This is a genomic window from Clostridium sp. CTA-19, from assembly GCF_054767855.1.
Window position 1 is genome coordinate 57,672 of sequence record NZ_BAAABH010000010.1, and the last position, 57,671, is coordinate 115,342.

At 26.9% G+C, this 57,671-nt stretch carries 59 protein-coding genes (2 of these 59 cut by a window edge); 16 read left to right on the forward strand and 43 right to left on the reverse strand.

Going from position 1 to position 57,671, the window contains the following annotated elements:
• The 4 genes from pstC to ACYUE0_RS07445 all read right to left on the reverse strand — a co-directional run.
• On the reverse strand, positions 1-767 hold the 5' portion of the coding sequence (pstC, locus tag ACYUE0_RS07430; RefSeq protein WP_460270053.1) for a phosphate ABC transporter permease subunit PstC. 127 nt of this gene lie to the left of the window's left edge; the window shows 767 of its 894 coding nt (coding positions 1-767); its start codon is at positions 765-767; its stop codon lies off the left edge, out of view.
• A gap of 209 nt (positions 768-976) precedes the next feature.
• Positions 977-1,810 carry a phosphate ABC transporter substrate-binding protein gene (locus ACYUE0_RS07435; RefSeq protein ID WP_460270054.1) on the reverse strand — a complete coding sequence of 278 codons (834 nt, stop codon included), beginning with the start codon at positions 1,808-1,810 and terminating at the stop codon, positions 977-979.
• A 270-nt stretch (positions 1,811-2,080) separates the two neighbouring features.
• A complete protein-coding gene (locus tag ACYUE0_RS07440; RefSeq protein WP_460270055.1) occupies positions 2,081-3,739 on the reverse strand; it encodes a hypothetical protein in 1,659 nt (552 codons plus the stop codon).
• 15 nt (positions 3,740-3,754) lie between these two features.
• The gene (locus ACYUE0_RS07445; RefSeq protein WP_460270056.1) at positions 3,755-4,672 is read right to left on the reverse strand and encodes an ABC transporter permease; all 918 of its coding nucleotides are present in this window, start codon (positions 4,670-4,672) and stop codon (positions 3,755-3,757) included.
• Positions 4,673-4,954: 282 nt separating this feature from the next.
• Between ACYUE0_RS07445 and ACYUE0_RS07450 the strand changes: the two genes are divergently transcribed.
• A complete protein-coding gene (locus ACYUE0_RS07450) occupies positions 4,955-6,310 on the forward strand; it encodes an MATE family efflux transporter (RefSeq protein ID WP_460270057.1) in 1,356 nt (451 codons plus the stop codon).
• Between the two features lie 210 nt (positions 6,311-6,520).
• Here the strand turns inward: ACYUE0_RS07450 and ACYUE0_RS07455 are convergent, their stop codons facing one another.
• Entirely contained in the window at positions 6,521-7,042 is a 522-nt protein-coding gene (locus ACYUE0_RS07455; protein WP_061994024.1) for a spore maturation protein, read from the reverse strand.
• 17 nt (positions 7,043-7,059) lie between these two features.
• Positions 7,060-7,635 carry a nucleoside recognition domain-containing protein gene (locus ACYUE0_RS07460; protein ID WP_061994023.1) on the reverse strand — a complete coding sequence of 192 codons (576 nt, stop codon included), beginning with the start codon at positions 7,633-7,635 and terminating at the stop codon, positions 7,060-7,062.
• A gap of 300 nt (positions 7,636-7,935) precedes the next feature.
• Between ACYUE0_RS07460 and ACYUE0_RS07465 the strand changes: the two genes are divergently transcribed.
• Positions 7,936-8,121 (forward strand): hypothetical protein, encoded by a 186-nt coding sequence (locus ACYUE0_RS07465; RefSeq protein WP_061994022.1) that lies wholly within the window; start codon positions 7,936-7,938, stop codon positions 8,119-8,121.
• A gap of 95 nt (positions 8,122-8,216) precedes the next feature.
• On the opposite strand, the gene ACYUE0_RS07470 is transcribed toward ACYUE0_RS07465, so the two are convergent.
• The 5 genes from ACYUE0_RS07470 to ACYUE0_RS07490 all read right to left on the reverse strand — a co-directional run bounded on the left by ACYUE0_RS07470 (position 8,217) and on the right by ACYUE0_RS07490 (position 12,458).
• Complete coding sequence (locus ACYUE0_RS07470; RefSeq protein WP_460270058.1) at positions 8,217-8,576, reverse strand: DUF2085 domain-containing protein; 360 nt, start codon at positions 8,574-8,576, stop codon at positions 8,217-8,219.
• Positions 8,577-8,585: 9 nt separating this feature from the next.
• The gene (locus tag ACYUE0_RS07475) at positions 8,586-8,867 is read right to left on the reverse strand and encodes a zinc ribbon domain-containing protein (RefSeq protein ID WP_460270059.1); all 282 of its coding nucleotides are present in this window, start codon (positions 8,865-8,867) and stop codon (positions 8,586-8,588) included.
• 152 nt (positions 8,868-9,019) lie between these two features.
• Positions 9,020-9,757, reverse strand: coding sequence for a tRNA pseudouridine(38-40) synthase TruA (truA, locus tag ACYUE0_RS07480; protein WP_460270061.1), 738 nt, complete (start codon positions 9,755-9,757; stop codon positions 9,020-9,022).
• Positions 9,758-9,980: 223 nt separating this feature from the next.
• A complete protein-coding gene (locus tag ACYUE0_RS07485; protein WP_460270091.1) occupies positions 9,981-11,105 on the reverse strand; it encodes a deaminase domain-containing protein in 1,125 nt (374 codons plus the stop codon).
• A 498-nt stretch (positions 11,106-11,603) separates the two neighbouring features.
• The gene (locus tag ACYUE0_RS07490; RefSeq protein WP_460270063.1) at positions 11,604-12,458 is read right to left on the reverse strand and encodes an AraC family transcriptional regulator; all 855 of its coding nucleotides are present in this window, start codon (positions 12,456-12,458) and stop codon (positions 11,604-11,606) included.
• Between the two features lie 264 nt (positions 12,459-12,722).
• On the opposite strand from ACYUE0_RS07490, the gene ACYUE0_RS07495 reads away from it, so the two are divergent.
• The 3 genes from ACYUE0_RS07495 (at position 12,723) to ACYUE0_RS07505 (ending at position 17,558) form a co-directional block, all read left to right on the forward strand.
• Positions 12,723-14,522, forward strand: coding sequence for a sigma 54-interacting transcriptional regulator (locus ACYUE0_RS07495; protein ID WP_460270064.1), 1,800 nt, complete (start codon positions 12,723-12,725; stop codon positions 14,520-14,522).
• 132 nt (positions 14,523-14,654) lie between these two features.
• A complete protein-coding gene (locus ACYUE0_RS07500) occupies positions 14,655-15,716 on the forward strand; it encodes a M20 family metallopeptidase (protein ID WP_061994018.1) in 1,062 nt (353 codons plus the stop codon).
• A gap of 408 nt (positions 15,717-16,124) precedes the next feature.
• On the forward strand, positions 16,125-17,558 hold the full coding sequence (locus ACYUE0_RS07505) for a YfcC family protein (RefSeq protein WP_460270065.1): 1,434 nt from the start codon (positions 16,125-16,127) through the stop codon (positions 17,556-17,558).
• A gap of 137 nt (positions 17,559-17,695) precedes the next feature.
• Here ACYUE0_RS07505 and ACYUE0_RS07510 read toward each other — a convergent pair whose 3' ends face one another.
• Entirely contained in the window at positions 17,696-18,565 is an 870-nt protein-coding gene (locus ACYUE0_RS07510) for a YitT family protein (RefSeq protein ID WP_061994096.1), read from the reverse strand.
• 415 nt (positions 18,566-18,980) lie between these two features.
• Between ACYUE0_RS07510 and cls the strand changes: the two genes are divergently transcribed.
• The gene (gene cls, locus ACYUE0_RS07515; RefSeq protein WP_460270066.1) at positions 18,981-20,438 is read left to right on the forward strand and encodes a cardiolipin synthase; all 1,458 of its coding nucleotides are present in this window, start codon (positions 18,981-18,983) and stop codon (positions 20,436-20,438) included.
• Between the two features lie 41 nt (positions 20,439-20,479).
• Here cls and ACYUE0_RS07520 read toward each other — a convergent pair whose 3' ends face one another.
• Positions 20,480-22,039, reverse strand: coding sequence for a threonine/serine exporter family protein (locus tag ACYUE0_RS07520; protein ID WP_061994015.1), 1,560 nt, complete (start codon positions 22,037-22,039; stop codon positions 20,480-20,482).
• Between the two features lie 144 nt (positions 22,040-22,183).
• On the opposite strand from ACYUE0_RS07520, the gene ACYUE0_RS07525 reads away from it, so the two are divergent.
• Positions 22,184-22,753 carry a hypothetical protein gene (locus tag ACYUE0_RS07525; protein WP_460270067.1) on the forward strand — a complete coding sequence of 190 codons (570 nt, stop codon included), beginning with the start codon at positions 22,184-22,186 and terminating at the stop codon, positions 22,751-22,753.
• A 47-nt stretch (positions 22,754-22,800) separates the two neighbouring features.
• On the opposite strand, the gene ACYUE0_RS07530 is transcribed toward ACYUE0_RS07525, so the two are convergent.
• Entirely contained in the window at positions 22,801-23,979 is a 1,179-nt protein-coding gene (locus ACYUE0_RS07530; protein ID WP_460270069.1) for an N-acetylglucosaminidase, read from the reverse strand.
• 354 nt (positions 23,980-24,333) lie between these two features.
• On the opposite strand from ACYUE0_RS07530, the gene rluF reads away from it, so the two are divergent.
• Positions 24,334-25,083, forward strand: coding sequence for a 23S rRNA pseudouridine(2604) synthase RluF (gene rluF, locus ACYUE0_RS07535; protein ID WP_061994012.1), 750 nt, complete (start codon positions 24,334-24,336; stop codon positions 25,081-25,083).
• Positions 25,084-25,265: 182 nt separating this feature from the next.
• On the opposite strand, the gene ACYUE0_RS07540 is transcribed toward rluF, so the two are convergent.
• On the reverse strand, positions 25,266-25,856 hold the full coding sequence (locus ACYUE0_RS07540; protein ID WP_460270070.1) for an LptM family lipoprotein: 591 nt from the start codon (positions 25,854-25,856) through the stop codon (positions 25,266-25,268).
• A gap of 545 nt (positions 25,857-26,401) precedes the next feature.
• Between ACYUE0_RS07540 and ACYUE0_RS07545 the strand changes: the two genes are divergently transcribed.
• Both ACYUE0_RS07545 and ispF read left to right on the forward strand, forming a co-directional pair.
• Positions 26,402-26,590, forward strand: a complete 189-nt coding sequence (locus ACYUE0_RS07545) for a hypothetical protein (RefSeq protein WP_460270071.1) — start codon at positions 26,402-26,404, stop codon at positions 26,588-26,590.
• Positions 26,591-26,875: 285 nt separating this feature from the next.
• On the forward strand, positions 26,876-27,346 hold the full coding sequence (gene ispF / locus ACYUE0_RS07550) for a 2-C-methyl-D-erythritol 2,4-cyclodiphosphate synthase (protein WP_061994009.1): 471 nt from the start codon (positions 26,876-26,878) through the stop codon (positions 27,344-27,346).
• 106 nt (positions 27,347-27,452) lie between these two features.
• On the opposite strand, the gene ACYUE0_RS07555 is transcribed toward ispF, so the two are convergent.
• From ACYUE0_RS07555 to ACYUE0_RS07630, 16 genes are all read right to left on the reverse strand, one after another.
• A complete protein-coding gene (locus ACYUE0_RS07555; protein WP_199869241.1) occupies positions 27,453-27,854 on the reverse strand; it encodes a hypothetical protein in 402 nt (133 codons plus the stop codon).
• A gap of 218 nt (positions 27,855-28,072) precedes the next feature.
• The gene (locus ACYUE0_RS07560) at positions 28,073-28,261 is read right to left on the reverse strand and encodes a ferredoxin (RefSeq protein WP_061994007.1); all 189 of its coding nucleotides are present in this window, start codon (positions 28,259-28,261) and stop codon (positions 28,073-28,075) included.
• 277 nt (positions 28,262-28,538) lie between these two features.
• The gene (locus ACYUE0_RS07565; protein ID WP_460270072.1) at positions 28,539-29,039 is read right to left on the reverse strand and encodes a YhcN/YlaJ family sporulation lipoprotein; all 501 of its coding nucleotides are present in this window, start codon (positions 29,037-29,039) and stop codon (positions 28,539-28,541) included.
• 97 nt (positions 29,040-29,136) lie between these two features.
• A complete protein-coding gene (locus ACYUE0_RS07570) occupies positions 29,137-29,358 on the reverse strand; it encodes a hypothetical protein (RefSeq protein WP_199869239.1) in 222 nt (73 codons plus the stop codon).
• A 239-nt stretch (positions 29,359-29,597) separates the two neighbouring features.
• Positions 29,598-30,596 carry an ornithine carbamoyltransferase gene (argF, locus tag ACYUE0_RS07575; RefSeq protein WP_460270074.1) on the reverse strand — a complete coding sequence of 333 codons (999 nt, stop codon included), beginning with the start codon at positions 30,594-30,596 and terminating at the stop codon, positions 29,598-29,600.
• Positions 30,597-30,649: 53 nt separating this feature from the next.
• A complete protein-coding gene (arcA, locus tag ACYUE0_RS07580; protein ID WP_061994003.1) occupies positions 30,650-31,855 on the reverse strand; it encodes an arginine deiminase in 1,206 nt (401 codons plus the stop codon).
• Positions 31,856-31,868: 13 nt separating this feature from the next.
• Complete coding sequence (gene arcC, locus ACYUE0_RS07585) at positions 31,869-32,816, reverse strand: carbamate kinase (protein WP_460270075.1); 948 nt, start codon at positions 32,814-32,816, stop codon at positions 31,869-31,871.
• A 763-nt stretch (positions 32,817-33,579) separates the two neighbouring features.
• Positions 33,580-34,149: an orotate phosphoribosyltransferase gene (gene pyrE, locus ACYUE0_RS07590; protein WP_061994001.1), complete on the reverse strand. Its 570-nt coding sequence runs from the start codon at positions 34,147-34,149 to the stop codon at positions 33,580-33,582.
• A gap of 36 nt (positions 34,150-34,185) precedes the next feature.
• Positions 34,186-35,082, reverse strand: a complete 897-nt coding sequence (locus ACYUE0_RS07595) for a dihydroorotate dehydrogenase (RefSeq protein WP_460270077.1) — start codon at positions 35,080-35,082, stop codon at positions 34,186-34,188.
• 45 nt (positions 35,083-35,127) lie between these two features.
• Positions 35,128-35,877, reverse strand: coding sequence for a dihydroorotate dehydrogenase electron transfer subunit (locus tag ACYUE0_RS07600; RefSeq protein WP_460270078.1), 750 nt, complete (start codon positions 35,875-35,877; stop codon positions 35,128-35,130).
• Positions 35,878-35,917: 40 nt separating this feature from the next.
• A complete protein-coding gene (pyrF, locus tag ACYUE0_RS07605) occupies positions 35,918-36,796 on the reverse strand; it encodes an orotidine-5'-phosphate decarboxylase (RefSeq protein WP_460270079.1) in 879 nt (292 codons plus the stop codon).
• Positions 36,797-36,826: 30 nt separating this feature from the next.
• Positions 36,827-38,026: a dihydroorotase gene (locus tag ACYUE0_RS07610; RefSeq protein WP_460270080.1), complete on the reverse strand. Its 1,200-nt coding sequence runs from the start codon at positions 38,024-38,026 to the stop codon at positions 36,827-36,829.
• Between the two features lie 14 nt (positions 38,027-38,040).
• Entirely contained in the window at positions 38,041-38,481 is a 441-nt protein-coding gene (locus ACYUE0_RS07615; protein ID WP_061993997.1) for an aspartate carbamoyltransferase regulatory subunit, read from the reverse strand.
• A 23-nt stretch (positions 38,482-38,504) separates the two neighbouring features.
• Positions 38,505-39,425 carry an aspartate carbamoyltransferase gene (gene pyrB / locus ACYUE0_RS07620; RefSeq protein ID WP_460270081.1) on the reverse strand — a complete coding sequence of 307 codons (921 nt, stop codon included), beginning with the start codon at positions 39,423-39,425 and terminating at the stop codon, positions 38,505-38,507.
• A 771-nt stretch (positions 39,426-40,196) separates the two neighbouring features.
• Complete coding sequence (locus ACYUE0_RS07625) at positions 40,197-40,850, reverse strand: HD domain-containing protein (RefSeq protein WP_460270082.1); 654 nt, start codon at positions 40,848-40,850, stop codon at positions 40,197-40,199.
• 76 nt (positions 40,851-40,926) lie between these two features.
• A complete protein-coding gene (locus ACYUE0_RS07630) occupies positions 40,927-41,547 on the reverse strand; it encodes a DUF1836 domain-containing protein (RefSeq protein WP_010293983.1) in 621 nt (206 codons plus the stop codon).
• 1,497 nt (positions 41,548-43,044) lie between these two features.
• On the opposite strand from ACYUE0_RS07630, the gene ACYUE0_RS07635 reads away from it, so the two are divergent.
• A complete protein-coding gene (locus ACYUE0_RS07635) occupies positions 43,045-43,287 on the forward strand; it encodes an AbrB/MazE/SpoVT family DNA-binding domain-containing protein (RefSeq protein WP_010293985.1) in 243 nt (80 codons plus the stop codon).
• 204 nt (positions 43,288-43,491) lie between these two features.
• On the opposite strand, the gene ACYUE0_RS07640 is transcribed toward ACYUE0_RS07635, so the two are convergent.
• From ACYUE0_RS07640 to ACYUE0_RS07650, 3 genes are all read right to left on the reverse strand, one after another.
• Positions 43,492-44,688: a C40 family peptidase gene (locus ACYUE0_RS07640; protein WP_460270083.1), complete on the reverse strand. Its 1,197-nt coding sequence runs from the start codon at positions 44,686-44,688 to the stop codon at positions 43,492-43,494.
• Between the two features lie 173 nt (positions 44,689-44,861).
• Positions 44,862-45,704, reverse strand: coding sequence for a 16S rRNA (cytidine(1402)-2'-O)-methyltransferase (rsmI, locus tag ACYUE0_RS07645; RefSeq protein WP_061993993.1), 843 nt, complete (start codon positions 45,702-45,704; stop codon positions 44,862-44,864).
• 24 nt (positions 45,705-45,728) lie between these two features.
• Positions 45,729-46,472, reverse strand: coding sequence for a tRNA1(Val) (adenine(37)-N6)-methyltransferase (locus tag ACYUE0_RS07650; protein WP_061993992.1), 744 nt, complete (start codon positions 46,470-46,472; stop codon positions 45,729-45,731).
• Positions 46,473-46,882: 410 nt separating this feature from the next.
• Between ACYUE0_RS07650 and ACYUE0_RS07655 the strand changes: the two genes are divergently transcribed.
• The 3 genes from ACYUE0_RS07655 (at position 46,883) to ACYUE0_RS07665 (ending at position 48,693) form a co-directional block, all read left to right on the forward strand.
• Entirely contained in the window at positions 46,883-47,266 is a 384-nt protein-coding gene (locus ACYUE0_RS07655) for a CidA/LrgA family protein (protein ID WP_460270084.1), read from the forward strand.
• 4 nt (positions 47,267-47,270) lie between these two features.
• Positions 47,271-47,972 carry an LrgB family protein gene (locus tag ACYUE0_RS07660; RefSeq protein WP_460270085.1) on the forward strand — a complete coding sequence of 234 codons (702 nt, stop codon included), beginning with the start codon at positions 47,271-47,273 and terminating at the stop codon, positions 47,970-47,972.
• Between the two features lie 61 nt (positions 47,973-48,033).
• Complete coding sequence (locus ACYUE0_RS07665; RefSeq protein WP_061993990.1) at positions 48,034-48,693, forward strand: type II toxin-antitoxin system VapC family toxin; 660 nt, start codon at positions 48,034-48,036, stop codon at positions 48,691-48,693.
• A 31-nt stretch (positions 48,694-48,724) separates the two neighbouring features.
• On the opposite strand, the gene ACYUE0_RS07670 is transcribed toward ACYUE0_RS07665, so the two are convergent.
• Both ACYUE0_RS07670 and ACYUE0_RS07675 read right to left on the reverse strand, forming a co-directional pair.
• Positions 48,725-49,393 carry a LysM peptidoglycan-binding domain-containing protein gene (locus ACYUE0_RS07670; protein ID WP_460270086.1) on the reverse strand — a complete coding sequence of 223 codons (669 nt, stop codon included), beginning with the start codon at positions 49,391-49,393 and terminating at the stop codon, positions 48,725-48,727.
• A gap of 144 nt (positions 49,394-49,537) precedes the next feature.
• Positions 49,538-49,789, reverse strand: a complete 252-nt coding sequence (locus tag ACYUE0_RS07675) for a YkuS family protein (protein ID WP_061993988.1) — start codon at positions 49,787-49,789, stop codon at positions 49,538-49,540.
• A 191-nt stretch (positions 49,790-49,980) separates the two neighbouring features.
• Between ACYUE0_RS07675 and ACYUE0_RS07680 the strand changes: the two genes are divergently transcribed.
• Positions 49,981-51,273, forward strand: coding sequence for an NCS2 family permease (locus tag ACYUE0_RS07680; protein ID WP_061993987.1), 1,293 nt, complete (start codon positions 49,981-49,983; stop codon positions 51,271-51,273).
• Positions 51,274-51,305: 32 nt separating this feature from the next.
• On the opposite strand, the gene ACYUE0_RS07685 is transcribed toward ACYUE0_RS07680, so the two are convergent.
• From ACYUE0_RS07685 to ACYUE0_RS07710, 6 genes are all read right to left on the reverse strand, one after another.
• A complete protein-coding gene (locus tag ACYUE0_RS07685; RefSeq protein ID WP_061993986.1) occupies positions 51,306-52,220 on the reverse strand; it encodes a PSP1 domain-containing protein in 915 nt (304 codons plus the stop codon).
• Between the two features lies 1 nt (position 52,221).
• Positions 52,222-53,160, reverse strand: a complete 939-nt coding sequence (locus tag ACYUE0_RS07690; protein ID WP_460270087.1) for a DNA polymerase III subunit delta' — start codon at positions 53,158-53,160, stop codon at positions 52,222-52,224.
• 127 nt (positions 53,161-53,287) lie between these two features.
• Positions 53,288-53,617, reverse strand: a complete 330-nt coding sequence (locus ACYUE0_RS07695) for a cyclic-di-AMP receptor (RefSeq protein WP_010294002.1) — start codon at positions 53,615-53,617, stop codon at positions 53,288-53,290.
• 173 nt (positions 53,618-53,790) lie between these two features.
• Positions 53,791-54,411: a dTMP kinase gene (gene tmk / locus ACYUE0_RS07700; RefSeq protein ID WP_460270088.1), complete on the reverse strand. Its 621-nt coding sequence runs from the start codon at positions 54,409-54,411 to the stop codon at positions 53,791-53,793.
• 16 nt (positions 54,412-54,427) lie between these two features.
• Complete coding sequence (locus ACYUE0_RS07705) at positions 54,428-55,846, reverse strand: aminotransferase class I/II-fold pyridoxal phosphate-dependent enzyme (protein ID WP_460270089.1); 1,419 nt, start codon at positions 55,844-55,846, stop codon at positions 54,428-54,430.
• Positions 55,847-55,900: 54 nt separating this feature from the next.
• Positions 55,901-56,080: a sigma factor G inhibitor Gin gene (locus ACYUE0_RS07710; protein ID WP_061993983.1), complete on the reverse strand. Its 180-nt coding sequence runs from the start codon at positions 56,078-56,080 to the stop codon at positions 55,901-55,903.
• Positions 56,081-56,293: 213 nt separating this feature from the next.
• On the opposite strand from ACYUE0_RS07710, the gene ACYUE0_RS07715 reads away from it, so the two are divergent.
• Positions 56,294-57,433 carry a zinc-binding metallopeptidase family protein gene (locus ACYUE0_RS07715; protein WP_460270090.1) on the forward strand — a complete coding sequence of 380 codons (1,140 nt, stop codon included), beginning with the start codon at positions 56,294-56,296 and terminating at the stop codon, positions 57,431-57,433.
• A 13-nt stretch (positions 57,434-57,446) separates the two neighbouring features.
• Here ACYUE0_RS07715 and ACYUE0_RS07720 read toward each other — a convergent pair whose 3' ends face one another.
• Positions 57,447-57,671, reverse strand: partial view of a hypothetical protein gene (locus ACYUE0_RS07720; protein WP_199869232.1) — the final stretch only. Its footprint extends 321 nt past the window's final position; 225 of the gene's 546 nt are visible here — the last part of the coding sequence; the start codon falls outside the window, past its right edge — the gene reads right to left on this strand; the stop codon is at positions 57,447-57,449.

Sequence of the window (57,671 nt, forward strand, 5' to 3'; positions counted from 1 at the left end):
GCAATGTTAGTAGTAAGAGGTCTAACGCTATCTGCAAGTCCTCTTGGTATTATTACGCTATTACCTGCAACTAAAATCACTGCCATAGTTTCTCCAATTGCTCTTCCAATTCCTAATGCCACCGCTGCAAGAATTCCTGATTTAGCTGCTGGAAGTACAACTTTAAATATAGTTTCTATTTTAGATGCCCCAAGGGCTAGTGATGCTTCTTTATAACTTTTAGGTACTGCTTTTATAGATGTTTCTGCTACTGTAACTATTGTAGGTAGCATCATTATAGCAAGAACTATTATAACTGCTAGCAACGTTTGTCCTTTCGGTAAATTAAATAAATTTTGTATTGTAGGTACTATTACAGCTAATCCAAATACACCATAAAGAACTGATGGTATCCCTGCTAATAACTGAACTGCATTTGATATTACTACACCTACTTTTTTAGGTGCAATTTCAGATATAAATAGTGCTGTAAAAACTCCTACTGGAGCTCCAATTATTACAGCGCCTAAGGTTCCATAAATTGATGCTAATATCATTGGAAAAATTCCAAATTTATCACCACTAGGCACCCATTTTTTGCCAAAGATAAACTCTGTAAAAGAATATCCCTTTGATACAAATGGTTGAAACCCTTTATAAAATATGAATCCTATAATTAAGATTAAACTTATTACTGATATTAGTGCACATATTAAAAATATTTTTTGAGATAACTTTTCTATAAAATATTTTCGTTTATTACTTTCTTTATTTATATTAAAATCCATTCACCTTCACACCTCTTTATACTGTTATAATTTAATTTATTATGCCCAACAGTTATTAACTCTATTATATAAAAGCAATGTTAAAGCAATGTTTAGACTGTGTTAATTCGATATTTAGTCCATGTTAAAAATAATTAACATTTCTATATTCAAAATAAAAAATCTATGCAATTTTTAAACTGCATAGATCTTCATTTTATTATACCTTATTATGGATTTATTCTTATTGCACCACTAGATTTAACTATATTTTGACCATCTTCACTTAATATAAAATCTAAAAACTTTTTATCTTCCTGTGTAAAGTTTTCTTCTTTATAAATTACTATAAAGGGTCTTGATAATTTATAAGTGTTTTTTAATACATTTTCCTCTGTAGGCTCTACTCCATCTATATTTTGAGGTTTTATAGTGTCATCTATATATTCAAAGGATATATAACCTATGGCATTTTCATTACTTTTTACAATGTTTTTAATGCTTCCATTACCATCTGTTATTATTGCATTTTCTATTTGTTCTTCTGGTTTAAAATCTACAATTTCTTGAAAAGATGTTCTTGTCCCTGAACCATCCTCTCTGGATACAACAACTATTGGTTTATCCTCTCCACCAAGTTCTTTCCAATTTGTTATTTTTCCTGTATATATCTCTTTTAGTTGTTCTAAGGTTAAATTTTCAATACTATTTTTATTATTTGTTATAATTACAATACCATCATAAGCTATTATTTTTTCTTCTAATCCTGAGCTTTTTTCTTTTTCTTTAATATTTCTCGATGACATACCTATATGGGAAACTCCATTTATAGTATCTTGTATTCCTGCTGATGAGCCAATTGCTTGTATCTCAATATCCAAGCCTTTATTACTTTTTTTATAAAACTCTGCTTCCTTTTCCATTAAAGGTGAAACTGATGTTGATCCAGATATTTTTATAGTATTACTACTAGCTTTTTCTTTTTTGCACCCTGTAACTGCAAATACTATACTTATAGCCAATGATGCTACAATTATACCTTTAAACAACCTGTTTTTTTTCATCATATACACTCCTAAACTATCCATATTAATTATGTAGTATTCCTACTAAAAATTTTTTTATTCTAATTCACTTTTGTTTTCAATTCATATTGTTTTTTTTATTCAATATATTTTCTTTACAAAACATATATTATATTATCAATGTTAAAGCAGTATTAAGACTATGTTTAAACTATGTTCAGATTATGTAAAGAAAAATTAACATAAATATACTAAAATAAAAAACAGCTTTAAGATAAAGACATATCCCTATCTTAAAGCTGTTTTATTTTACATTATAATTGGTACATATAGCATAAGTGTAAGCATAGAATCTATGCATATTAGCGGCGATATAGCAATAGCCAAAACATAATAATCTAAATCAAACTTATATTTTCTATATCCATATATAATTAAAGGTATAGACATAATAAGACATATAATCGTTCCAATCTTGGCTGTAAAGTAAGGCGGCATCATATCTTTATATGCTATGAAAAAAAATCCATTTATTAAAACTGTTTTTAATAAAATCATTAGCATATAGCAAATAATAAATAATGCTTTTCTAACTCTATCACTTAATTTAAATTCTATAACTGATATTATGGATACTATTGATATTATTATTAAAATCCACGAAGCTCCCATTGGTATCATATAAAATGCCCCTGTTAAAATATTTTGTATAGTTATATAAATACAGGTTTTTAAATCTCCATCTCTATAACCTTTAGTAGCTTCTATAAATTTTTCATGGGTTGAAATCAGCTCTAATCGAGCATTACCTTTTTTTACACAATCTACATATGCAATATAATTTCCATCCCTAGTTGGTAATATTGAATCTCTAGAGGTATTAGTATTAATATTTATTAATTTAGGATTTATTTTGTTCATATATTCAAGTTGCCCTTCAACATATTCCATAGATACTTCAACTATTTGTCTTTGAGTTCTATGCTTTGAGTTACTTACATCTGCACTAAGAATTAGCTCATCGCTTTCTCCTGGCACTGTACTAAAGTCATCACTTGAATCAAGGTATTCTTCTTGTTTGTTTTTTAATATTCCTGTATTTGGAGGCGCAACTATACCAAATTCACCTCTAAACACCTGTTTTATTTCTTGTTCTTCCTTAGATTTTGTAGAATCTATTTCAAAACTATGGGTTTCGTAACTTGGCTCACCTTCATGGGAATATTTAACTACTAAAATACCCGTATTATCTTCAACTACTAATCTAGAATCAAATATTTTTATTTTAGAAGTTTCAGCATCACCAAATGCAAACTTCACATCTGATGGTATTCCATTTTCCACAGTAATATACTTAAACTCTAAAGAATCCTCTAAATATGTTATTATATACTTTCCATCAAAGGAATTTCCTGCTACAGATTTTATATTTTTACCAATATTAACCTTAGCCACCTTATTAATTTTCAAATCAGTAATTTCAACATATCCATCATAAAATATAGCATAAGCTTCATCTGATAACTTTACGAACTCTTGAATATTTTCTTTTAAATTTTCACCTATTATATTTAAATTTTCATCTATCTGTATTTCTTTTATAAATCTATCAGTATCCTTATATATTGAATAGTGTAAATATATTTTTTCATCTTGTTTGTACAAGTTAATCTCTCTAGGAATTTCATTTAATTGTTCAATAGTTTTCTCTTTTAATTCTTTACCTGAACTATCAACAACTTTAATTTTTAAGTCATTGCCACTTTGGTATGCTACTATTGCATTATTATTAAAATCTAACACTGCTGGTTTTTGCTCTATATCTCCTTGTTCTACCAAAATAGCCTTACTCCATTTGTCTGTATGATTAGGAACAATAACCTCACTATTTAATTTATTATGAAATATAAACATACCTATAATAAATATAACCACAAAACCTATTGTTATATATTTCTCTTTTTTCACCCTTCTCACCTCCAACTAATCTATAACAACTTCCTCTGGATCAAATGCATCTCTTAACGCATCACCTATTATATTTAAGCTTAAAGCTAATATAACTAAAATAGCTGATGGTATCATAATTGAGTATGGATAAAATAATAACATTCCTGAATTAATTCTTATTAATCCACCTAATGTTATAAAATAAACAGATGCTCCTAATCCTAAATAACTCAAAGTTGATTCCAAAAGTATTGTTGAAGGTATTTCTAAACTAATCATTATTATGCAGGTACTTAAAACATTTCTAAAAAAATGGTTGCATAAAACTCTAGAAGTACTTGCACCTAATGCTTTAGCAGCTAAAATATATTCTTGTTCTCTAACTTTTAGCAACTGCCCTCTAACTATAAGGGCTATATTGCCCACTCCCCATAAAACCATAGCCATTACCAACGATATTAAGGGACTACCTGTTATACATATTAAAACTACTAGTATTATTATTACGTGTAAACTTGTAAGTATTTCTATTATTCTAACTATAATTTCGTCTATTAATCCACCATAAAAACTACATATTCCTCCAAAAACTACACCTATAGAAATGTTTAAAAAGGTTACTAAAACAGCTATAATTAATGTATGCTTAGTAGCTAACCACACCCCTGCATACAAATCTCTACCATCTGCACATGTGCCAAACCAATATGTAGAATTTGGTGGACAGTATACATCTTTAAATGTTTCTATATATTGAAATTTTCCAAAAATAGGGCAAACTATCATTGCTACTAATAGCAAAATAAATAAACCAACTGCAAATATAAAAAGTTTATTTTTTAAAAGTTTTTTTCTAACAGATGCCCAAAAGCTTAACTCTCCTCTATGATATGCCTCCTGATCTTCTGTACAACCTATAATTTCAAATTTTTCTTTCTTTAACTCTAACATATTCCCCCTCCATATTAAATCAACCTAATATTTTAAATAATATCTACCCTTATATAAAAGTATATATTATTTATTTATTCACTTGTTACAAATTTATGAAAGATTTTGTATAATTTGTAAATTTAACATTTTATACTTAGTTTTTTAGTAATTTTTTAAAATTTTATTAAATATTTTAAAATTTTAAAATTAATTATGTTTTTTTATTATTTTGTAAATTTATATCCATTTATTTGATATAATTAGTTAAATTGCTTTTAAAACAGTTAGGGGGGTGTTTTTTTGAAAAAAGAGGAAGCTAAAGAAGTTTTGCAAATTGCTGTTCCAGCTGTTGGAGAAATGATATTGTATATGATGACAGGTGTACTAGATACTTTAATGATTGGAAGATATGGAGGACAACTTTCTGTAAGTGCTGTAGGTATATCCTGGGAGATACTTAATGTTTTTGCTAATATATTTGTAATCATGGGAATTTGCGTTGCTATAACCTCTATGGTCTCCAGATTATACGGAGCAAAACAAATGGATACTGCAGAAGAATATGCTAGTATATGTTCTTTTATAGGAATTATTATAATCTTCTTTTGTATAACAATAATTTTTACATTTGCAGATAAAATCTTAAAACTAGCAGGTTGTACTCCTGAAGTCTTATTAATTTCTAAAAGGTTTATTAGAATTGTTTGTATAGGAATGTTTTTTAATATGACAACAAGTTTGCTATCTTCAATACAACGTTCGTATGGCAACACTAAAATTCCACTAATAGGCTCTTTAATTTTAATAATTGTAAATTTAACCTTAGACTATTCCTTAATATTTGGTAAATTTGGATTTCCTGAGTTAGGTATTGATGGTGCTGCTATTGCAACGGTTATAGCTCAAATATGTAGCTTTTTATTTGCATTATATTATATTTTAACTAAATCTAAAATTAAAATTAAATTACATTACATTAAAGACATAACTTTTAATAAACTTAAGCATATTTTTAAATTATCTATACCAGCTTCATTGCAAGAAGGCGCTTTTAGTATTAGCCGACTTCTTACTACTTTTATGATAATGAGACTAGGAACACTTTCGTTTTCTGCTAATACCATAACTGAAAGCTTAGAGTCCCTTTCTTATATGCCTGGGTGGGGTTTTGCTGTTGCTTGTACGTCTATGGTAGGAAATAAATTTGGTGAAGAAGATTATAAAGGCGCTAAGAGATGTGCAAATAACTGTGCAGTTCTTGGCCTTATAGTTATGTTATGTGTTGCATCATTATTTATATTAATACCTGAGTTATTAATAAAGCTTTTTATAGGCTCTACAGAAATCGATGTTATTAAACTTGGTACAAAATGCCTAATGATTGCATCACTACAACAACCTACTATGGCATTTTCTATGATTTACGGCGGAGCTTTAAAAGGTATAGGAAATACAACTACACCTTTTAAAATATCTTTATTTACCGGTTGGTGTATAAGACTTCCTTTAACATTTTATTTTATATTTATAAAGAAATTATCAGTAACTTATTTTTGGTCTATATGTGTTATTCAATGGTTTGTAGATGCAATTTTAATATATATTGCATACAGAAAAAACTTTAGTACCTTCTGCAAAAAAGAAGGGGTAAGTTAAAATTTAATTTTTCATAAAAGGGCATTTATAGGAAAACAAGCTCCAATTTAAATTTATTCAATAACTTTAAAATATTTTCATACAAAATGTAGTGTTGAATTCTAAGTGATTCGGAGCATGTCTCACTATTTTAGGTATCCAAGTTTTGGAATGGATAATTTTAAAAGTCAACTTGGAACCCTATAGTATATGCCCTTTTTTATTTAAATTTTATATTAATATTCTAGCTACATTTACTGCAATAAGTACTGCACACATATCCACAAGTAATGCAACCCATAGTGTATGTCTTATTTTCTTTATTTGTACTGCTCCAAAATATACTGCTAATGTATAAAATATAGTTTCTGTAGACCCCATTATTATGGATGCACATATACCTATAAAATTATCTGATCCATGTTGATTTATAATATCAGTAAAAATCCCTATAGCTCCACTTCCTGATAGTGGTTTCATAAGAACTAGTGGTACTACTTCCGCCGGTACTCCAATTTTATCTACACCTGGTTTTACAATTGAAATTAAAAAATCCATTGCGCCAGATGCTCTAAATACATTTATAGCAATAAGCATAGCTAATAAATAAGGAAAAATTCTAAGACATATGTTCAGTCCTTCCTTTGCCCCTTCTATAAAACATTCATAAACTTTAACACCTTTAATCATTCCATAAGTTACTATCAATATTATTATTATAGGAATTATTGCTTTAATAATATAATCAAACATAAAATTTCTCCTTTAAACTAAAAATATTTTTGTAATAGCTTGCAAAGTATAACCCCTATTACAGATGCAGAAAATGTTGTGATTATTGCAGGTATTATTATTGCCCCAGGATTTGATGAGCCTGCTGCTGCTCTTATAGATATTACAGTTGTAGGAACTAACTGTATACAGGCAGCATTTAAAATTAAAAATAAAATCATATCATTGCTTGCTGTACCCTTTTCCTTATTTAACTTGTCCATTTCTTCCATAGCCTTTATTCCAAAAGGAGTTGCTGCATTGCCAAGTCCAAACATGTTAGCTGTTATATTCATAACTATTGCACCCATAGCTTTTTCGTCCTTTGACGCTTCTTTAAATATTCTTTTTAATATAGGTGTAAGTATTTTAGCAAGTTTATTTGTAAGTCCACTTTTCTCTGCAATTTTCATTATTCCACACCAAAGACACATCATTCCTACAAGTCCTACCACTAGGTCCACTGTGGAGCTGGTAGTTGAAATAATTGCTTTTGATATTATTTCTCCATCACCACTTGCCAATCCAAAAATAATTCCTATAGCTAAAATTACAAACCATATTACATTTATCAATATAAAATTCCCCTTTCTTTTTTTATTTTGCATAATAATATACTAACTTAATTATTTTTAAAGATTATAATTCATGTTTTTCGCCAATAATAAAAAAATCATAGTAAATATATATGTCTAATTTTTATTTAAATTCATTATTTTCTCTTTCTATACAAAAATTTTTAGGTTCTTTTACCTTGAAATTATATTTTTAAGATGCTAACATTTTATTATAAGAGTAAATACTATTTTAGATTATTGAATAAACTTAAATGGGAACTTGTTTCCCTATATGACTTTTTTTAAAGGAGATTTTTTATGAACGAAAACAAATTACAATTAGCTCAACAGGATATTGACGAAGCTTTAAATACTATTGAAAAATTAGAAAAAAGTATTAAAACAAGTAATGTTTCTCAGGATTTTGTTAAAAAGAACTTTTTAGAATTAAATAAAAAACTTCAAGATATCGAAGTGTTATTAAAAGAAGAAGGTATTTTATAATTTATTAATGTATTAAATTATTTATGAATACTATAAGGATATTTTAATATATAAAAAAAGAGACTAAATTAATTTAGCCTCTTTTTTATATATTTTCAAATTTTATTCAAATAGTTTCGAAACATATTGCCACTTCTCAGCCCTAAAATTATAGCTATATGTATAAATTGTATAGTTGCAATGCCAGCTAATATTCCAGTTAAAAATCTTCTTATATTATTACTATTCCAATAACCATATAATTGTCCTATACCATCTATTGATATAGGTATCATAAATATAAATACTAAGAAAAAATTTATTTTCTTAGTTACTATGCTATATATCATTCCTATAAAATATCCTACTAATATCCCTGTACATCTTGCACATATAGGGAATTGTTTGTTTTTCAAAAAAAATGATCTCTCAGGCATCCTGTGACAAAAGAACATATATTTTAATATTTTTTCCATAAAATCACTTTAAATAGTAAAACTTAAGATAAAGCAAACTAAATAAATTGTAACCCATACTATAATACCAGCTAACATCCAATTACAAACTAGTTTAGATGATTTAGGCTTATCATCTTTCCACAAAAAATATAAAATTAATCCAACTATAGGAAAACAGCATGATACAATACCAGCTAAATGTGATGGATTATCTACCTTCCGCGGTCTACTAGGTGCTACTCTAACACCGCAATGAATACATATTTCAGCATTATTATCAATTTGTTTTCCGCAATTTTTGCAAAACATATTTATCCCCCTTATAAGCCATACATTTTTTTAAAAGTATGCTTTTAAATTAATATTTTGTAAAATTAAGTCAACAAAATTATACTTTTTTTTGAATCTTTAGTCAAATATTTTATATTTTTGTATTTTTATGAAAAATTGTTTTTTATAACCTAATATTCCACATTTCTTAAAAATAATCCTTTTGATTGTGCAATTGGACCTGCATCTTGTCTTTTTTTCATAGTTAATATTTTTTCAACATCAGTATATTTTAAATTTCCTTTTCCAACTGCTAGAAGTGTTCCTACAATTATTCTTACCATATGCCATAAGAATCCATCACCATTTATTTCTATTTCTACATAATCATTATCTTTTTTTATATTTATATAGTTAATAGTCTTAACTGTAGACTTCTTTTTTGATTTTAAAGTTGTAAAACTTTGAAAATCATGAGTACCTATTAAAGATTCACTAGCTTTTTTCATTGCGTCTAAATCTAAATTTTCATCTATATGATAAATATATTTTCTATCAAAAACATTTCTAAATTTACCATTATTTATTTTATAAACATAAGTCTTAGATTTTGCATTGTATCTAGAATGAAATCTTTCACCGACTTCTTTTATATCTTTAACGACTATATCTTCTGGTAAAAATTCATAAAGATAATCAATCATCATTTCTTCACTTAATATACAGTCAGTATAAAAATTAGCTGTATAATTTTCTGCATGAACGCCTGCATCAGTTCTTCCACAACCAACAACCTGAACATTATGTCCACATAATTTAGTTAATACATTTTCTATTTTCCCTTGAATTGTATTCTCATTATCTTGAAGTCTTTGCCATCCTTTATATCTGCTACCATCGTACTCTATTGTAATTTTAAAATTTTTCATAATCGTTTCTCCTAACTTTCATATCTTTCTTTTAAGCTAAAAGTAGTATAACACATTTAGTTGTACACATATACACTTTAAACTTACATCTTAATATGAAATCTTTACGCTCAACAAGAAATACATTTTTCCTATATACCTTATATTTTTAAAGCTGGTCCATAAGTTAAAATTAAAATTTGTATATTTTTTTAATCTTTCATTTACATAACCATTAAGGATTCTATGACTCTTTACTATATTTTTTAATATATTTTACCTGCACATCTATATAGGGATGCTTTTTCATAAACTGATTAATTACAGAGTAACAGCTTGGACAAGGTTCCCACTTACTATATAAAGTAAGATTACCTTCATCTTTCAAAACTTTTTCTTCTATTTGTTTATGTATTTCCTCAAGTATCTTTTTTTCACTATCATTAACTCTGTCATATCCTATTCCTATTTTACCTAATTTATTAACTTTACTGCTTTTAAAAATTGCTTTTTCCAGTGGTGGTGCACTGCAATAATTCCTTATCTCGTTACTTCCACTGATTGCTCTAAACTCTTTACCATCATATGTTGCTAATGCTATATTTATAGAATCCTGTAGAGTTTTACTTTGATTTATTTTAAATGCTGTCTTTTCTTTCTCATCAGCTTTCATATATTTATTTATATTTTTTATTAACCGTTTCATTCTTGGTATGTTATTACTTAAATATTCATGATACTCTATAGTGCCTTTTTTTGCTTTGATATACTCATAATTTATTCTTTCAGGTATTTCTATAGATATTGTTTTAATTTTAGTTTTAGCATTGTATTTTTCTTTTACACCTTCTTTTCTAATAAGTATCATTTTTTTCAGTAGTTCAATATCCTTTGCATAAATATATTGTTTATCTAATTCCTTTTCTAATTTTTCTAATTTAATTTTCTCTTTTTCACTTATTAATCCAGATATCTTATTTGATACTTTTTCTATGATATTTATCATATTTCCAATATTATCTTGAATACTAGGTTCTTTTTCGTATTCAATTCTATCTATGCTTATCTTTTTTATTGTACTTATCTTTTTACATAATTTATTATGTTGATTTTCAAATAATACCATTTTGTTTATGTAGTCAATTAAATCTTTAATATCATTTGCTCTATAAGTAACCTCATCTTCACTAATATATGTATACAAACTCTCTATTAAACTATTATCAACTTCAAAAGTTTTTGCAATTTCTACTTTAAATTTTTCTTCGTCAAATTCATTTATCTTATATCCTTCTTTTTTTAAGGCATCCTTAAAGTCATTCAAATTATTAATGTCTATTCGTTGTTTTTTTATTCTCTTTGATATCATGTTTTTTTGTATTGAATTCACCCCATTATTTTTGTTATATGTAAAGTATTTTAATTACTTAATTTAAAAATAAAGAAAAAAGTGCTCTATCCAATAAGATTAGCACTTTCTCTAATACTAATAGTTTATGGTATATGTAAATCTAATCCAATAGCTCTAATGTTCTAAAGTTTAGCTTTGTTCTAAATCACTAAACCCCTGTTACTTATATCATATCAAATTTTTGTAAAAGATAAATATTTTTTAATTATATAGGGTTCCAAATTAACTTTCAAAACTATCCATTTCAAAACTTGGATACCTAAAATAGTGAGACATGCTCCGAATTATTTAAAATTCAACACAACATCTTATACGAAATCATTTTAAAGTTATTGAATAAATTTAAATTGGAGCTTGTTTCCCTATATTAATATGTAATAGAAAAATCCACGCTAAACTAACCTCGTGGATTTTTTAATTTATGATTTAATTTTTAATATTATTATCAATTAACTTTTATGAGTTTTTTCTAATTGGTATCCAGACTTCAAACTTTGAGTTAGCAGGATCTTCATTAAAATATAATTCAATGTCTGGTCCATCTGCATATTCATAACCTGATGTTGGTAACCACTCTGTAATTATTCTTTTTTCAATTTCTTGAATTGCAGTGGGCATAGTCCCCTCTCCTGGGAAAACCGCCCAGGTATATGATGGTATTATATATTCATACATTCCTTTTGATACCTCTTTATCTGTTTCAACGGCTATATAATACTCCCATTCATCTAAACTATCCATACATATACTAACACCTAATACGCCTTTGCAATCTGAACCCATAAGTGCTACTATATCACTAAGCTTTCCATTTTCAGCTACTTCTTTCCATAATATCGGAACAATTTTAAAATTTTCCTCCATATTCTTTTTTAATGAAGCTTTTACCCCTACTATTCTAATCTCTTCTTTTTTTACTATACTATATTTCATCTCTTCTACTCCTTTTATTGTTATTTTAAAACTAATAGGTGGATATGCCTTTAGGAATGTTCCCTCTTTTTGCGCAACTGAAGGAGATACATGATGCACCTTTTGAAAAGCTCTATTAAAGGCAGTTGGAGATTCATATCCATAACGTAATGCTACATCAATTACCTTATTACCGTTTTGCAAATCAAAAGCGGCCTTTGTAAGTCTTCTGTTTCTTATATATTCAGATAATGGCACTCCAGCTATATATGAAAACATTCTTTGAAAATGATATACCGTACAACAAGCAATTTTTGCTGCCTTTTCATACTCAATTTCTTTATTTAAATTCGCTTCAATATATTTTAATGCCTCATTTAATTTTTCTAACCAGTCCATTAGCTCATCCCCCTATAACAATAGTATAGTAACTACTAAATTTTAAAACCTCTCCTTTGATGCACAAATATGAGAGGTATATATCTCTCTGCTAATCAAACTAAAGTAATTATCTTAAACATATATTTCTCTAAAAATATTTTAAATCCCTTTATGCAATTCATAAAATTATAACAATATATAACATTTAAAATAAAGAAACGTTTTTAAAATTTCGTGATAATATAATATTATATATTATCAAACAATTTAGAGGTGAGAGTATTGAAAAATATAATTTTAATCACTGGTACAGAAAGTACAAGAATGTTTTTACATAGTCAATTAGAAGAGTATTTTAATGAGTTTGCCACCATTAAAAGCTATGCTATATATGAAAGGGCTATTAATGAACCCATTCATGGAGATCTCATTGTTTTTTCTAGCAAACCTATATATGATGCTATAAATATAACCTTAAATAACATTCCATGGATTATAGCTAATAAAACTTTAAACTATTGTAATATAGATAAACTTCTTTTTTTAAATAAAGAAAGTAAAGTGCTTATTGTAAATGATGCACAAGATTCAAGTTATAACTTAATAAACCATTTAAAAAATTTAGGAATAGATCACATTCAATTTATACCTTATTATCCAGGTATAGATAAATATGAACCTTGTAATATTGCTGTAACTCCTGGTGAAGTTGATAAAGTTCCTAGTGAAGTTAACACTATAATAGATTTAAAGTGTAGTCTTATTGACATGAGTAGCCTTATTGAAATAATGCGTGGCATTGGATATTACGATGAGAGAGTAAAGGATATTTCATCTCGTTATATTAGAAAAATAATAGAAATAGGTAAAAAATTAGCAGTAAGAAACAATGAAGTAATAACCTTACATAGAGATTTAGAGAGAGTAGTATTACATTTAAATAGTTTTCAAGTGGAAACTCAAAAAAAGTTTTCTTATAAAATAAAAAATTCTACTTTATTAAATACAGTAGGAACTGATATTAAAGAAGAATTTGTAAAAAAGAGATACTATGCAAAATATACCTTTGAACATATTATAGGAAATAGTGAAAAAATAACCCATGTTAAAAACATATCAAAAAAACTTGCAAGAACAAATCTTTCCATATTAATTGAAGGAGAAAGTGGCACTGGCAAAGAACTATTTGCTCAAGCTATACATAACTATTCTTTTAAAAATGATGGCCCCTTTATTGCAATAAATTTTAGTGCATTACCTAAAAACCTAATTGAAAGTGAACTATTTGGATATGAACCTGGTGCTTTTACAGGTGCTAAAAAAGAAGGGAAAATTGGTCTGTTTGAGCAGGCAAAGGGCGGAACTATATTTCTAGATGAAATAGGAGATGCCCCTTTAGACGTGCAAACAAGATTATTAAGAGTACTTCAAGAAAAGGAGATAATGAAAGTTGGTGGAGATAGAATAATACCTATTGATGTACGAATAATTGCAGCCACTAACAAAAACCTTATTAAACTAATTGATGAAGGTAATTTCAGAGAAGATTTATATTACAGATTAAAAATGGGCTATATAATTTTACCTCCTTTAAAAGATAGAAAAGAAGATATATCTGAAATAATAGACGAATTTTTTATACGCAAAGGTAGCAAATTAGATGTTTCGAGTAAAGTTATAGAAATTTTGAATAATAGGCAGTGGAAAGGAAATGTAAGGGAACTTATAAATACCTTAGAATATTCCTATGAGATTTGTGATAGTTGTTGCATAAAAGAAGATCATTTACCTTTAGACTTTATTAAATATCACAAGCCTACTAATAAAATTTCTAACAGTGAAATAGATAATGACCTTAAAACCATATTAACGGAAATATATTATAATCAAAATAAAAATGTAATAGTCGGAAGAAGATTTTTATCAGAATTATTAAAGGGAAAAGGTTTTAATTTTAGTGAGCAATCTGTCAGAAGTAAACTAGACAAACTGCAAAACCTAGGACTTGTGACAAAAAGCAAAGGGAAAAGTGGTACAAAAATTTCAAGTAAAGGTGTTGAATGGTTAAAACAAAATGGTTAACCTATACAATACAAACCAATAAAACAACCAAAATAGCTGTAAATTTAAAATTTACAGCTATTTTTTATTTGGCACGATTTTTGCTTGTATAAAGCATGTTAGATTTTATCTAAAATTAAGGAGGATTATATTATGAATTGTATTGAACTTACAAAAGAGCTTATAAAAATCGATAGTTCTACCCTAGAAGGTGCAAATAAAGCTATAGATTTTTGCAAGAATCTACTTTTAGAAAATGAACTAATACCAGAGGTACTTGAAAATGAATGTCAAAAAATGTTGGTTTGCACTATAGGAAAAGGTGATAAAAAAATAATATTAAATGGTCATTTAGACATAGTTCCTTTTAAAGAAGGCCAGTTAAAGCCTTACGAAAAAGATGGCAAGCTTTATGGTAGAGGTAGTGCAGATATGAAGTCTGGATTAGCTTCTATGTTATGCGCATTTATAGAGTTAAAAAATGAAAATTTACCTTGTAAAGTGGAGCTTCACTTAGTAACTGATGAAGAAACTGGCGGAGATAAATGCTCAAAATATTTAGCTGAAAAAGGATTTAGAGGGGATTTTGTAATTTGTGGTGAACCTACTCAAATCGGAATCGGAGTTCAAGCAAAAGGTGTACTTGAAATAAATATAGATTTCTTTGGCAAATCAGCTCACGGTAGCAGACCATGGCAAGGAGATAACGCCATAATTAAAGCATATAAGAGCTTTGAAAGGATTTTAAACCTTCCATTCAGTAAAGAAAAATCAGAACTTTATGATTTTCCATCAATTAATTTAGCAAAAATATCTGGTGGAGATGTATATAACAAGGTTCCAGACTACTGCAAAATGTACCTTGATATAAGATTTTTGCCTGAACAAAATGCAGAAGAAATATTAAAACAAATTAAGAGTGTGGTTGAAACAGAAATACATGTTCATGAAATTAACCCACCAGTCACTACGAAAGTAGATAATGTATATGTTAAAGCACTTACTAAATCTATAGAAAAAATTACTGATACTCCTGTTAATATATTTGGACAGCACGGCTCTGCAGATACAGTTTACTATTCTAAATATAATATACCAGCTGTTGAGTTTGGTCCTTCAGGTGCAAATTGGCATGGCGATGATGAATATGTGATTATAGATTCTGTTTGTAAATATAAAGATATAATTAAAGATTTCATATTAAATATTGGTTAACGCCAAATGGTTGAGGTATCCAATATGAACCAATAAACCAAACCAAAAAAACTTATAATTTCAACTTAAGAATTTCAAACATACTTTTTAAAGGAAAATTTGATATTTTTTATTACATTTATAGTGAATTTATGCAATATTTTTCTCTTAATTATAAATTTATAGCTATAATTTTATATAATTTACATTTGTAACTGATGAATTTATAGCTATAAGTTATATTGGCATGGTTTTTGCTTTAATAACTGTTATAACTTAACTACAATTTTAATTTAAAGCAAATCAATTTTTATATTTTTACATATTGGAGGTGAAAAACACAAGCCACAGTAAAACTTACAATACAAACCATACCTTATATTATTAAACATTGGACTTATAATTTTTAAAAAACAGGGGGATAAATATATGAATATGAAAAAGAAATTCAAAATGCCAACGGCATATACTATTCTGGCTTTTATAATTTTATTAGTAGCATTCCTTACATGGGTAGTGCCGGCAGGACAATATAATTATACAGGCTCTACCGAAACAAGTTTGCAGCCTATTCCTGGCACATATCATACAGTTACTTCAAATCCGCAGGGTTTTAAAGATATCATTTTAGCTCCTATAACTGGATTTTCTGATGCAATAGACGTTATAATCTTCGTTATTGTAATAGGTGGTTTTTTAGGTACAGTTATGAAAACTGGAGCGATAGATGCAGGTATAGGCAGGCTTGTTAAGAAACTAGAAGGAAAAGAAAAATGGCTTATACCCCTAATAATGTTCTTCTTTACACTTGGAGGAATAACCTTCGGTATGGATGAAGAAACACTGGCATTCTTCCCAATACTGATTCCAGTATTTATTGCCGCCGGGTATGATGCAATTACAGCTGTTGCTGTTATAAAGTTAGGTTCAGGAATGGCAACTATAGCATCTTTAACTAATCCATTTGCTGTTAGTATAGCTTGCAAATTTGCTGGCATTTCCATGGGGGAAGGAATTGGACTTAGAATAGCTCTTCTTATTATCCTTGTGGGATTAGGTATGTTCTGGACTATGAAATATGCTGAAATGGTAAAAAAAGATCCAACTAAGTCCTTGATTTATCATTTATATGATGAGCATAAAGAACATTTCCTTGGTGATGAAAACGAAAGAGAAATTCCTGAATTAACAGGTACTAGAAAACTTATACTTGCTATATTTGGATTAACATTTTTAATAATGGTAATTGGAATTATTCCATTTAGTGATTTAGGCATTACATTGATTCCAACATTAGGCTGGTGGTTTGGTGAGCTTTCAGGATTATTCCTTGTATCTAGTATACTTATTTCTGTAATAGCCAAAAACGGAGAATCAAAATTTGTACATATCTTTATAGACGGTGCACGTGATCTATTAGGGGTTGCTTTGATAATAGGCTTAGCAAGGGGTATTACTGTTGTAATGAATGCAGGACATATTTCTGATACAGTTTTACATTTAGGTGAAGTTTGTCTTCAAGGAAAAGGTTCTGTAGGATTTACTATATTCACTTACTTATTTTATTTACCAATGTCATTTTTAATTCCATCAACTTCTGGTCTTGCAACTGTTACTATGCCAATTATGGCACCTTTAGCAGACTTTTCTGGTGTAGCAAGACATATAGTAATAACTGCTTATCAATCTGCAAATGGAATACTAAGTTTATTTGCACCAACATGCCCAGTTATTATGGCTGCATTAGCTATAGCCAAGGTACCTTATGAAAAATGGCTAAAGTTTGTATGGAAACTTGTAGTACTAACATTTATTATTACCCTTGGACTTTTAGTGTTAGCTATGTTTGTATATAAACAATAGTAATGTACATTTAACTTTTTATTTCTTTAGTAAATTTTGTTGTCGTATCAATTTCAAAAAAAGATATTGATCCTGATGACTAATCAAATTAAAAAAGCACTTATCTAAATATAGATTTGTGCTTTTTATTTTAAAGTTTATTTTTCAATTTCAAATTTTGGCTGAGTAAATCCTCTACCATATACCTCTTTTATATCTGTAATTGTTAAAAATGCTTTATCGTCTATTTCTTTAACAATATTCTGAAGAATTACAAGTTCCTTTTGATCACAAACTACAAATAGTATCTTTTTATCTTCGTTAGTATACATACCTGTACCTTGAAGTCCCGTAACCCCCCTATTCAATGATTTCATCAATGCAATTGAAATTTCTTGTGACTTTTGTGAAATTATATGAACAGTTTTTGAAGCACTACCACCACTTACTATTCTATCTACCACAGTAGAAATTATGTACACTGCTATTATTGCATAAAGTCCTTTTTCTATACCAAAAACCATAATACCACATATGATTATTATTGTATCACAACAAGCCATAATTTTAGCCAGTGGAAGACCCTTAAAGAAATGATTAATTATAACTGCAGCAAGATCTGATCCCCCTGTACTTGCTGGTATTTTTAATACAATTCCTATTCCAGACCCTAGTAAAACAGATCCAAATATACTTACAAGCATCATATCTAAACCTTCTTGTGGTGGTAAATAGCTTGTATATGTAAGTGCCACAGATAAATAAAGTGCTGCAAAGACTGATTTTCCTGCAAATGCTTTACCCTTAAGCTTTATTGCTAAAATAAATAAAGGTATATTAACTAAAATATTAGTTACCGATATAGGAATATTAGCCACATGCTCTATGACAATTCCAAGCCCTGATAGTCCACCTATAACTAATTGGTTAGGTTTGAAAAATACATTGATTCCAATTGCTGTTAATGTAATCCCTATCATTATTTTTAAGTAATCTTTAATGTCTTGTTTTTCAATAAATTTTAACATACATTTTCCCTCCATCTAAAACCCCTCATATGTTATAACATATTCGCTCCGCAATGTAAACATTATCATTTTTAAATATTTGAATTATTTTTTCAAATCATTATTTTTTAAATAATCTTAAATCTCCGAGCACATTTCATATTTTTATCACTTTCTTTACTACTTTGTCAATAGACAAATATATTTTTTTGAATATACTATATAAACTTTAATTTAAAACTTAGTAAACTATCATGCCTTTAATAATTTAATTTATAATTTATTCAAATTCAATTATATTCAAGCTATAATAGAGTTAAACTATGTTTGAGTACATTTTATAGTGATTATAGTGAAATAAGCTTAAAATTAAATTTATTGAATAACTTAAAAATATTTTTATTTTCTTATTAACAATATTTAAAGGAGGTTTTTTATGAGCTTTGTTGCTATTTTTAAAAACATAATAACATTTATATATATAATAAATATTTTTTTAGCAATACTTCTTATAATTTTTGAAAAAAGGAACCCAAATAGTACATGGACATGGATAATGATTATGTTTTTTATACCTATTTTAGGTTTTATTCTCTATTTATTTTTAGGTCAAGATTTAAGAAAACAGAAGTTCTTCCACTACAAAAAAGAAGAGGAAGAAGTCTTAATACCAACAATACAAGCTCAACATACCATGCTTAAAAATGACTATTTAGTAAAAAATAATCACTTTTTAAATGAGTATAGGGATTTTATTCAATTAAATTTAACTACTGATAATGCTATATTTACACATAATAATGATGTTAAAATATTAAATAATGGTGAAGAAAAATTTCCAAAATTGATTACTTCTTTAAAAAATGCTAAAAATTTTATTCACATACAATATTATATTTTTCGTGATGATGATATAGGAAATAAAATTATAAATATTTTAACTGAAAAAGCTAAAAGCGGTGTAGAAGTAAAAGTGCTGTATGATGGAATGGGCTGTATATGGCTTCCTAAAAAATTTTTCACCCCAATAATAGAATCTGGTGGAGAAGTAGTTTGCTTTTTCCCACCATTCATTCCTTATATAAATTTGAGACTAAATTACAGAAACCATAGAAAAATATGTATTATTGACGGTATTGAAGGTTTTATAGGTGGATTAAATATTGGTGATGAATATTTAGGTAAAGATGAAAATATAGGTTTTTGGCGTGATATTCACCTTTATATAATAGGAGATGCTGTAGCTACATTAGAAACTCGATTCTTACTTGATTGGAGGTTTGCATCTAATAAAGAAGATTTTTCTATGAGCAAAAATTATTTTCCTAAAAATCAATATATAGGCAATAAACCTATTCAAATTATATCTAGCGGACCAGATTCTCAATGGGGCGCTATTAGAAATTCATATTTGAAAATGATTAGTAGAGCTGAAAAAAATATATATATAGAAACTCCATATTTAATTCCTGATGACAGTATTCTTACTGCACTAAAACTGGCTGCTCTTTCCGGAATTGATGTTAAAATTATTATACCTTGTAAACCAGACCATATGTTTGTTTATTGGGCTACTAAATCTTATGCATGGGAGCTTATGGAGGCCGGTGTACATTGTTACACGTATAATAATGGATTTATTCACAGCAAAATTATAGCTATAGATAGTAAATTATGTACTGTTGGTACTGCAAATTTAGATATGCGTAGTTTTAAACTTAATTTTGAAGTAAACGCTATGATTTATGACGAAGATTCTACTAAAGACTTAGAAAGAATATTTTTAAAAGATATCGAAAATTCTACGTATCTTACTAATAAGCACTATGCTGAGCGCTCTTTAATAATAAAAGTTAAAGAAGCAATTTCTAGGCTACTAGCACCTATGTTATAAAAAGGTATAAGGTCTTTTATAAGCCTTATACCCTTTTTATTTTATGTCATATATGGTACAAAAATTAATAATGTTATGATTGAATCAATAATTAAAGAGATTGATAAGGGTATTAAAGTAAGTATTTCTGTATCCTTTTTATAAAAGTTATATCCTAATCCATAACTTAAAAAACCTATAATTAAGCATAATATAGTTCCAACTATAGTGTTAGAGATAAATTGAGGCAGTAACATTTTATAGGATCCATATACTGTTGTTATTATTGCATAACACTTGATAATAATTGCAAAACAAGCCAATATAATAAAACTCTTAGCTCTTTTTTCTTTTGTAAAGCTATAATCAAAAAAGCTAACTATACCACCAATTACAAAAGTTGGTATCAACCATTTTATAGCTAATACAAATAGATATGAAAATGAATAAGCTATTCCTTGAGTTGTTGCTATTAACGCCTGAGAATATTCCCCTTTTCTTGCTTCATTATTAACTTTTTTGAACTTTTCATTAGTAGATGCTATATTTATATTAAATTTTTTATCATTTTTAAAACTTACAAATGATGAAATATCATCATTTATATATGGGTAAATGCAAAGTTCTCTAAGTCTCGTTACGTAAGAAAATTCTTTTACTTCCCCATTGTTTATAATATAATCTACTATGTTTTCTTGATAATCCTTTTTACCAAATAATCTAGGAGTAGTAGCTAAAAACCTCGCACCTTTTTCTGAGTAGAAACCTTTGTTGTAATATACTTCTTCACTATTATTTACCCTTAATTTAGATATATCAACGTCATTATTGTCAAGTCCATATTTTATAAGTTTTGAGCCTGAAAAAACACCCTTAGTTTCTTCTTCTAATAATATATACCCATATTTATCATCTGCAGAACATGCCATGTTAGAATAGACTACATTTTGCATTTTAGGAAGTTCTTTTATATCTTTTACTTCATTAAATTGCCTGTTTTCAAATATAACAGATTTTAAATTAGTTTGTTTTTGTAAAAAAGTTATAAGATATTTATCTTTTAATTTTACAGCAGATAACATAGATACACCTTTTTCATCTAATTCTTTTATTTCTTCAGTTTTTGTATTTATAACTTTTATTTTATCACTTGTACATATTAAAATTAAATTATCATCTAGTTGTTTCATTTCTATTACATCTTCAACTTTTTTACTATCTTTTTTATTAAAATTTTCATCTAAAATTAAAGTTTCCATATATCCTACAGAATTTTTAGTTGATGTAAAACTAAACCAATAACCGTCTTTAGCTTTACAAAGTGATGTAGCCATTATAAAATCTTCATCTATATCATAAGTTTTTTCATTAATAACTTCACCTATGTCATTTGTGATACTAAGCTTCAATTTATCCTTATCATCATATCCAACTATTATTTTTTCTTCATCTTTTAAAATAGGAGCTGGATTCCTCACCATTCCTTCACCAACAATTACTTCTTTACTCCAAATCTCAGATGGAGGACTCTTATAATACCCTAAACTTGTTATATAATTTAGAATTAAAATTATCCCCGTTAATAATACTAACCCTCCTATATATATGCTTTTTTTCTTCATCTCCCCGCCTCCAAATTTTTCAAAATTCTGTATTTTCTAACTTTTATTATACTCTCTGTTTTATATATATTCAATTATATGATATTATTATAATTAGTTGATTTAAAATTAACATTCTAATTATAAATTTGAGAGGATTTATCTATGAAGAGAACAGGTAAAATAATTAATATTGAAAAAAATAAAGTATATCTTCTTACTAAAGATAAAGAATTTATAACTGTAAAAAGAACTAACATAAAGCCTAAAATGGGCAACATATATACAGGAACTGTAATTCAAAAGAAAACCCTAGTTCAAAAACTTCTTATATCTTTTCTTTTAATAGGTATAATTACAGCTAGTATTTTAACTTATACTAATTTTGCTACTAAATATGTTGTAATTGCTGATTTTAACTCTAATGTTAAATTTGAAGTTACATCTTCCGGTAAAATATCTAATGTATCTTCCAAAGATGCTGATGGAATAGAACTAATTAATAATACCAATGTAATTGGAAATACATTAAATGATGGTCTTATTATACTATTTGATGAAGCTTTAAAGGAAAAACAAATTTCCATACCTAATGGATATTATATTGGAAAAGTATTAGTATTTGTATCAGATAATAAGACAGAATTACCATTAGACCTTAATACATTTGTAAGCCATGCAGAAAAAAATAATTTTGTAGTAACAGTAAATAGCAATACCGGTGAATTTGATTAATAAAAAAACAGCTTAATATTTATTAAGCTGTTTCTTATTTTCACATATTATTTAACGAATCTAGGAATTTGAAATTTCAATTTAGCACTTGTACACTGACTTAATATTCGTTCATATCTAGCAGCTTGTTTATATGCCCATGACACATCTGTAGCATATTGCTTCCATCCACTTGGATATTCTCCTATCGCCCATCTCATTTCATATAATGTATCTTTATCATCCATATCAGTCACTTGTGAACAGTGTATATATCTTTCCCCGATCCATTTAGCACCACCAATTATAGCCTTTTCTGGAGTTGTCCATCCTTGTTCATATGCAGTTTTTGCTCCTCCATTTATAGGATCACTATCTACTGCCCCTATACCGTACATATTATAGACTTTTACAGTCTTGCCATCTGGAGTTTTATAGTCTATGCCATTAGCTAACTGAGATGTTCCAACCCCTGTTTCTAGTGCACAATGTAAGTTTAAATATACAGGATTTATATCATATGTTTTTCCTGCTTCTATAAATACTGAACCTTTATCTTTTATAATTCCCTTTGTATTTATCTCCCTATTTAAAACTTCTGGTGATATACCATCTATATATTTTAAACTTAAAAATTGATAGACTTGAGTACTATTTAAAGATAAATTTTCTGAATCAGCAAAAGCTTTAACATTTAATAAACTTCCATCAGATGTAAACGGTGAATTTCTTAAAAATTTAATTAATTTTCCTGATTGACTTTGTACAAAATCATCTAATGTAAATGGATAATCTATATATTCAACTGTGCTTCCTGCTGGAACGCTAATAGTATCTGTGTTTCTTTCAGTAGTAAAATCTATAACATAATTATTTTCAAGTCCGCTTCCAATTGAATTTGTAATTGAACTACTTACTAATAAACTATAAATAGTATTAGGTTCATATCCACCTTCTGGTGGATTTACATTTACAACTTTATTGTTAGCATCATAGCTAATAGATATAGGTTGACTTACGCCCCCATTTACTGTTGTAACTTTAATAGAACTTTCTAGTGAATTAATAGCACTATCATTTAGTGTATCATTAAGGCATATGCTCCAAACTTTATTAGTTGGAACACTTAATTTATGTTCAAAAACCTTAGGCTCTACTGCTGCATTCACCCTTGATGTTGTAATAATCATAGTGACCATTATTAATAAAAATACACCTATAATAGAAAACCTCTTTTTTCTCTCCATTTTTCCCCCTCTTTTCTTAATATTGCTTGTCCACTTTTAATGCAAAATTGTTATAAATTTAAGTTTTATTCTTTCTTTTACAAACAATTTTGCTAACCATTAGACAATAACTTATAAATCATACTTAAATTATACATGATGATTCCTTTAATTTGTATATTTATTTATATTTTTGTAAATTTAAATTATATTGTATAGGTATATCTATTATTTTTATCTTCTATAAAATTATTGCAACCTATTTTCAACTAAAATTCTTCTATATTTCTATAAAAATATCAGAATTAATTTTTATAGTTAGTTTTTAAGTATATAATATTAGTATATACTTATAATATTTTTAGAAAAGGAACGATGTATATGGATAAAAAAATCACTTCGGGTACTAGATTAAATAAATACATAAGTGAAAGTGGATTTTGCTCTAGAAGAGAAGCTGATAGGTTAATTGAAAAAGGCATAGTCTTTATAAATAAACAAAAGGCCGGTATAGGTACTAAAGTTTTACCTAGCGACATTGTTACTGTAAATGGAGTAACTGTAAAACCTAAAAGTAAAAAAGTTTATATAGCACTAAATAAACCTGTAGGAATTACTTGTACTACAGACACATCCATAAAAGGAAATATAGTTGATTTTATAAATTATCCTGAAAGAATATTTCACATAGGAAGATTAGATAAACCCTCTCAAGGATTAATTTTTCTAACCAATGATGGCGACATAGTAAATAAAATTTTACGTTCAGGAAATAATCATGAAAAAGAATATTTAGTTACTGTTAATAAGCCAATTACTGATAATTTTATTAAAGCTATGTCTAATGGTGTACCTATCTTAGATACAATCACAAAAAAATGTTTTATAAAAAAAGAAAGTAATTATATTTTCAGGATTATATTAACTCAAGGTCTAAATAGACAGATAAGAAGAATGTGTGATTATTTAGGATATGACGTAGTAAAGCTTGAAAGAATTCGTATTATGAATGTGACACTAAAAGATATTCCTATAGGTAAGTGGAGATACTTAACGGAAAAGGAAATGGGTGTTATAAACTCTCTTGTAAAAGATTCTGTAAAAACAGAAGATGCTTCTTTATAATTAGCTTGTTATGGGAACGTACTTTGAAAATTCAACTTATATATTGAAATTTTAATTTTAAATCATAACAGCAATAACCCAAAAATTACAATAAAAATTCTACTTATATATAAAAAATTAAAGGTGATTTTTTAATTTTAAAATCACCTTTAATTTATGAATTTTTTAGTACTTTAAAAAATTTATTCTTCTTTTTCTGCTGGCTTTTCAAGGTCAGCTTTAAATAATGTTTTAAAATCATCATTAATTAATTCTTTATTTTCTTTTGTTTCCTTTAAACTTGGTTCATCACTTTCTGAAATATCAAACATAACTTCATAAACAGTAGTTGGTACTTTATCATCTCCATAAACTACAACATAAGACTTTTGTGATTTTTCTCCATTAGCGTTTTTATAGTAATCATAAATTTTAGTTTTACTTACATCTACTTTTTTATCTGTCATCTCTTTATCTATAATTTCTTTTGTCTTTTTAGTATAATCTTCTTTCTTTGCAGCATTTACTTCCTTTTTTACATCATTTAATATTTTAATAGTACCTATATCATCATAATAATAATCTTTTTCTGATACAGCATTTAATAATTGTCCAAATTCTTCATATTTAACTTCTTCAGCTTTTTCTTCAGTTTTTTCTTCATCCTTTTTATTAGTAGCTTCTGTATTTGTTGCATTTTCTTTTGCATCATTTTTATTAGTTGTATTAGCCCCACATGCTGTTAATGAAAATGTTAAAACTGCAGCTAACACAATTGATAATACTTTTTTCATTTCATATACCCCCAACTTAATTAGTTATTTTTTCCAATTGGCCCTTTTTCAATTATATCAATTTTTAAAAAATTTTTCAATATTTAAAATAATCTTAATATTTAAAATCATTTTTCATATAAATAATTCACAATTTTATCACAGTAATTTTAATTAATATGAAAATATTGTAAATTTTTTTACATTCTTAGAAAAGTTATTAACATTATCCACAGACTTCCTGTTAATAATCTGTTGAGTTATTGTTAATATTTAATTATAATTTGGTTTTTTCAGAATAATTTTAATGAAAATTAAAATAATATAGATGTATATATAGTTCTTATTTTTTTATTATTTTTTATACACATTATCAACATGATTGTTTATTATTTGTGGATAACTTTCAAATTATTTATTTTTTTTAAAAACTTAACTAATAATTAATATTATTTAAAAACAATTAAAATTTGAATTGTTAAAATATTCTGTAATTTATGGTATAATTTTCTTATTAAATGTTTTTACTTCTTTCCCATACCACAAGCACATTGGGGGTTGATATAATGTCTAATAACGTTATTTATGTAGACTTTAAATCTAGAAAAAAAATTAAGAATCGCAATAAATTCACTAATTTCTTTTCTATAAAAAAAATCAAATCTTTTTTTAACAATAAACATCCTAAAGAAAATAGAACTAATAAACCTTACGATATGAGATTAAAGATTTATAACTATAAAAATCAGTTATAAATATAGATATACAAAACTTTTAAGATATAAGTTAAAATATAATGTAGAATTCTATATGTTATTAAATTTTAAATAATGGTCAGTATGGTTATTTTTTACTCTGTATTTAATGATTATACTGACTATTTATTTTTATAAATATTTGTATAATTATTTTACTTTCCCCTAATATTACGTATAATAAATAATATTAAGGATAAATTTATTTTATAATTATATTTTAGTATTTAAAAATATTAGATTAATTATTCTATAAATAATTCTATATTTATTTGGAGGTTTTTTATGAGAATCGGACTAGGTTATGATGTACATAGACTTACAGATAACAGAAAACTTATATTAGGTGGCGTTACAATTCCTTATGAGAAAGGCCTTTTAGGACACTCTGATGCAGACGTTCTTGTTCACGCAATTATGGATAGTCTCTTAGGTGCTGCAGCGCTAGGAGATATAGGTAAACACTTTCCTGACACAGATGAAAAATACAAAGGAATTTCTAGTATGGAGCTTTTAAAATATGTAGGTGATTTATTAAAAAAACATAACTATATTATCGGTAATATAGATGCTACTATAATAGCTCAAAGACCTAAAATGGCTCCTTACATTTCTGAAATGGTATCTAATATAAGTGATTCACTTAACATAGATTGTAACAAAATTAATGTAAAAGCTACAACTGAGGAAGGGTTGGGATTTACTGGAACTGGTGAAGGTATATCTTCTCAAAGCATATGTTTACTTCTAGATTAATTATATGCAGATGAAAATTTTTCTGGTATAAATTTAAAAGTGATTTTAAATTTATATATTTTTTTAAATTTAAAAGGATGCAAAAGCATCCTTTTTTACAAATTAATTATTCAACTGTTTTCTTTTCACTTTCACCTAATAATATTGCAGAAAGTCTTATAAGTGTCTTAATATCTTCCTCTGTCAGTTTTTCTATGCCATTAATATTTTCAAGGTTTTCTTTTACCACATTTAATGCAGTTTCCTCTTTTACTGGATTGGACATATTATTAAAGTTTTCTTCAACATATCTAACCCCATCCATTATTATTCTTAATATTTTTTTCGTGTTTTCATCTGCTACTCCTAATTCATCTAACATGTCAATAATTGTATATCCGAAATTCAGGAATTTATCATCTAGTATTATATTTTTCTTTTTTAACAGTCCTACAAGTATTCCAATCGCCAATACAACTAAAATTATAAGCAATGCTTGAACTAGACCATTTTGCATAAAAGCCTCCATAAATTCCCCTCCAAATTATATTTTATTATTATATATATATTCTAAAGACCTTGTTATTGATACAAATCTATTCAAATTTATATTTAAGCATAAAAAAATACCAAAATAATTTTCAACTATTATCTTGGCATTTTATATAATTAAATTTATATAACAAAAATATATTGTATAAAACATTTTACAATTCAAATTATTCCCCCTATATTATCTAAAATAAACTAACATGTTTTTATTGCCTCAACAGGACAATTTTTCTCTGCCTTTTTTGCATCAAATTCATTTATAACCGGAACTTTTTCTACTTTAACATAAGCTTTATCACCATCACCTATTTCAAAAACTTCTGGGCATAGTTTTGCACAACTACCACAACTTATGCATGTTGCTTTATCAACTTTTGCTATCATAAAATTACCTCACTTTTTATTTATACTTTAATTATAAAATTCCCAATAGCATGTTTTTTTATTCTTGCTAATATAGGTTCCTAGTTAGCCTTCAAATTTATCTATTTGAAGATTTAAACCAAAAGTGATGTAAACTCCGAATTATTTAAATTCAACACCATATTTTACATAAAATATTTTTAAATTCTTAAATAAATTTAATCTTGAACTTGTAATCAATATTTTTTTAAAGATAAAAAACTCTACATATGTATTAGTAGAGTTTTTTATCTTTTAATTACATTATATCCTTTTTAAATCCTTCAAAATCACCTTTTACATCTTCCCATGTTTTTCCACTACCTAAATCTTCATACATTTTTTTGATTTTTACAGTCATTGTAGTATCATCACTAATTTTAACTGTAGTCACTTTATTATCTGTTTGTTTTATAGCATCTTCTATTGCCTTATTAACTTCTGTTTTGGAAGTTATATCATCATTATATGCTACACCTACTACAGCTGTATTGTCATGAACAACAGCACTAGCTTCTTTTACACCAGCTATTGTTGATATTTTTTCTCTTATAACTTTAGATCTTTCAAGTTCAGCTGATTTTTCATTACCTGTGGTCTTGTTTGCATTTCCTGTATTGTTTGTCATACCATTTTTGTTTGTCATACCATTTTTGTTTGTTGTATTATCAGTTGTGTTTTTAGTACATCCAACTAATGGCATTGCAAGAAGTGATGCTGAAAGGACTAATGCCATAAGTCTTTTAGAATTTTTATTCATGTAAATACCTCCTAAAATTATTATCTATTTCTCTATACTATTGTGCTCAACTTCAATAGTTTTTATTATAATTTTAGGAAATTAATTTTTTTAAATTTTATACTGATATTACTTCTATAAAAATATCTCTTTTTAACATATACTTTCCATTTTTTAATTCTAGCTCAAACTCACTTACCGTACTTACCTTCTCAGCTTTTTCAACATGAAATACATATCCATATTTATTTTCATTTTTAAAAAAAATTTTATTACTTCTAACAACTTTTAATTGATTTCCTAAATTATCATATATCATTGTTGGAATTTCATTAATCATACCATCTCTCTCCCTTTAGTAAACTTTATGGTTGTCCTTATTGTCTTAATTCCCTTGTGTCAATGATATATAATATTAAGAAACCCTTATATTTATGATTAATATTTTATGAATAATCTACGTTCTTAAATTCTTAAATCAAATTTAACTTTTCACCTTAATTCATTACCTTATTATTTTTATATAAAAAATAATAAGGTATCTTAAAAACAGTTTTAAGATACCTTTAAAATTAAAAATTATTTTCCTAAAGTAGCTACCATAACAGCTTTTATGGTATGCATTCTATTTTCAGCTTCATCAAATACTATTGATGCTTCACTTTCAAATACTTCATCACTTACTTCCATTGCATTTATACCGAATTTCTCAAAAACATCTTTTCCTACTCTTGTTTTCAAATCATGGAACGCTGGAAGACAATGCATAAATTTAGCATCTTTATTATTAGTTAACTCCATCATTTTTGAATTAACTTGATATGGTAGAAGAAGTTTTATTCTTTCCGCCCAAACCTCATCTGCCTCGCCCATAGAAACCCAAACATCTGTATAAATTACATCTGCGCCGTTAACGCCCTCTTCTACACTATCTGTTATTGTTATTTTTCCACCAGTGCATTTTGCAATTTCTAAACATTTATTTACTAACTCTTCTTCTGGAAATAATGATTTTGGTGCAACTATTCTAAAATCCATACCCATTTTAGCTGCTCCAATCATAAGAGCATTTGCCATATTATTTCTTCCATCTCCAGCATAAACAAATTTTATTTCATTAAATGGCTTTGTAAAATGTTCTCTTATAGTTAAAAAATCCGCTAATACTTGTGTTGGGTGATCTTCATTAGTAAGACCGTTCCATACAGGCACTCCAGAATATTTAGCTAAATCATTTACCACTTCCTGTCCAAACCCTCTATATTCAATTCCATCAAACATTCTTCCTAAAACTCTAGCAGTATCTGCAATAGACTCTTTTTTTCCCATTTGGCTTCCTGTAGGTCCTAAATAAGTTACATGTGCCCCTTGATCATGAGCAGCTACCTCAAAAGCACATCTTGTTCTAGTTGAATCTTTTTCAAATAACAATACTATATTTTTACCCTGTAAGGTTGGTTGTTCTACCCCTGCATATTTTGCTCTTTTTAACTCTTGTGCTAAGTCTAAAAAAAAGTTTATTTCTTTTGGTGAAAAATCCATTAGTGTTAAAAAGTTTCTGTTTCTTAAATTATACATTTTTAATACCCCCAAAATTATTTAAAATATATTATTATAATCTTTAATTTAAATTAAATATCTTCTCTTACAAATGGCATAGACATGCATCTTGGACCACCACGACCTCTTGAAAGTTCACTGGATTTAATAGCATATACTTCAATATTATGCTTGTCTAAAAGTTCATTTGTAACATAGTTCCTATCATAAGTTATTACCTTCCCCGGTGATATAGCTAAGGTGTTAGAACCATCATTCCATTGTTCTCTTCCCGCTGCTATTTTGTCTCCACCACCACATCTTATAAGCGTAACCTCTGTTTTCAAAGCTCTACTTAGTACACTTTCAAGGCTTTCTTCACACTCTTTTGTAATTACATTCTTATTTGCTTTATCATAACTTATTTCTATTACTTTTAATGTATCTTCTATTTCTGGATGTATTGTGAATTTATCATAATCCACCATAGTAAATACTGTATCAAGGTGCATGAACGCCCTTATTTTTGGTATATTAAATAATAATATTTTTTCAAAGGTTTCTCCCGATTTGAAAATATTACTTGCAAGTTTTAATACAGCTTCTTTATCTGTTCTTTCACTACATCCAATAGCTAATACTTCTTTTGATAATACTAGCTGATCTCCCCCCTCTATACATGAAGGGTTGTCCATATCATAATATATGCTCACATTTGTATCTTTAAACCATGGATGATACTTAAATATATATTTTCCAAAGAGAGTTTCTCTCCTTCTTGCAACTTTTCTCATAGAGTTCAAAGATACACCACTTCCTATACACGCAAATGGATCTCTTGTAAAATATAAATTAGGCATTGGTTCCAATAAAAAAGGGTATTCACTTTTGCTTTCTTTTAAAAGTATATCCTCTTTTCTGACTCCAGCCATAATAACATCAATCATTTCTTTAGGTAACATATTTAAAAGATATTTTTTTAGTTCTTCTTTTATCTTATTATCAACTAAATTACTTTTTAATAATATATCTTCTACAAACTGCTCTTTTATGTTTAAATCTTTTATTGAATCTGTTACTAAGTTTTCTAAATATAAAACCTCTATACCATTCATTTTAAATACTTCTGCAAACTTATCATGTTCTTCACGTGCAATTTTTAAATATGGTATATCATCAAATAATAAATTTTCTAAATAACTCGGTGTTAAATTTTCAATTTCTCTACCTGGTTTATGCAAAAGAACGGTCTTTAATTTACCTATTTCAGAATAAACTTTTACCCCCCTTTGTTCCATCCATTATCGCCCCCTACTCTTTAATTATTTTAGTCCCAGATACTCCTTTTAACGCTTCATTTGCTTTAGATAATGATGATATTATTGCTATTTTATTATCACCAAATTGAACAAATTTTTTACATGCCTCTATTTTCGGAAGCATACTTCCTGGAGCAAACTGTCCCTCTTCTATATATTTGTTAACTTCTTTTATAGTAATAGATTCCAATTTTTTCTCTGTTTCTTTGTTATAATCTATACATACACTTTCTACAGCTGTTAATATTAACAAACAATCCGCATCTAGTATCTCTGCTAATCTTTCTGCTGCAAAATCCTTATCAATAACTGCTGCAACACCTTGTATTGTATTGTTTTTTCTTATCACTGGTATTCCACCACCACCACAAGAAATAACTACTTTTTCATTCTTAACTAAGTCCTTTATAGTTTCTTTTTCAATTATATCTAAAGGCCTTGGTGAAGCTACAACCCTTCTATATCCTCTCCCAGCATCTTCTTTCATAATATACCCTTGACTTTTTTCTAATTTTTCTGCTTCTTCTTTAGAATAAAATGAACCTATAGGTTTTGTAGGATTTTTAAAACCACCATCATTTTCGTCTACTAAAACCTGAGTTATTACTGTAGCTACTGGCTTGTCAATTTTCCTATAGTTTAATTCTTCACTTATTGCATTTTGAAGATGATATCCTATATATCCTTGTGTAAATGATCCACACACATCAAATGGAAATAAAATATTTTTATCATTATATTTTATAGCATCTTCAATTGTGGCTACTATTTGGCCTACTTGTGGCCCGTTCCCATGTACTATAGAAATTGAATGTCCTTCTTCTATTAAATCAACAATAGATTTTGCCGTATCTTTACATGTTTTTAATTGTGACTCTGCACTTTTATCCTTTGGATTTGATTGTAGTGCATTACCCCCTAAAGCTAATACTATTTTCACAATATCCCCCCATTTAAAAACATATTTATTTTTATAATATTTTTTAATTCTTTCCCCAAGCACCCTTTTTATTTAAAATAATTATTTATAATATTAATTAATTTTGTTGAATTTTTTAATTGTCATGTGTTCTATATTTAATAGATTTGTTTCATTAGTATTAAATTTATGTTTAACATGATGTTTTATGCAGTGATTTCATAAGATGTTTTTAATATAAAGTACTATCATAGTAAATAATTTTCTATTTTATGTCAAATTTGCTATGATAAAGTATATTCATTTGCTATACATTTTTTCACAAGTACTAAATTTCAATTTATTAATAATTAATTATATTTATATTAATTTAACTGTAATTATAGTTTATAAAGTTAAATATTATCTATTACATTTTTCTTCTTATTTTAATGAAATCATTGTTTTATATCTTAAATTTAAAGTCTAAATATTACAATACAGTATTAATATTTAGACTTTAAATTAATAAATTAATTTAATTTATTACTCTTCATATAATGTCTTAACAAGATATTTTAAAATTTTAGAATATATTATATATATCTTTCTAATTACTAATAATAAAATATACAATATATTTGAATTTTTATGTAAATGTATATTTTTTGTAAATTTTTTATTTATTTTTATTCAACTCTTTTTTTATTTTTTTTAAATTAAAAGGCTATAAGATATAATTTACATATATCTTATAGCCTTTATTTGAACTTTAATTTTTAACAAATTTTTATTGCTTTTGCAACTATTTAATATTTCTGCTACCTGGTTTTATATAAGGAATACCTTCTTTGCATAGTGGACATTCTTCTTTTTCAAAGTTATCTACATTTAGTTTTATAGCACTATATAATGGTAATTTAAGTTCTGATATTTCTCCTCTTCTGTCAACAATTGAGCAAACCCCAACAACTTCTGCACCTAAACTTTCTAATAACCTACACACTTCCATAGTTGATTTTCCTGTAGTTACAACATCCTCTGATATCATTACCTTAGTTCCCTTTTCTATTTCAAATCTAGATAAAGTCATAACTCCATCTCTTCTCTCTGTGAATATGCCTGGCTTTTTTAACTGTCTTGCTACTTCATAAGCAACTATAACTCCACCCATAGCTGGTCCTACAACAACATCAAAATCTATATCCTTTATTTTATCTACAACAACTTTTAAAATTTTTTCTGCTTTATCTGGATATTGAAGTAGTCTAGCACATTGGCAGTATTTATTGCTATGTCTACCTGATGATAATAAAAAATGTCCTTCTAATAATGCATTAGTTTCTTTTAATATATCTATAATAATTTTTTCCATTATAATTCCTCCAAGTCAAATTTATTTGATTATGCCTTATATAATTCCTCTTATATCATTTATATTTTTTATGTTTCTCTCTTTTAAAAATTTTTCCATTCCGTTTATAATATCTAGTATAATATCTGGTTTTATAAAGTTAGCAGTTCCTACTTGTATAGCCGAAGCTCCTGCCATTACAAATTCAATAGCATCTTGCCATGTTTTTATTCCACCTAGTCCTATTATAGGAATGTTTACCACTTTACTTACTTCATTCACCATTCTAAGGGCTATAGGTTTTATTGCTGGTCCTGAAAGTCCTGCATATACATTTTCAAAGACAGGTTTTTGATTATATATATCAATTGCCATGCCTTTAAAAGTATTAACTAATGACAATGCATCTGCTCCTGCTTCACAACAACTTATTGCCATTTCCTGAATATTTTCAGCATTAGGTGATAATTTCACTATAAGTGGTTTACTACAATATTTTTTTACTTCTTTAACTGCATCATATGCTATAGACGATTTAATCCCTAAAGCCATACCACCAGTTTTTACATTAGGACAGGATATATTAAGTTCTATCATATCTACACTACTACAATTTAATTTTTTAACACCTTTAATGTATTCTTCTATAGAACCTCCACCTAAATTTGCAATTATTACTGTATTTAACTCTTCCATATTTTTCAGTTCTTTTTCTATAAATTTATCTACTCCTGGATTTTGAAGTCCAACGCTATTTAACATTCCAGATGGAGTTTCTTGCATCCTTACTCCATCATTACCGTCCTTAGGGTTTATAGTCAATCCTTTAGAGCTTATCCCACCAAGTTTAGAAACGGGAAAGAACTCGTTATATTCTTGTCCAAAACCAAATGTACCCGATGCAGCTATTACTGGATTTTTAAATTCAACTCCACATATATTCACTTTCATCATTAATCATCACCTCATGTACTAATCTTCAAAGCCCTATTATTTTTATTAAATCTCTATATCATCACCACAAAATACTGGTCCATCTTTACAAGTTCTTTTATTTCCTTGCTTGGTTTTACAAGTACACACTAAACAAGCGCCTATTCCACAGGCCATCTTTTTTTCTTCTGATATATAAACCTTTGTGTTTGTTTCTTTGCACATTTTCACTACTTTATTCATCATAACTTCTGGTCCACAACATAGTACTAAATCGTATTTATTTGTGTCTAATATCTCTGTTATATAACCCTTATGACCACAACTTCCATCTTCTGTTGATACATATATTTTTTTAATACTATTTTTCATATCTTCAATTGCATATGTTAAGTCTTTAAACCCTGCATACAAATCTATACTTTCTTCTTTTAATAAACTTAAAAGATATTTCATTGGAGCTATACCTATTCCCCCTGCTACTATTGCAATCTTTTTTCCTTTAACTTCTTCTACATTAAATCCGTTTCCTAGTGGTCCCATTGTTTTAATTTCATCACCTTGATTTAACTTGCTTATTAATTCTGTACCTTTGCCAACAACTGCATATAAAAACTCAATATAGTCTCCATTTTTTCCAACGTTATGAACACTTATAGGTCTTGATAAAACTGGCTCGTCTTCCCAGCATCTTATCATATAAAACTGACCTGGGTTCGCTTTGAATTTTCCTGATACTTTTATCTTATAGATTCCCGTTGAAACCTCTTTATTTTCTAACACTCTATTCATTGTAAATTCTTTATTTAAATTCATAAAACCATCCTCATATATAAGATTTGAAAAAACTTACCCCTTACCCTCTTGTATTGTTTTTTATAGCTAACTTTATTTCATCTCTCATTCTTATGACTTCTTCCCTTGCATATTTATCAAAATATTTTTCACCGTCTTCATATTTTTTATATGCAAGAAGTATACCCCTTGATGAGTTAACTACTCCACCATTTCCATCTTTTAAATACATAGCTACATCTTTTGCCGTTCCACCTTGTGCTCCATATCCAGGTATTAAGAAAAATGTACTATTTAATTTTTTTCTTAACATAATTCCTTCTTCTGTATGAGTACATCCTATAACTCCACCTATAGAACTATATCCACACTGTCCTAAGAAGTTTTCTCCTATTTTGTTAAGCTTATCTCCAACTTTTGAATATACCTTTTCATTATCTAATGTATCTATATACTGTATATCTTTTGCCCCTTTATTAGATGTTCTTATTAATACAAAAATTCCTTTTTTACCTTTTTTAATATATGGTATATATGGCTCTATAGTATCTAATCCCATATATGGATTTAATGTTATAAAGTCAACCTCAAAATCTCCCTCAAAATGTGCTTTTGCATACATTTCAGCTGTTTTTGCTATATCCCCTCTTTTTATATCTCCTATAGCAATTCCGCCTTTTTTCTTTATATATTCTATAGTCTTTTTATACGCTATAAGTCCTTCTAATCCTAATGCTTCGTAATATGCTATTTGAGGTTTATAACAAGCGACAACATCTAAAGTAGCATCTATAATACTTTTATTAAATTGAAATATACCTTCTGATATTGATGAAAATTTATTTAAAAAATCATTAGGTATGTATTTTAGGTCTGTATCCAGACCTAAACATACATGTCCTTTTTCTTTAACTGTATTAAATAATTTATCTATTATCATTAAACGCCCTCTCATTCTAGATTTAAGTATCTAAATTTCATATTTATTATTTGAATAAACTATTTCACCATTTTTTATGGTTTTTATTATATCTCCATATACCTCTACCCCATTTAATGGCGTATTTTTTCCTTTTGAATAAAATCTTTCTGAGTCTATATTATATTTAGCTTCTAAATCTATTAAAACTAAGTCTCCTTCATATCCAATTTCAATTTTCCCCTTTTTAACACCTAACATTTCACTAGGTTTTTTACTCATGATTTCACTTAGTTTTTCTAAAGATATTCCATTTTCTTTTACTAGTTTTGCATAACATACGCTAAATGCTGTTTCTATTCCAGATATACCTGGTGCTCCACTTTCCTTATCCTCTTTACTGTGTGGCGCGTGATCTGTTGCTATAACATCTACATATCCATCTTCTATAGCCTTAATTAAAAATTCTACATCTTCTTTTTTTCTTATTGGTGGATTTACTTTATAGTTACATTCATTTTCTAAAAACAAATGATGTGGTGCAACTTCACAGGTAACTTTGGTCCCTTCATCTTTATATCTTATAATATACTTCATAGCCTCCTGAGTACTTACATGTGCTATATGAACAGTAGCACCTGTTATTTTTGCAAATTCTAGATTACGTAAAGTCATTATATTTTCCGCTATTCTCATATCATATTTTGATAGATTTTCCTCTTCGCAGTGGCACATAAGTATTAATTTTTTTTCTTTGGCCTTAACCATAGCATCTAACATAATTTTGCTATTCATTACATCTTTTCCGTCTTCTGATATAATTTTTATGGAATTATCTATCCTATCTAAATGACTTATATCCTTACCATCAAAACTATTAGTAATAGAAACTGTTTGATGTACATCTATTAAACCTATTTGATTAGCCCTACCTCTAACATAATTTACTGTATCCATAGAACTGCATACAGGATTTGTATTTGCCATTAGATTTACCATTGTATATCCGCCTTTAACCGCAGCCCTTGAACCTGATTCTATATCTTCTTTATAAGTAAATCCTGGTTCTCTAAAATGTACATGTAAATCTACAAAGGATGGCATAAGAACATAACCTTTTGCATCTATAGTCTTACAAGATTTTCTTAAATTTCTACCAATCTTATTTATAATGCCATCTTTTATATAAACATCACCTAAATAGCTTCCATAACAGTCTACAACTTTTGCATTTTTAATTAATAATTCCACAAATTTAACCCTCCTTAGTTATAACGTATTTCCTTTACTTTTATAATCTCATCACAATATTTACATCTATATTCTTTTTTGTCTTCATTAAACAAATAATGTGTATGAGCTATATATGGTTCTATTGATGTTATACAACGAGGATTTTTGCACTTAATAATTCCTTCAACTTTTTTAGGAAGGGTTAATGCTATTTTCTCTACAATTTTTTCATCTTTTATTATATCTACAGTTATACCTCTATCTATCAATCCTAAAACTGTATAATCTAATTCCATAACATTCTCTATCTTTATAATATCTTTTCGCCCTAATTTTTCACTATGGGCATTCATAATTAAGGCAACTTGATACTGTGCTTTATCTAATCCTAAATAATTAAATATTTTCATTCCTCTTCCAGATTCTATATGGTCTATAACAATTCCATTTTTTATACTATTTATTGTTAACATAGAAAACCCCCCTCATCTTTTAATTATGCTAATCCTAAAAGTTTGCATATTAAAGCCATTCTTACAAACATACCGTATTTGGCCTGTTTAAAATAAATCGCTCTTGGATCATCATCAACTTCATATGCTATCTCATTCACTCTTGGTAATGGATGAAGTACTATCATATCTTCTTTTGCTAACTTCATTTTTTCATTACATAGTATATAAGAATCTTTTAGTCTTACATAATCTTCTTCATTAAAAAATCTTTCCTTTTGTACTCTTGTCATATAAAGAATATCTAACTCGCCTATTACTTCTTCCATTTTTTCTACTTGTTTAAATTCTATATTCTTTTCTTTTAAAATTCTTATTATATATTCTGGTACATTTAATTCCTGTGGGGATATTAATATAAATTTGTTTCCTTCATATCTTGATAATGCTTTTATTAGTGAGTGAACTGTCCTTCCAAATTTTAAATCTCCACAACATCCTATAGTTAAGTTCTTTAATCTTCCCTTAACTCTTCTTATGGTTAATAAATCTGTAAGTGTTTGTGTTGGATGTTGATGTCCACCATCACCAGCATTAACAACTGGTATATGTGAACTTTCTGATGCCACTAATGCTGCTCCTTCTTTTGGGTGTCTCATAACAGCAATGTCTGCATAACAAGAAACAGTTCTTATAGTATCTGAAATGCTTTCGCCCTTTGCAACTGAGCTTGAGTTTGCTTCTGAAAAACCTATAACATTACCACCTAATCTAAGCATAGCTGCTTCGAAACTAAACCTTGTTCTTGTACTTGGTTCAAAGAATAATGTTGCAAGTATTTTTCCATCACACATTTTTGCATATTGAGTAGGATTTTTTATTATTTCATCTGCTAATAAAAATATTTGTTCTAATTCTTCTAATGTGAAATCCATTGGTTCTATTAAATTTCTTCCTTTTAACATATAAAACAGCTCCTTTTTACCTCACTGGGTTAATTTAAAGGGTATTTTTGCAATAAAAAATGCTTTCCCAAAGGAAAGCATTTTAATTACAACTATATAACTATAGCTAATTTTAGCTACACTTATATAGCTATATTATTTTCTTCCCTTTCTGATCTCTCTGGATCAAATTTAAAAGGACATAAAGTTATTATCTTTAAAATAACTATATATAACCTTTAACTAATTGTCAATATATTTTATTTAAATTTAATAACAAATATTCTTCTTTTCCTAAAATTTGTATATTTAAATATATAGATATATAGATTGAATTGTGCTATAATTAAAATACTTAAAGGAAACACTGCCAAAAATTTTATAAAGTTTTTTCTATATATTTTGGCACACTAAAAATATAACCAATATTAAAATACAAGGAGGAAAATTTCATGAAAATTTCTTTTGATGATAAAACAAAAGCTGCTTTATTAAAAAAACTTGAAAAAAATGATAATAAATCATTTAGGTTAATGATAAAAGGCTTTGGCTGAGGTGGCCCTACATTAGGTGCTGTTCTGGATGAACAGACTGAAAATGATATAGCACAGGTTGTTGATGGAATTAACTTTATCGTCGATAATGACGAAGCCGAAATTTTTAAAGACTGTATTGTATCTTATTCAAGAACTCTTTTTGGCGAAACTTTTAAAGTTGTAGCTAAAAATATACCTCAAAGTAGTTGTTAATTTTAAAAGCTTTTGCTAAACAGCAAAAGCTTTTGTTTTATATTTAAATATATAGTTTGCATTTTATTTTTTCGTCAAATTCAGTCCAATCACCTATTTGAGTGTTAGCTTTTATTGTTTTTATTTTATTCATTATACAATCTAAATAATCTGCATGATGAACTATGTAGGATTCTTGACTATTGGGTGCTTTAGGAGACCCATATTTAACTGCTCCATGATGTTGAACAATACACCCTCTTATTCTACACTTAAAATCTTCATCATAAAATTCTGATTTTGAATTTAATGCTTCTTCTATCATAGTCATACCTATTACTATATGACCTTCCATTTCCCCACGAAGAGTTGTACTAAAGTCTTCTTTATATTCATAAATTTTACCTATGTCATGTAATTTCGCAGATAATATAGCAATTTCTTTATGACTGCAATCATACCTATAACATAAATCTCTAGTAATTTCTACAACATCTAAAGTATGTTTTGCAAGCCCACCTGAATAAACATGATGCTCTTTTCCACCAATAGATTTTTGAAAATTCATTAAAAAATTTTCATTACTAAAAAAATATTTATCTAATTCAATAATTTGTGGATTTTTAAACTCTAAATCTGATATTTTTCTTAATCTATTCATTATATCAGTAATAGATTCATTTATATTATTTTTAATAACCAATTTTTCATTATTCATAATTACAACTCCTATAAAACTTTTTTACCTTCTTTTAGTTTGTTTTATAAAAGCTGTTTTTATCCATAACTATAACTTATTCTGTATATTCATTTACAATTTTTCTAATTAGCTTTTTAATAGTACTTGCTTCTGCTACTAATGTCATTACTATTAAAAATATTATAATTCTTTCATATTCATCTTCTTTAAATTCTTTATCTTTAAAATATGAAATTAACTGTCCCTTATCTCCAAATCTATCATTTATTAATAGATTACTAAAACTATTCTTTTGCATATCAGAAAAAACTTTATATGTCTCTTCCCAAGATAATATATCATCTTCTCTATCATTAATTTCATTAAATGCAAGTCTAAATACACTTCTTATCTCTTCTGTTGTAAGTATTGGTCTCATATAACTCAAAAGTACAAGTTGTATTAAATGTAGTTTAGTATATCCCCTTTTTTTCCCATCTTCAGGCTTTGATATAACTTCACTTTTTATATAATTTTGTAATATATTATTAGTAAAATTATCATCATCAAATTGATCATTAAGATAGTCTTTAACTTGTGATAAAAACAAATCATATTGTGGTAAATCCTCATATGATATAATGCTTTTTTCTGAAACTTCTTCAGATAGTTTTGAGATTTTATCTAAAACATCTTTTACAATTGATTCGCCAATTCTTTTGTTATCATATTCCATTTTATCACCTCTATTTTGTTTACTTTCCATGTTGTAATCATATTATATGTTATAACTAAACTTATTACAAATTATTTTCAACCATTAAATATAGAACTTCCATAATTTTAAATTTAATACTACATTTTGTATTAAAATATTTTTTAATTTTTGAATGAATTTAAGTTATAACTTGTAAACTTATAATTTTAGTATTAATATTTTAATTTACTACATTTTTTTACAAATTGAATCTTAGGAAATAATTTATTTCATTATTCATTTAATGTTTAATTCATTTATCATTATTTACAGACTTATCCACTATTCTTAACAAGTTATCAACAAAATATGTTGATAACTTTTCTAATATCTAAGCCATTATCTAAGACTTTGCAAAATACATGTGGAAAAAGTTGCTTTTTAATCCACATTATCCACAATATGCCTGTGTATAAGTTGTTATTTTTTTGTGGAAATAATTGAAATTCCTCCGTCAATTTATTGTATAAATTGTCTTTTCTATATATTATCCATCCATTATACTTCATATTATGATATAAATTTTGATTTTGTCGAATAAATTAAATACATTCTATAACTTTTATATAATTCCAGGTTGACTTTTAAAATATATCTTTTTAATATCCATTCTTATCTATATATTATAAATTTTTATATGCTTAAAGATTAAAATACAATTGAAAGTAATTTAAATCATAGAATACATTTAAAATACAGCTTTCTGAAATTCTAATTTATATATATTCATTTAAAGTAACTTTTATAATCTTATTATACATATTGTAATAATTATAAAATTGTATTTAGTATTTACATATTAATTTATTTTAATAAAAGCCGATTAATTTATTATTGATTAAAATATTTTCATATAAAACATAGTTTTGAATTCTAAGTTATTAAGAGCATGTCTCACTATTTTGTATATCCAAGTTTTTAAATGGATAATTTTAGGAGTCAACTTGGAACCCTATAAATATATTCAAATTTCAAATAATTATTATTAATTTTTGTATATTTATTTTTATAAAATAATTTACTTTAAATTCCTATAAATTAAATTAATTTTTATATAATATTTTTATTTTTTATTTTTTATAAATTTTTATTTTTTTTAAGGATTTTGTTGTTTTCTTAATCTTATTTTTTCTCTATTATTCTTTTATTTTCGACATTTTTCTTGCAAATATACATCTTATTACATTTGTTTTTATTTTTTACATTTATTTATTCTTTACTTTCAATTAGAATTAATAATAAACTCTTTAAATGCCTATATATCAATGTTTTTTTACTAGTTCAAATATTTATATTTTTCATTTGAAAGCATATTGACATTTGTATAATATGGTAGTATATTAACTATAGATGGAATTTAGTAGAAATTTTGTAACTTTATAATAATATGTTATCGACATTCTCTGCTAAATATACATAGATTTTTCAATATATATGATTTTTTTGTCGAATATTTACGTTGGGAGGAACTTAATTATGAAATCAACTGGAGTTGTAAGAAGAGTAGATGAACTTGGAAGAATTGTTATACCTGTGGAATTAAGAAGAACTTTAAACATAGGTGAAAAAGATGCATTAGAGATATACGTAGATGGTGAGCAAATAATATTAAAAAAATATGAGCCTGCTTGTATTTTCTGTGGAGATGCTAGAGACGTTATAAACTATAAATCTAAAAACATTTGTAAAAACTGCTTAAATGCGTTAAAATCAGAATAATAATAAAAAGCACTAGAGTTTCTAGTGCTTTTTATTATTTACATATTATTAACAAATTAATTTGCATTTTGTAATCTTTTCTTAACTTTATTCTTATTATTAAATAGTACAATTTAATTAAGCAAATATACCAAATCCTTTAATATAATAAATAAGAGTCACTAATAAAATGACTCTTATTTATACAATCTACATTCTATAAAATTATACTATTCTTCTTGCTGCGTAATAACCATATCCTAATGTAGATATTTTTACAACGTCACCTGTTTGAGGTGCATGTATGTATTGTCCTCCACCTACATATATACCTACATGGTCTACGCCACCTTCATAGCTAAAGAAAACTAAATCTCCTGGAGCTAAATTGTCTCTTGATACTTCTGACCCTTGGCCAATTTGAGAGTATGTTGTTCTTGTTATATCTATACCAAAATGAGCATAAACATATTGTGTAAACCCAGAACAATCAAATCCAGATGGAGTAGTTCCACCCCAAAGATAAGGAACTCCTTGGAATTGCATAGCATAATTTACTACAGCTTGTCCAGTAGCACTTGCTGGTGGTGCTGTTTCTCCACCGCCATTGTTAGAGTTTCCACCATTATTTGATGATCCACCATTATTAGAGCTTCCACCATTGTCTGATGATCCACCATTATTTCCTGAACCTTGAGAAGATGTTTCTCCTCCTCTTGATACTCTTTGTTGTTCTTGTTCTTGTGCTAAAGCTAACTCATATGCTTCCTTATCTGATTTTAACTTTTCTAATTCAGCAGATGCTTTATCTTGCTCTTTTTTTGCAGCTTGAGATTTTTCACTATAAGCAGTCTTTTGAGTTTCTAACTCTTTCATTTTTTGGTCATTTTCTGATTTTAATGCAACTAATTCTTGTTGTTTAGCTTCTAATGTATCTTTTTCTTTTTGCAATGCATCTTTCTTAGAAGTTAACTCTGTCATTAGTTCTTTATCATAATTCATTATTTGCTTTATATTCTCAAGTCTAGAAACTAATTCTGAAAATCCATTTGAGTCTAAAAGAACTTCTACATAAGTATCCATTCCATTCATATACATAGATCTCATTCTTTCTCTAAATAGATCCTCTTCCTCAGCCATATTTTTTTCTGTTTTTTCAACACTAGCCGCTGTATCTTTTATTGTTTTCTCTGTTTTTTCTATTTTGCTATTAGTTTCGTCTATATTCACCATTAAGTTTGATATTTCGTTATCTAGTTTTTGAATTTGTCCATTTATTTGGTCTAACTTTTCTTGAGCGCTTTTATATTCATTAGCTTTAGCATTTATTTCACTATCACTTGGTGCTGCCATAGCTATGCTACTCATGCTTGATGTTGCAATGACCATTGCTGTAGCTATTGCTACTATCTTTCTATTCAAATCAAGATCCCTCCCCTATAAAATTTCTTTTTAATTATACCATTAAACCTATCAATAACTCAACATTTCTCAATCTTTTTGTTTTGTTTTGTTACAAAAACTTTACTTTTTCTTCATCTTTATGGTATAATAAACCATTTAATCCAATAAAAAATATACTGTTTTGTAATTTTTTATATATCTATAGAGTGTTTGTAAACTTCTGACTTGTTTAATTTTCTATCTTTTGCTACTTGTTTTATAGAATCTTTTTTACTCAAGCCTTCCTTTATATATGATTTTATATGTTCCTCAATAGATAATTCTTCCCACTTAGACATTTGTTCTTTTTCTATGTCTTCCTTGCTTTTTCCTTCTACCACTAAAACATATTCACCTCTTGGAGAATTTTCATTATAAAATTTAATAGCCTCTTCTAATGGTAATCTTATTATTTCCTCATATAACTTAGTAAGCTCTCTACATATAGATATTTTTCTATTTCCTAAATGCTCACACAAAAATTCTAAAGTACTTAATAATCTATGAGGTGCTTCATAAAATATTAAACTTTCTGTTCTATCTTTTAAATCCTCTATTATAGGCTTTCTCTCTTTGTTTTCTCTTGGTAAAAAACCTCTAAATAAAAATTTAGTAGTATCTAGTCCTGAATATACTAAAGCTGTTGTTATAGCTGTTGCTCCTGGCAAAACTTCAAAACTCAAATTTTCATCTATACACTTTTTCACTATAACTTCTCCTGGATCTGATATTCCCGGAGTTCCTGCATCACTTATTATTGCTACATTTTTACCTTCTTTTAGCATATCTATTATAGTTTCACTTTTCCCATTTTCATTATGCTTATGATAACTTATTAAAGATTTTTTTATTCCAAAGTAATTAAGTAGTTTTAAGCTTTGTCTTGTATCTTCACAAGCTATTATGTCTGCATTTTTCAATGTATCTACAGCTCTAAATGTCATATCTTTTAAATTTCCTATGGGAGTAGGAACTAAATATAATTTTCCACTCATCTTTATCACCCTTTGCTTTTTTAATTAAATACTATCACTATTGTACATCTTTATAATTTCATCACTATATGTTCCATCAGCATTATGAACATTCAACGGATCATCCCATTTTAAAAAAGCCCCTCCATCTCTTTGTCCTTCTACTAATACAATATTAGGAGCTTTATTAGGTACAGGATGTACCATTCTTACTCTTTTAGGTTCAATTTTATGTTTTCTCATAACTGTAAATATATCAGCCAATCTATCTGGTCTATGTACCATGAAAAACCTGCCATTGTCCTTTAATAAAATTCTAGCAGCTACTATAACATCTTCTAGATTACAACAAACCTCATGTCTTGCTATAGCTAATCTATCAGTAGGGTTTACAATGCCTGAATTAAATAACTTATAAGGGGGATTAACTGTAACTACATCTGCTTTTTCTATTTTTTTAAGCATATTTATATTTGTTAAATCACCTTCTAAAAATTTAACTTTATCATTTAAGTTATTTAGATTAGATGTTCTGTTTGCCATATCAACAAACTCTTTTTGAATCTCTATTCCTAATATATTTTTACATTCTGTTTTACCAGATATTATAAAAGGTATTATTCCAGTTCCTGTACACAAATCTATGACTCTATGATTTCTCTTAACTTTTGAAAAATTTGCTAACATAACTGCATCTACACCAAATCTAAAGCCTTCTTTTTTTTGTATAACTTTTATTCCCTTTAACTGCAAATCATCTAAAGTTTCATCACTTTTTATAATATCCATACTTAAGCCTCATTTCTAATTTGTATTAGTCATTATATACTTTTGTATTATGTATACATACAACATATCATATTTTAATAAAATATGCTTTTTAGTCAATATCTATTTTAATATTAAAATAGATATTGTAACATTAAATCTATTAATTTATAAAATAATATTAATAAATTTAAATTTAATTTTAAATTTATCTTTGAAATATTAAAATTAAAATGTTTACATATCATTTATTCGCATAATTAGTCTAAATTCCTCTTTAAAGTTTCAATACATTCGTTTTTTCTAAATTAAACTACATTATTTCTATAATATTATAAATTACTTCTCTTATTTCCATTAGTATATTATTTAAAAATGTAATAGAATATACATGGTATTGTATTTTTACTGTATATATTACGGAAGAGAGCGTGATAAATTTGAAAATTTTAAAGCAATTAGCAATTATATTTTTTATTACATTTTTAGGTGAAGCTGTTAGTAGATTACTTCATTTACCTATACCTGGTAATGTAATAGGTATGCTTCTTTTATTAGTTGCACTACTAACCAATATTTTAAAAACGGAAGCTATTGAAGAAGTTTCTAATTATCTTTTAAATAACTTGGCATTTTTCTTTGTGCCTGCAAGTATTGGAATACTAGGTTGTTTAGATATATTAAAAGGCAGTGTTATAAAAATTTTATTAGTATGTATTATATCTACCAGTTTAGTTCTTATTGTTACTGCTTACACAGTTCAACTACTTACAAAAGTATTAGAAAAGAAGAGTATTATTAAGGAGGAACAATAATATAATGAAGGAACTATTATCAACACCAATTTTTGTTATGTTTTTAACACTATCTACATACATATTTGCACAATACATACAAAGAAAGACTAAATTAGTTTTATTAAACCCATTATTGATATCTATGATTATTATAATGGCTGTACTAATAATCTTTAAGATTCCTCTTGAAGATTATCAAAATGGTACAAGCATGATAACATTTTTTCTAACGCCATCAACTATAATTTTAGCAGTTCCTTTATATAAAAAGATAGAACTATTAAAGAAACATGCACTTCCAATATTTATTGGAATAACTGTAGGAACTTTTGTTGGAATGATTTCTATAATTTTATTATGCAAAGTTTTTGGAATAAGTGGAAATATAGCATTATCATTAATACCTAAATCAGTTACTACACCTATTGGTGTTGAAGTTTCAAAACAACTTGGAGGCATACCTGCTATAACAATATCAGCTATAATAATTACTGGTATAATTGGAGCTATATTATCTCCTGTTATTTGTAATATTTTCAAGATAAAACATAGCGTTGCTATAGGCCTTGGTATTGGAACATCTGCACATGCCCTTGGAACAAGTAAGGCACTAGAAATGGGTGAAGTTGAAGGCGCCATGAGCGGACTTTCTATTGGGATTGCAGGACTAATAACAGTGCTTCTTAGTCCTATTATACTAAAAATATTTAACTTAATTATGTAATAAGTTAACGCTTAAGTTAATATGAATAAAATATACTATATAATTAGTGAAGGTATATTTTATGGAAATGATTTTATATCCTTTTAAAGGTGTGGTCTTTGATGAAAGCACCTCTATACTTTTGGATGCCTCATTTTTACTAAGTTTAGTATATGATGATGATCCAAAACACTCAGAGTGTATAGAGGTTCTAAGAAAAATTATGTTAGGCAAAAGTATCCTTTATATAACTTCAATAATTTCTTGTGAGGTTTTAAATCAGATTATGTATAAAGTATTTATGATAGATGTGCAATATAAAATAACAAAGGCTACGCCATTTAATACTCCAAATAATATTAAATGTATTATATCTACTTTTAATAAATATGATAGAAAATCATTAAAAGAAAAACGGACTTCTAAAGTTGTGGATATACCCTATAAAAAATATTTTGATAACTTATCTAAAAATGCTTTGAGGAAAAATTTGCTTAACATATATTATAAAACAGCTGTTAATATGCATACGCAATTAGAACATACATTAAAATTTAATTATCTAGATATTAATGATATTTGCATGATTAAAACAAAAGAATTGATGATGACTCATAATATTGCAGTTAATGATGCTACCATATTAGCCGCTGCCGAATGTTACAACATTAATTTTCTTTTAACTTTAGATAGTGATTTTCTATATGCAGATACAGCATCTGTACAAATATTAAAAATTTAGCCTTACTAATATTAATAGTAAGGCTCTTTTTTTATTTAGATGGTATTTCAAGTATGTCTCCTACTTTTATAGCATTTTCATCTTTTATGTTATTATGTTCTTTTATTTCTTTTACAGCTTCTTTTACAGCTACATTCGGCATTTTTTCTTGAGCTATACTATAAAGACTATCACCTTTTTTTATTTTATATTCCATTCCTGTTACATCTTTATTATCGCTATTTTGTTTAGTTGTACTTTGACTTTCTAAAGCTATTTCATAAGGTATAACTATTTGTTGTCCTGAAATTACACTAGTACTATTCTTTAAATCATTTCTTTTTACAATAGTATCAATTACTTCTTTAGTGTCAAAACTTGGCATATATGCTGAAGCTATACTATATAAAGTATCATTCTTCTTAATTGTATATACCCCTTCTTTAACTTCTTCTGTTTTACTTGTATTTTTCTCCTGTTTTTTGTTTTCTTTTTGTTCTTCATTTGCTTTGGAATTATTCTTATTTTCTAAGTTATTTTTATTTTTTTCATTTTCTCTTTGTAAATTTTCTTTTGATTGCTTTTCTTCCATTTTTACATTTTTGGATTCATTAATAACTATTTCTTTTTCACTTTTACCTATAAAATTTACAGTTACTAATACTCCTACTAAAACAACTAAGCATGTTGTTGTTGCTATTAACCCCTTTTTTAATTTCATATCTATTACACCTCTCTAAATTATAAATTCTATTTAAATAATTAACAAAAATATTTTTTTTATACACTTTTACCATATTTTTATTTATTTTATTCTAAAATATAAATAAAAACACCTAGAATAAGTCTAAGTGTTCTTGTTTTCTTAATTATTATCTAATTGATTTTTTATTTCTTGTGGTGTCATTCCATCTGCATTAATCATTTGTGCCTTAACTTCAGTATCTTCTATACCCATAAAGTTTTCATTTTCACCAGTAACTATTACAGCGTCAAATTTGTTTAAAAATTTAGATGTATTTTCCTTAGTTCCATCAAATTCTCTAACTGTATAACCTTCTTGATTTAAAAAACTTTTTACTGGATTTAAACCCTTTTGTACAGCTACTTTCTTCATTTTTACCACTCCTTTATACTTTAATCTTTTTATATTATTCTCTGAGTGTATATAATATATTCAAGTTCAATTTATAATATTAAATTTATAATTACATTAAAAATTATAAATTTAAAGTTATTTTGTGATATAATTTTAATGCATCTTTAATAGATGTGGGTGGGCGAGGGAAAATAAAACGAGGTCGTAAAATGAACAATTTATTTAAACTTAAAGAGCATAATGTAAGTTTTAAAGGCGAACTTACAGCAGGCGTAACCTCTTTTTTTGCTGCAGTATATATAATCATAGTTAATGCTAGTATATTAAGTGATACTGGCATGCCACTTGAAGGGCTAATAATAGCTACTGCTTTGTCTTCACTTATCGGAACATTGCTTGTAGCTTTCATAAGTAATGCCCCATTGTTAATAATGCCTGGTATGGGTATTAATGCACTATTCACTTATACAATTGTTAAATCTATGGGCTTATCCTTTAATGAAGCATTAGGAGCAGTAGTTATTTCTGGAATAATTTTTTCCATTATAGCTTTTACAAAGCTATCAACTATAATTGCTGATGCAATACCTCAATCATTAAAAGAAGCTATTTCTGTTGGAATTGGATTATTTATTACTTTTATAGGTCTTCAAAAAAGCGGACTTATTGTAGGTAATGAAACAACTTTAATTGCATTAGGAGACCTTACTTCACCTTCAGTTTTAGCATTTTTAATAATTTTTGTATTAACTCTTTATTTATTTTCAAGGGATGTTCCCGGAGGATTTTTAATAAGCATTATAGTTGGTACTTTAATATGTATTGGCTTTAAAGTTGTTGATTTAAGTGGATTATCTTTTACAGGGATAGATTTAGGAAGTTATAAACAAATATTTTTTAATATGAGTTTTGCTAAAATATCTGATTCTTCATTTTGGATTGCAGTATTCTCATTAACTCTTGTTTTAGTCTTTGAAAATATTGGACTTTTACATGGTCAAATTAATGGAATGTTGAAAGCAGATTATAAATTTAAACCAGCATTAAAAGCTACTTCTATTTCAACTATAGTTTGTGGTATATTCGGTACTAGTCCCTCTGTATCAACAGTTGAAGGTGCAGCTGGAATTGCTGCTGGTGGAAAAACTGGATTATCTTCTGTAATAGCTGGCTTATTATTTTTACTATCTTTACTATTCATACCATTTATAAAAATAATACCAGATGCAGCAATATCACCAATACTTATAATTATTGGTGCTTTAATGATGAAAAACATAGAAAATATTAATTTTAACAATTTTACAGAAGGGTTACCTGCATTTTTAATTATCGCCTTAATACCTTTAACTTATAGTATAGTTGATGGTATCGCCTTTGGATTTATTACCTATCCTTTAATGAAGCTCTTTAAAAAGGAACATAAAGATGTTTCTATGCCGATGTATATAATTTCATTAGCATTTTTAGCTTATTTTATACTTCATTATTCAAGTATTTAAAATAAAAACAGGTGTATAACTACACCTGTTTTTTAATCTTCTTTAATTAATTCTTTTATCATATCATGCTCATGATCTTCTATTTCAGCCTCTAGCTCTTTTATGTCAACTTCATTAATAATATCTTCATAGCTACCTTTAACTAAAGTTATATTCTCTATTTTAAAATCTCTTAATTCATCATCTGAACCATCAACTTTAATTTTAACTCTAACGCTTTCTTTAACTACGCTGTTGCTTGTAACTTCACCTTCACCATCTACTGTGCTTACGATTGATCCTACTTTAGGTAACTTCTTTCTAGTTTCCTCATAAGTTTTTTGCTCATAGTTTAAACAACACATTAATCTACCGCATATTCCAGAGATTTTTGTAGGATTTAATGATAAATTTTGTTCCTTAGCCATTTTTATTGATACAGGTACAAAATCTCCTAAAAATGTTGAGCAACAAAGCGGTCTGCCACATGGCCCTAAACCACCTTTCATCTTCGCTTCATCTCGTACCCCTATTTGTCTTAACTCTATTCTTGTTCTAAATACTGAAGCTAAATCTTTTACTAACTCTCTAAAATCAACTCTTCCATCTGCAGTAAAATAAAATATAACTTTATTATTATCAAATGTATATTCTACATCTATAAGTTTCATATCTAATGCATGTTTTTCTATTTTTTCCATGCATACACTAAAAGCTTCTTCTTCTTTTTCTTTGTTTTCTTTATTTTTTAAAATGTCTTCTTCTGTAGCCTTTCTTATAACATCTTTAAGTGGAGAAACTATTTTTTTCTCACAGATTTGTCTTCTACCTATGACACATTCACCAAACTCTACACCTCTCGCTGTTTCCACAACTACAAAATCACTACATTTTATATCTAACTCACCGGGATTAAAATAATATATTTTCCCAGCTTTTTTAAATCTAACACCTATTACAGTAACCATATTACACCTCCTGCAACTTTAATAACATAACATTAAATGCTAAAGCGCTATTTACATTTTTATCTAAATTAACCCTCGTAGCATTTATTATACTAATAATATCATTTAATTGTTTAAAAGAAAACATGCTTGCGCACATCTTTATTTCCTCGAATTTATCCTTATTTATTATAAGGTCTTTATTTCCAATTTCCTTATATATTATTGCATCTCTTAAAAAACTTATCATAATATCAACTATATATTCAAATTTTTTTGCATTATTTATAAAAAACTCTTCTAAAGTAAATGTATCTTCTATATTTAAATCACCTAATGTATTTACTATATTTATAGCCTTATCTCTTATTTCGTTAAATTCATCATCATTTAAAAGCATATCCACTCTTCCCGGTATACCTCTACTAAATTCTAAAAGAAAGTTTTCATTTTCATCCTTTAAACCTGAATAATAATTTTGTAAATACTGTAACAATTCTTTATCTTTTAATGGTATAAATTTATGTATTTGACAACGAGACTTTATGGTTTCTAAAATATTATTTAATTCTTCACATAATATTATTATAAATATATTTTTAGGCGGTTCTTCAATAGTTTTAAGCAATGCATTTTGTGCTTGAATGGTCATTTTATCACCATTATGAATTATCACCACTTTTTTATCTGACTCATAGGGCTTTTTATTTATTTCTTCAATCAATCCTCTTATTTCATTAACGCCTATAGATAATCTTCCAGCTTTTAATTTAAATTCAACTATATCTACGTAATCTCTGTTTTCATTTTTGCCAATTAGTTTAATTGCTATATTTTTAGCTACTATACTTTTTCCTATACCATCTTCGCCCCAAAATACATGAGCATGAGAAATAGTTTTTAAATTTATTGCATTATAAAAACTACTTATTATATCTTCATGTCCTATTATATCTTTCATACTAATTCCTCCTAAAATAAATGTGCAGTAAAATTTTATTTTACTGCACATATTAATTTAAGTTGTTTAAAAGAAAATTATCTTGTTAAACATATATTATATTTCAACCAATAATTATTTTTACATTTTAAACCCTTAAAAATTTATCTACATCTACCACAAATATAGTTGCTCCTCCAATATCTACCTCTATTGGATATGGTACATATACCCCTGTAGATCCTGCTACTGGTGAAGGTGATGATACTATTTGCTTTCTTATTTTACATATATCTTCTATTATTGATAATACCAAATTTACTTTTTCATCATCTACACCGCACATTAATGTAGTGTTACCTGCTTTCAAAAAACCACCTGTGGTTGCTAGTTTAGTTACTCTTAATCCATTCTCTGTCATAACATCAATAAGGTCTGGTGCATCATCGTCTTGAACTATTGCGATTACTAGTTTCATAACAATCTCCCCTTTGTTTAGACTTTATAAAAACATCCACTTTACTGTTATATGAATAAATACAATATAGATTTATATAGAAATTTTTATAGTCTATTAATTTATGTTTTCCATTTTATTCTAGTTATTATAATTTTATCATACCTTCCAAATAAATTTATAATTTTAAATAATTATTTAAGAAAACTTTCTATTTCATTAACAATTTTATTATGCACATAATCTAGAGTATTATTTCCATCTATAGTAACTATGTTATTCAATTCTTTAGCTAATTGTTGATATCCATTATAAACTTTTTTATGAAAATCATTACCGCAATTTTCTAGTCTATCTAGCTTTCTTTGTGAACATTTTCGCTCTAAACCTTTTTCATATTCTACATTTATCATTAATGTTAAATCCGCTTTAACACCATTTAAGGCTATATCATTTATACACTGTACTTCTTTTACCCCTATGCCTCTTGCAATTCCTTGATAAACAATTGAAGAATATACAAATCTATCACATAAAACAATTGTCCCATCTTCTAGTGCTGGTTTTATTACTTCTTCTATAAGTTGTGCTCTAGATGCTGCATAAAGTAATGCCTCACATACACTACTCATTTCTGCATTGTTATTATCTAATATTATATTTCTTATGTTTTCACTTATTTTGGTTCCTCCAGGTTCTCTTGTAACTAAGACCTTATATCCTTTGTTTTCTAAATAATTAGAAAGCATTTTTATTTGTGTACTTTTTCCACTTCCATCTGGACCTTCTAATGCTATTAATAATCCTTTTTTCATATATTCCTCCAGTTTACTATTCCTCTATAATAGCTATATTATTGTTTTCTAAACCTAATATAGTAACTTTATTATCTATATAATACTGTAATATGTCTAAAGATTTTTCATCTATTATCTCTCCTGGCATAACTAGGGGTATTCCTGGAGGATATGGCACTACAGCTTCTTTACATATTTTATTTTGACACTTTTTATAATTCTTAAAAACTTGTTTTTTATGTAAAACTTCATAGGGATATAATTTAGTATTCGGTATATGGCATTCTAAAGCCTTTATATTTTTTTCCTTTAATATAGTTACATCGCAATTCTTTAATTCATTATATAGCTTTTTGAAATCTTCTTCTGTATTAAATGGAGAAAATATAGCAACTACATTTCTACAATCGCTTAATTCACACTGAACACCATTTTCTCTTAAATAACTTAATAGCTTATGCCCACTATATCCTTTATCTACATTTATTATAAACCTTGTCTTATCTAAAGTTAGTCCTTTATCTAAATCTTTCTCTGAAATTATATGAAATATACTTAATTTATTTATTTCTTTAGCATATTTGTCACATAAATTTAATAATTCATTATAAAAATTTTCTCCATATTCTTGAAGAAAAAATCTTCCATATTCCATAGATGCCATCAATATATATGAGGGACTTGTACTTAAAAATGCTGAAACGTAAAAATCTACAACATTTAAATCTACACCTTCATTTACATGTAAAAATGCTGTCTGTGTTAAGCTTGGTATAGTCTTATGAGAGCTCTCAACTACCATATCACAACCTAATTCTAACGCATCCTTAGGCAGTCTATTGTTTGCTTTAAAATGCGCCCCATGTGCAGAATCTACAATTACTTTCATGCCATGTAATTTAGCTTTGTTAACTATTGACTTTAAGTCGTAGCATATACCATAATAATTAGGATATGTAAGAATTACACCTTTTGCATCCTGATTCTGTTCTATTGTTTTATAAAGATTATCTATATCTATTGATAACGGAGCATCATATATATCACTTATATTATTTTTTATATATATAGGTTTTAATTTTCTCATTATTATTCCGTTATATATAGATCTATGGCAATTTCTTTCAACAATTACCTTGTCCCCTTCTTGGAAAGATGAGAATATCATAGCTAGATTACCACTTGTACTTCCATTTACTAAAAAATATGATTTTTTACTTTCATAAAATTTAGACAAGAGTTCTAATGATTCTTTTATTATATCCTCTGGACTGTGTAAATTATCAACTCCATCAACCTCTGTTATATCAAATTTTATTAAATTATTTAAAAATAATAATCCCTCATTAGTAATTTTATACCCTCTTCCACATTTATGACCAGGCATTGATAAAGGTACATTGTTTTCATTTATATATTTTAAAATACCATCTATTAATGGTGTACTTGTCATTGATACTCACCTCTATTAGTTCTTTGCTTATCATATAATAAACTTATTTTTATATTATAATATATTTTTTACATATCCTTTAACCAATTTTTTTCTAATACATTTGTTATAAAACAAATAAAAATCTGTATTCAAGTCTGTATTTATAATTTTTTTTTCACACTCTATACATATTTTTCTTCCGTAAACTATTATACCATCATTTGACTTGTTACATATTATACAATTACACATTTTATCCTCTCCATATTAGCCTTATATGCTAAGTAATACTTTAATAAACTTATTTATCCTTATTAATTATTGACTTGAATATAGGTATATATACAAGCTAATATAACTACATATAAAATGGCCTCCTATTTAATACTTTATATTATTAATGGGTATAATAATAATTGCTTATATATAATTTAAAATTTTAAATAATTGGAAGGAGATTTTCTTGTGAAGCAAAATGTTATAAGTTATTTATCAACTATAAAAAATGAAATTCTTTCAATAAATAGTTTTTTATATAATAATCCTGAAAAACCATTTCATGAATACAATTCTTGCAAGTATCTAATTAATATTTTAAGAAAACATGATTTTAATATAACTGAAAACTTTTTAGATATTAATACTGCTTTTAAAGCTACTTATGGACAGGGATATCCTAAAATATGCTATATATGCAAATATAGTGCCCATGAAACTTTAGGTCATATCTATGGAAATAACTCAAATGCAGCTATTTCTATTGGTGCTGGTATTGCTTTAAAAGAGATATTAAATAAAATGAATGGAACTATAATTATAATAGGCTGTCCTGGACTATACTCAAATGGTAGTGAAATAAAAATGACTCACGAAAATGTATTTGAAGATGCTGATTTGATAATTGCACCACATGTAGATAACACAAATTCAGAAAGTGGAACTTCAATGGCTTCTATACCTTTAAAAATCGACTACACTTTAAATAAGACAGACAATAGATCTTTAGAGTTTTCATTGTTTAATTTGCAAAGCTTAAATCAAATAGTTAAAAGTTCTTGTGATAAATGTTATATAGATAAGTTAAATATAGATATAAATAATAAAATTCAAGATAAACTAATTAACGAAACTTTTAAATTTCATTTAAAATCTCCTTGCATTAAAGAGGCGGAAACCATTGAACATAAAATAAGATCTTATTTTACTAGTCTAGAATCTATGTTGGATATAAAATATAACGTATGTTTATATGAATTACCGTGCAAACAACTAATTTCTAATACTGTTTTATCTAGAATTTTTTCTCACAATTTAAAAGAATGTGGAATAATAAATATAGATGAGCCTAAAACTATGGAATATTCTTTAGGTATTGGAACTATAAGTCATACAACACCTACTATATACCCATCTATATCTATAACTGATGACACAAGTATTCATTGTCCTTCAACTGAGTTTAAAGATTCCACTTTATTAGAATTATCATGCGAACGAATTTTATTAGCTGCTCAATGCATTGCAATAACTTCAATAGATTTCTTAGAAAGAGAAGATTTATTAAAAGAAATCACTGTTAATCACTATAATAATATAAAAAAATAAAAATGAATAGCTTTTAGCTATTCATTTTTATTAACACATTATGAAATCTATTTATTGTTTCCTCATTATAAATTTCATGTTTTTCTCTAATAATATTTATTCTACTTATTAATTTTTTACTAGGTTCAAAATAAAATTTATTTATTTTCCCATTAAATTTATAACTGCAACAATATCTACTTTTTAAACCTAATAAACAACAAGTATACTTATTTCCACTTAATAAACAAAATAATTT

Excerpts from the sequence above, each read along its gene's own strand:
- ACYUE0_RS07560 (WP_061994007.1), bottom strand. The coding sequence starts at position 28,261 with ATGATAGCAAAAGTTGATAAAGCAACATGCATAAGTTGTGGTAGTTGT.
- ACYUE0_RS07490 (WP_460270063.1), bottom strand. The coding sequence starts at position 12,458 with ATGGACTGGTTAGAAAAATTAAATGAGGCATTAAAATATATTGAAGCG.
- ACYUE0_RS07600 (WP_460270078.1), bottom strand. The coding sequence starts at position 35,877 with ATGAATTTAAATAAAGAATTTACAATGAATAGAGTGTTAGAAAATAAA.
- ACYUE0_RS07530 (WP_460270069.1), bottom strand. The coding sequence starts at position 23,979 with ATGGAGAGAAAAAAGAGGTTTTCTATTATAGGTGTATTTTTATTAATA.
- cls (WP_460270066.1), top strand. The coding sequence starts at position 18,981 with ATGAGCTTTGTTGCTATTTTTAAAAACATAATAACATTTATATATATA.
- pyrF (WP_460270079.1), bottom strand. The coding sequence starts at position 36,796 with ATGATAATAGATAAATTATTTAATACAGTTAAAGAAAAAGGACATGTA.
- ACYUE0_RS07570 (WP_199869239.1), bottom strand. The coding sequence starts at position 29,358 with ATGATTAATGAAATTCCAACAATGATATATGATAATTTAGGAAATCAA.
- ACYUE0_RS07435 (WP_460270054.1), bottom strand. The coding sequence starts at position 1,810 with ATGAAAAAAAACAGGTTGTTTAAAGGTATAATTGTAGCATCATTGGCT.
- ACYUE0_RS07465 (WP_061994022.1), top strand. The coding sequence starts at position 7,936 with ATGAACGAAAACAAATTACAATTAGCTCAACAGGATATTGACGAAGCT.
- ACYUE0_RS07455 (WP_061994024.1), bottom strand. The coding sequence starts at position 7,042 with ATGTTTGATTATATTATTAAAGCAATAATTCCTATAATAATAATATTG.
- arcA (WP_061994003.1), bottom strand. The coding sequence starts at position 31,855 with ATGGAACAAAGGGGGGTAAAAGTTTATTCTGAAATAGGTAAATTAAAG.
- ACYUE0_RS07615 (WP_061993997.1), bottom strand. The coding sequence starts at position 38,481 with ATGTTAACAATAAATAGTATAAAAAATGGAATTGTTATAGACCATATA.
- ACYUE0_RS07635 (WP_010293985.1), top strand. The coding sequence starts at position 43,045 with ATGAAATCAACTGGAGTTGTAAGAAGAGTAGATGAACTTGGAAGAATT.
- ACYUE0_RS07470 (WP_460270058.1), bottom strand. The coding sequence starts at position 8,576 with ATGGAAAAAATATTAAAATATATGTTCTTTTGTCACAGGATGCCTGAG.
- ACYUE0_RS07500 (WP_061994018.1), top strand. The coding sequence starts at position 14,655 with ATGAATTGTATTGAACTTACAAAAGAGCTTATAAAAATCGATAGTTCT.
- ACYUE0_RS07690 (WP_460270087.1), bottom strand. The coding sequence starts at position 53,160 with ATGAAAGATATAATAGGACATGAAGATATAATAAGTAGTTTTTATAAT.
- ACYUE0_RS07485 (WP_460270091.1), bottom strand. The coding sequence starts at position 11,105 with ATGATATCAAAGAGAATAAAAAAACAACGAATAGACATTAATAATTTG.
- ACYUE0_RS07660 (WP_460270085.1), top strand. The coding sequence starts at position 47,271 with ATGAAGGAACTATTATCAACACCAATTTTTGTTATGTTTTTAACACTA.
- ACYUE0_RS07520 (WP_061994015.1), bottom strand. The coding sequence starts at position 22,039 with ATGAAGAAAAAAAGCATATATATAGGAGGGTTAGTATTATTAACGGGG.
- ACYUE0_RS07685 (WP_061993986.1), bottom strand. The coding sequence starts at position 52,220 with ATGGTTACTGTAATAGGTGTTAGATTTAAAAAAGCTGGGAAAATATAT.
- ACYUE0_RS07505 (WP_460270065.1), top strand. The coding sequence starts at position 16,125 with ATGAATATGAAAAAGAAATTCAAAATGCCAACGGCATATACTATTCTG.
- ACYUE0_RS07525 (WP_460270067.1), top strand. The coding sequence starts at position 22,184 with ATGAAGAGAACAGGTAAAATAATTAATATTGAAAAAAATAAAGTATAT.
- pyrB (WP_460270081.1), bottom strand. The coding sequence starts at position 39,425 with ATGTTAAAAGGAAGAAATTTAATAGAACCAATGGATTTCACATTAGAA.
- ACYUE0_RS07680 (WP_061993987.1), top strand. The coding sequence starts at position 49,981 with ATGAACAATTTATTTAAACTTAAAGAGCATAATGTAAGTTTTAAAGGC.
- ispF (WP_061994009.1), top strand. The coding sequence starts at position 26,876 with ATGAGAATCGGACTAGGTTATGATGTACATAGACTTACAGATAACAGA.
- ACYUE0_RS07445 (WP_460270056.1), bottom strand. The coding sequence starts at position 4,672 with ATGTTAGAGTTAAAGAAAGAAAAATTTGAAATTATAGGTTGTACAGAA.
- ACYUE0_RS07625 (WP_460270082.1), bottom strand. The coding sequence starts at position 40,850 with ATGAATAATGAAAAATTGGTTATTAAAAATAATATAAATGAATCTATT.
- argF (WP_460270074.1), bottom strand. The coding sequence starts at position 30,596 with ATGTATAATTTAAGAAACAGAAACTTTTTAACACTAATGGATTTTTCA.
- truA (WP_460270061.1), bottom strand. The coding sequence starts at position 9,757 with ATGAAAAATTTTAAAATTACAATAGAGTACGATGGTAGCAGATATAAA.
- ACYUE0_RS07705 (WP_460270089.1), bottom strand. The coding sequence starts at position 55,846 with ATGACAAGTACACCATTAATAGATGGTATTTTAAAATATATAAATGAA.
- ACYUE0_RS07630 (WP_010293983.1), bottom strand. The coding sequence starts at position 41,547 with ATGGAATATGATAACAAAAGAATTGGCGAATCAATTGTAAAAGATGTT.
- ACYUE0_RS07545 (WP_460270071.1), top strand. The coding sequence starts at position 26,402 with ATGTCTAATAACGTTATTTATGTAGACTTTAAATCTAGAAAAAAAATT.
- ACYUE0_RS07695 (WP_010294002.1), bottom strand. The coding sequence starts at position 53,617 with ATGAAACTAGTAATCGCAATAGTTCAAGACGATGATGCACCAGACCTT.
- ACYUE0_RS07510 (WP_061994096.1), bottom strand. The coding sequence starts at position 18,565 with ATGTTAAAATTTATTGAAAAACAAGACATTAAAGATTACTTAAAAATA.
- ACYUE0_RS07565 (WP_460270072.1), bottom strand. The coding sequence starts at position 29,039 with ATGAATAAAAATTCTAAAAGACTTATGGCATTAGTCCTTTCAGCATCA.
- ACYUE0_RS07595 (WP_460270077.1), bottom strand. The coding sequence starts at position 35,082 with ATGATGAAAGTGAATATATGTGGAGTTGAATTTAAAAATCCAGTAATA.
- ACYUE0_RS07710 (WP_061993983.1), bottom strand. The coding sequence starts at position 56,080 with ATGTGTAATTGTATAATATGTAACAAGTCAAATGATGGTATAATAGTT.
- pyrE (WP_061994001.1), bottom strand. The coding sequence starts at position 34,149 with ATGGAAAAAATTATTATAGATATATTAAAAGAAACTAATGCATTATTA.
- ACYUE0_RS07475 (WP_460270059.1), bottom strand. The coding sequence starts at position 8,867 with ATGTTTTGCAAAAATTGCGGAAAACAAATTGATAATAATGCTGAAATA.
- ACYUE0_RS07675 (WP_061993988.1), bottom strand. The coding sequence starts at position 49,789 with ATGAAGAAAGTAGCTGTACAAAAGGGTTTAAATCCAGTAAAAAGTTTT.
- rsmI (WP_061993993.1), bottom strand. The coding sequence starts at position 45,704 with ATGAGTGGAAAATTATATTTAGTTCCTACTCCCATAGGAAATTTAAAA.
- ACYUE0_RS07650 (WP_061993992.1), bottom strand. The coding sequence starts at position 46,472 with ATGGATATTATAAAAAGTGATGAAACTTTAGATGATTTGCAGTTAAAG.
- tmk (WP_460270088.1), bottom strand. The coding sequence starts at position 54,411 with ATGAAAAAAGGATTATTAATAGCATTAGAAGGTCCAGATGGAAGTGGA.
- ACYUE0_RS07670 (WP_460270086.1), bottom strand. The coding sequence starts at position 49,393 with ATGAAATTAAAAAAGGGGTTAATAGCAACAACAACATGCTTAGTTGTT.
- rluF (WP_061994012.1), top strand. The coding sequence starts at position 24,334 with ATGTATATGGATAAAAAAATCACTTCGGGTACTAGATTAAATAAATAC.
- ACYUE0_RS07665 (WP_061993990.1), top strand. The coding sequence starts at position 48,034 with ATGGAAATGATTTTATATCCTTTTAAAGGTGTGGTCTTTGATGAAAGC.
- ACYUE0_RS07555 (WP_199869241.1), bottom strand. The coding sequence starts at position 27,854 with ATGGAGGCTTTTATGCAAAATGGTCTAGTTCAAGCATTGCTTATAATT.
- ACYUE0_RS07540 (WP_460270070.1), bottom strand. The coding sequence starts at position 25,856 with ATGAAAAAAGTATTATCAATTGTGTTAGCTGCAGTTTTAACATTTTCA.